We start from the raw sequence: 57,671 nt of genomic DNA, 5'->3' as shown, positions 1-57,671 counted from the left end.
GAAGCGGTCAGTGATCCGCAACTGCGTCGCAGTTTCCGTGGCGCGATGGATTTTTTGCAGGGCAAGCGCTCGGCGCAATTTCCGGATGCGAATGAGCTGGAAGCCTTACGCACACTGGGCGAAGCCGTGCGTCAGCATGCGCTGCAAAACCTGCCGCAATTGCTGGAACAACTGGAACAGAATCTGACACGTAACGGTGTGCAAGTGCACTGGGCGCGTGATGCCGCAGAAGCGAATCAACTGGTGCTGCAAATTGCACAGCGTGCCGCTGCGAAAAAAGTGATCAAGGGAAAATCCATGGTCAGCGAAGAAGTGGAACTGAACCACTTTCTGGCGCAGCACGGAATCTCTTGCCTGGAATCCGATATGGGCGAATACATCGTGCAAATGGCCGATGAAAAGCCGTCGCATATCGTGATGCCTGCAATTCATAAAACCAAAGAAGAAATCGGTCAGCTGTTCAGTGAACATATTCCTGATACTGCTTACACCACCGATGTCGATACCCTGATTCAGACCGGTCGCCGCGCCTTGCGCCAGGCATTCATCGATGCGGATATAGGTTTGTCCGGTGTGAACTTTGCCGCCGCCGATACCGGTACTTTGTGGCTGGTGGAAAACGAGGGCAATGGTCGTTTATCGACCACCATTCCGCGTGTGCATATCGCCATGATGGGCATGGAAAAAGTAGTGGCGCAGCTGGCGCACATCGTACCGCTGGCCAGTCTGCTGACCCGTTCTGCCACCGGTCAGGCCATCACCACGTATTTCAATCTGATTTCCGGACCGCGTCGCGCCGGTGAAAAAGACGGACCGCAGGAAGTGCATCTGGTGCTGCTGGATAACGGCCGCTCACAAGCCTATGCCGATGCGCAACTGCGCAGCACGCTGCAATGTATTCGTTGCGGTGCCTGCATGAACCATTGTCCGGTCTATGCCCGTATCGGTGGTCATGCTTACGGCACGACGTATCCGGGACCAATCGGCAAAATTATTTCTCCGCATTTGCTGGGGCTGGATGCGACGGCAGATCTGGCAACCGCCTCGACCTTGTGCGGCGCCTGCGCTGAAGTTTGCCCGGTCAAAATTCCGATTCCCGATCTCCTGATTCGCCTGCGCAATGAAGCCAGCCGGCATCCGGACGAGCAAGTCAGCCATGCGCTGAAAGGGCAGGGCGCACTGTATTCGCGCAGCGAAAAATGGGCGTGGAAATTCTGGAGCGGCGCTTACTCGAAACCAGGGCGCTATCAAAGCATGCGCTGGCTGGTAACACGTCTGCGCTGGCTGACACCGGCACAGCAGGCAGGCTGGACCCGCCACCGTACCGCGTTGCGACCAGCGGCGCGCAGTCTGGCGGAGTTACTGAAAGCGCAGGGCATACCGGAATAAGTTTTGTATTACCCGCAGCCTGAACAACACTCGTCACGAAGTGTCAGGCTAAAGCATCTTATTTGATTAATTAACAGGAGGAGACGCAATGCAAGCCTGGAGTCAGATTTACACACCGCTCGGCAGCTTATGGCTGTCAGCACTGGTGGCAGCGATACCGATTATTTTCTTTTTTATCGCGCTCGCTATTTTCCGTATCAAAGGTCACGTAGCAGCAGCGATTACGCTGGCGCTGGCGATGGTGATTGCGATTGCTGCTTACGGCATGCCGGTGCAGCAAGTGCTGGCCGCTGGTTTATACGGTTTTGCTTACGGTATGTGGCCGATTGCGTGGATTATTATTACCGCCGTTTTCCTGTACAAAATCGTCGTGAAAACCGGTCAGTTCGAAGTGATTCGCGCTTCGGTCTTGTCGATTACGGATGACCAGCGTTTGCAAATGCTGCTGATCGGCTTTGCTTTCGGCGCTTTCCTTGAAGGTGCGGCAGGCTTTGGTGCGCCGGTGGCGATTACCTCTGCATTGCTGGTTGGTCTCGGCTTTAATCCGCTGTACGCAGCCGGGTTGTGTCTGATTGCGAATACCGCGCCGGTGGCGTTTGGTGCGATGGGTATCCCGATTATCGTTGCAGGTCAGGTCACGGGTATCGACGCTTTCCACATCGGTGCGATGGCTGGCCGTCAATTACCTTTGTTATCCCTGTTTGTACCGTTCTGGCTGGTCTGGATGATGGATGGCATGAAAGGTGTCAGAGAAACCTGGCCGGCAGCGCTGGTGGTGGGTGGCAGCTTCGCCGTGACCCAGTATTTCACGTCGAATTACATCGGCCCTGAATTGCCGGATATTACTTCCGCGCTGGTCAGTCTGGTATGTCTGACTGGTTTCCTGAAAGTCTGGCAGCCTGCGTCCTCCCGTCAGGTGCAATCTGTAGGCGGCGGTGCTGCAGCGCTGAGCATGGGCGGTGGCGGTGCACCGGTTCGCCGTCAACCTTCTCCGTATTCCACTGCACAAACGATTCGTGCATGGGCACCGTTCGGTTTGCTGACACTGATCGTCACCATCTGGAGCCTGAAACCGTTCAAAGATTTGTTTGCGGCGAAAGGTGCGCTGGCATGGACGGTACTGAAATTCCCGGTTGCCGGTCTGGATAAACTGGTGCTGAAAACCGCGCCGATTGTGACCAGCCCGAAACCGTATGAAGCGGTATTGAAACTGGACCTGTTGTCTGCTGTTGGTACGGCGATTCTGATTACCGCGATTCTGTCAGCCATTCTGCTGAAGCTGAAACCGGCAGAAGCGGTCAAAGCCTTCTTTGAAACCGTCGTTGAACTGAAACGTCCGGTATTGTCGATTGGTCTGGTGCTGGCGTTTGCGTTTGTTGCCAATTACTCTGGTATGTCCTCTACGCTGGCCTTGTTGCTGGCAGGTACTGGCGCAGCATTCCCATTCTTCTCGCCTTTCCTCGGCTGGCTGGGTGTGTTCCTGACCGGTTCAGATACATCGTCGAATGCCTTGTTCTGCTCACTGCAAAACACCACAGCACATCAGATCGGCGTGTCCGATACGCTGCTGGTAGCTGCGAATACCACAGGTGGCGTGACCGGTAAGATGATTTCTCCGCAGTCGATCGCTGTGGCTTGTGCCGCGACAGGTCTGGTGAACCGTGAATCTGAACTGTTCCGCTTCACGCTGCGTCACAGCCTGTTCTTTGCGGTGGTGGTCGGTATCATCACGCTGATTCAGGCTTACTGGCTGACCGGTATGATTCCGGGCTGATCAATAATATCAAGGTGGTTTGCGCCCGGTGTCTCCTCACCGGGCGTTTTTTTATCCGCTGCAATGTAAAACGTAAAAACGTAAAGAAGTAAAAACGGCAGCCGCAGCTGCCGTTTTGCTTTTTGCTTGTGCAATCGGTATCGGATTACATACCGAGCGAACGCAGCAATTCATCGGAATCCGCATCCAGTGCATCCGATACCGGCTCGGACACTGCTGCAGGTTGCTGCTGTTGCTGTTCCAGCAGCGCATCCGGGTCCAGTACCTCATTTGCATCAAATTCGCGCAGTTTGATGAATTCGGTATGGTCGATCGCCAGTTCCAGATAAAAGATATTGTTCTTTTCTGTGAAGAAGGAAACGCGGCGGAATTCAGGTTTGTCCAGCGCTGTATCCACGCTCAGTGTCACCTGCTTGTTCAGTACCAGCATTTTAGGCTGGTTTTGCGTGATATTGGTTTGCAGCTCACGGCGTACTTTGCCGGTGAAGTCACCGACGATCTGATTCATCAGTTCGCCGAGGATGTTCGATACTTCATCCGAGGTGAATGAGGTTGCCAGCTCAGAGCGCGGCATACCCATGTTCAGCATGTATTTTTCGTAAATTTCCAGTGCGGTATCACCGTCAAAATTCAGCACCACGAGGCCGGAAAAGCCGCCGTCAAACAAGACGAAACAACCGATATCCGGTTTCAGGCCGATTTTGGTAATACGCTGCACCATGGCAGAGAAATGCAGTTTGCTCTGTGTTGCGACATTCAGCACACGGACTACCGAGTTGCACAGACTGGTCAGCACATCTTCCGTGCCATAAACGACACCGCGTTCTTCAGGGGTCATGAAATACTCCGTTGATAACAAAACAAGACCGGGGTGGCGGCCTGATCAGAGCGCCGGAAGGCGGGCCGGATCGCAACCCCGATAAAAGCAGGTTAATTGCCCTGCGGAATATTGCAAGGATATGTAAGCCACGCGCTGCTGTCTATCAGTTTGCGCTGAATAAACAGTAAAGCTTGCGATTGACGAGAAAAATACCGCAAATTCGCCGCAATGCCCGCTGTCAGGCGACAGGAAAACTCATACGGGCAGTGATCCGGCGAGGGAATACATTACGCAGAAATCGTCATTTGCGATTTCCGGACGACCAGTAAATCCGCCGACGACCGCCAGGGTGCTGTGCTGAACACCGCATTTGAGGCATTTTCGAGCTGAAAACGGGGCAAGTCTGATGGCTGACAGGCGTAAAGGAAAATCATGCAGGCAAGGGGGGGGGCGTAGCCTGCACGGAATCAGTGGCGTTGACCTTGGCGTTCCGGTGCAATGCGCGGAGCGGGATTGTGCTGCGCAGGTTCTGCAGCTGGCTTTGGGCTGACAAAGGGGGGGGCTGACAGGGAATTCAGATCGCTAAAAGCCAAAAAACCGCTAAGGCTTGCGCGCTTAGCGGTTTGAATCTGGTGGTGATAGGTGGACTTGAACCACCGACCCCAGCATTATGAGTGCTGTGCTCTAACCAACTGAGCTATATCACCGAGAGACCAAGATTATGACGATTTGACCCGCGAGTGTCAAGCCTTAGCCTGCAAAAACCTTCAGCGTATCGAATAATCCGTTTTTTGTTTCAAGGATTGCAATCTTCGCATTGCGATGCGGGTACATGGTTGCGGATGCTTTGTTCTTCGCTGTGGCCGCACAACGGGCAAGCCATACGGCGCGCACGGGCAGCCTGTGTTGCGGCTCCGCATTCTTCACACAAAGCGCCCGGTACCAGCGCTACCGCGCCAAAACCCGCAGCCTGACAGGCTGGACAGACCGCAGCCAGTCTTTGCGCCATCGCTTCAGCCGCTTGCCGTATCATCGCGTGGCGTGAAGGATTGCGGTGTGCCCGCATATCGGTTTCCAGCCAGACGGCACCGGTTTCCGCGATGATGGCTTCGATGGTGGCTTTTAATATGGCGGGATCGCGGATTTCTTTATCAAACCACGGCTCTTCAGCCCGGCCAACGATGATGCCATGTTCAGGAAAGCCTGCACGCTGCACAAATTGCCATGCCTGTTCGCCAGTATCGGCTTCCAGTTGCGCGTAGTTGGTCAGCGGTCCCTGTGCTGCTGCATGAACTGCATAATTTTTTTCGGCATCCCAGATTGCCAGCACTTCGGTATTCCATGCGCTGACACCCATATACGGATCCGGCCCGAAACTGCCTTCGCTGCCCAGACCAAAGCGTGCGCCGTGATGCTGCGCTGCCAGCCGTGCTTTTTCAATGGCGGTATTCACCTGCGTATCAAAGCGTTTCACATCACCGGTAAAGGTGCCGAGGTGGTCGGTATCCAGAAAACGGGTTTCCCTGATTTCATAGCCCAGCGACGCCAGCACCGGCGCCACAATGGCAGCTTTGTCATGCTGGGTCAGAAAATAAACGGTTTCCATCAGTTCAGCCTGCCTGCTGAGTTCGCAGATATTGCATGGTCAGTTGCAGGATGGCTTCCTGCGCGCCGGCCTGCAAGCCATCAACCACTTGCCGGTCTGGCATAGAGCGCAGCCAGGTAATCTGGCGTTTGGCTAACTGACGGGTTGCGATAATGCCGCGCTCGCGCATGGTGTCGTAGTTGTATGTGCCATCCAGATATTCCCAGACCTGACGGTAACCGACACAGCGTATCGATGGTAAATCTGAATGCAGATCGCCGCGTGCGCGCAGCTTTTCCACTTCTTCAATAAAGCCCTGTTCCAGCATCTGATCAAAGCGCAGCGCAATCCGTGCATGCAGCGCGGCGCGGTCTTCCGGTTCCAGTGAAATCGTCAGCATAGGAAAATCCGGTTCGCGCGGACCTTGCTGCGCGAGCAGCGCCGACATTGGTTTGCCGGTTAAATGCCAGACTTCCAGTGCGCGTTGTATGCGCTGACTGTCATTCGGTGCCAGCCGCGCTGCCGTGACCGGATCTACACTTGCCAGCCGTGCATGTAACCCGGGCACGCCGATACGTTCCGCTTCTTCATCCAGTTGCTGACGTAAAGCCGGATCGGCGCCGGGCAAATCATCCAGACCATTACGCAGTGCATTGAAATACATCATGGTGCCGCCGACCAGCAAAGGCAGTCTGCCGCGTGCATGGATTTCCTGTACCAGCCGTGCCGCGTCCTTGCGGAATTGCGCTACCGAGTAAGCGTCACGCGGATCAATAATGTCGATCAGATGATGCGGAGCGCTGGCTAGCTCTTCGGCATTCGGTTTCGCGGTGCCGATATCCATTTCGCGATATACCAGTGCGGAATCAACCGAAATAATTTCGCAGGGCAGGGCGCGCGCAATCGCCAGCGCCGCCGCCGTTTTGCCGGAAGCCGTCGGGCCCATCAGTGCTACCGCGCGGGCAAACGAAGAATTGTTGACTACATCAGAAACAGCATTCATACAGATTAATGAGTTGGCTGACAGATCAGTAACTGATCAGTGTCAGCAAAGCAGCCTTACTGGCCGCGTAAAAACAGTTTATCCAGATCATTCATCGCCAGCTGCACCCAGGTCGGGCGGCCGTGATTACACTGGTCAGAGCGTTCGGTTTCTTCCATGCGCCGTAACAGGGCATTCATTTCGGGTATGGTCAGCTGCCGGTTGGCGCGTACCGCCGTATGACAGGCCAGCGTGCCGAGCAATTCATTGCGCCGTTCGATCAGCACACGTGAACCGCCGAATTCGCGGATATCGCGCAGCACATCACGTGCCAGTGATTGTACATCGGCATTTTTCAGCAAGGCTGGCACTGCACGCACTGCAATCGTGGTCGGTGACATGGCGGTCATGTCAAATCCCAGCTTGCTCAGGGTTTCCTGATGTTCTTCCACCGTACCGACTTCCACACCGTCGGCATAAAAGGTCACAGGAATCAGCAATGGTTGCACGGACATCGCTTCTTCTGTCAGCGCGTCTTTCAGCTGCTCGTACAAAATACGCTCATGCGCTGCATGCATATCAACCAGCACCAGTCCGTGCCGGTTTTGCGCAAGGATATACACACCATGTAACTGCGCCAGTGCAAAACCCAGCGGCGCACCGTCGTCTTCGCTGGTTTCAACCGGCTGACTGCCTTGTAACGGACGCGCTGCAACCGGCGTGTTCGGTGAAGGCGCAGACGACATCTGCTCCGGTGCGCGGAATAACGCACCATAGTTTTCCATGCTTTGCGCTACACCACCCGGACGCAATTGCTGTTGCATGCTGCCGTAAGCACCTGCTGCGGGGCGGGCCACCGGCATCAGCTCAGAACCAAAGCTGGCTTGTTTTGCGCCTATCCATGGCAGAGAGTTTCCCTGCAAACCATTTCCAGCGCCACCATTGCCGGACATGGCTGGCGCAGGCACATTACCCTGAGCGGTTGCCGAGGTTTGCGCCAGTGCGCGCTGCACGGCATGGAACACAAACTGATGTACCGCGCGGCTGTCGCGGAAACGGACTTCAATTTTGGACGGATGCACATTCACATCCACCAGCGCAGGATCGAGTTCCAGCGATAACACATACGACGGATAACGGTCTCCGTGCAGCACATCCTGATACGCAGCGCGGACCGCATGGGTCAGCAATTTGTCGCGCACAAAACGGCCATTTACATAGAAATACTGTGCATCGGCGCGGGCTTTGGAGGCGGTTGGTAAACCGACAAAACCCTGTATCCGTAAAGGCCCGGCGCTTTCATCCAGCGGCAGACGGGCACCCGCAAAACCGTCCCCCAGAATTTGCGCACTGCGCTTGTCATGCTGGCTGACATTCCAGTGATCGACGGTTTTACCGTTATGACTGAGGCTGAAACTGACATCTGGTCGCGCCAGTGCAATCCTTCGTACCACTTCTGCGCAATGGCCGAATTCAGTTTGTTCCGATTTAAGAAATTTACGGCGCGCCGGGGTGTTGTAATACAAATCCTGTACGTCCACCGTTGTGCCTTGTGCTCCTGAAGCAGGGCTGACAGTGCCATTCTGAATTTGCCATGCGTGCGGCGCATCGGTGGTGCGGGTGGTTAAGGTCAGCACGGCAACAGACGCAATTGAGGCCAGCGCCTCGCCACGAAAACCCAGTGTGCCGACGGTTTCCAGTTCTTCGAGCGAACGGATTTTGGAAGTGGCATGCCGGGCCAGCGCCAGCGGCAACTGATCCGGCGGGATGCCTTTACCGTTGTCGGTAATCGCAATGCGTTTGACGCCGCCTTCTTCTATCCGTAACTGAACTTGCGTGGCACCCGCATCCAGTGCGTTTTCCAGCAATTCTTTCACCACGGCAGATGGGCGTTCGATCACCTCGCCGGCGGCGATCTGGGAAATTAAATGATCCGGCAAAGCCAGAATCGGGCGGTCAGGTGCTAATCGTGAAGTCATAGCCTGATTATACCTTTGCGCGCAATCCCTGCATCGCTCTGCAGGAATGCTTGCGGCACTGCTTTCATCGTGTATGATGGCGGCGGATTTTTCACTACAGGCCGCCACATGGATTTAATGCAAATACTGGACATGGTTCTGCATGTCGACAAGATGCTGGGAACCGTTATTGAACAATACGGTACGCTGGTGTATTTCGTGTTGTTCGCAATTGTGTTCTGCGAAACCGCATTTGTGATTTTCCCGTTTTTACCGGGAGACTCTCTGCTGTTTATTGCCGGTGCGTTCTGTGCAACCGGTGCAATGAATCCGTGGTTGCTGATCGTTTTGCTGCTGATTGCTTCTATTTCCGGCAATACCATTAATTACTGGATCGGCAGTCTGATCGGTCATAAAGTGCTGGAAAAAGATTACCGCTGGATAGATCGTGATGCAATTCGTAAGACCCATGACTTCTATGAGAAGCATGGCGGTAAAACCGTGGTGATTGCTCGTTTTGTGCCGATAGTCCGCACCTTCGCGCCGTTCGTAGCCGGTATTTCTGATATGACACACCGCACATTCCAGTTCTTCAATGTTCTGGGTGCTTTGTTGTGGATTCTGAGTCTGGTGCTCAGCGGCTATTTCTTCGGCAACATTCCATTCATTCAGAAAAATCTGAATGCCATCGTGCTGATCGGTGTTGGTGCTGCGATTATTCCTATTCTGCTTGGCGCAGCGTGGAAAATGATGCGCCGTGTGATGCAGCGCAGCTGATATGAACCCGCAGCAGGAGCCGCCTGATCGTCAGATACTGTGGCTGCATTCTGCTGCACCTGCCAAACCAAAAACAGGCGCACCGTGTAACGGTTGTGGTCTGTGTTGCGCCGCCGAGCCTTGCCCGGTGGCGTTTTTGTTTTTATGGCAAAGAAAAGGCCGTTGCCGCGCGCTTGAATGGGATGCGGAAACAGGCTTGTACCGCTGCGGCATGTTGTTGCAGCCGGATGCTTATCTGTTCTGGCTGCCGCAGACTGCGTCGGGCTGGTTCAGTCGCCGCGTGCGCCGCTGGATTGCAGCGGGCACGGCGTGTGATTCTGAGGCGGAATTATTCTGATCAGTAGAATCAGGCGAAACGGTTTTTCGCCAGCGGCGGATTTTTGGCGAAATATTTCTTCACGCCGCGCACGACGGATTCTGCGATCTGATCCTGATAAGCGCCATCGTTTAAGCGGGCTTCTTCTTCCGGATTAGAGATAAACGCGGTTTCAATCAGAATGCTAGGAATGTCCGGCGCTTTCAGTACTGCAAAACCCGCTTGCTCAACCGCTTGCTTATGCAGCGTATTGATGCCGCCCAGTTCATTCAGCACGATTTTGCCGAGTTTCAGACTGTCATTGATTTGCGCTGTGGTTGATAAATCCAGCAGCACACTGGCCAGTTGCTTATCGTGATTTTTGATATTGATACCACCAATCAGATCGGCCGCATTTTCTTTATCGGCCAGCCAGCGTGCAGCAGTGGAGCTGGCACCTTTTTCCGACAAAGCAAATACTGATGAGCCGCGTGCCGCACTGTTGACGAAGGCATCTGCATGCACCGACATAAACAAATCGGCTTGCACGGCGCGGGCTTTTTCAACGCGGACATTCAGCGGTACAAAATAATCCGCATCGCGCGTCAGCATCACGCGCACGTTATCGATTTGTTCGAATTTCTTCTTGAGCCGCTTAGCAATTGCCAGCACCACGTCTTTTTCGCGGCTGCCGTTTTTACCCAGCGCACCAGGATCTTCACCGCCATGCCCCGGATCAATCGCAATGGTGATCGTCCGTCCGTGGGCGAATTTATCCTTAGACTTTTCTGCCGGTGTATCGGATTTTTCTGCAACCCTGAGTTTTTCTTCGGTCTTCACCGGTGCTTTGATTTCCGGCTTTTCCACAGGCTGAACGGAAGACGCAGAGCTTGTGCCTGAAGCCGGACTTGAGGCCGAATTTGAAGCCGGGGGCAATGAGGCAATCGCTGCGGGTTTGTCCTGCGAGGATTGCTCTATCAGTGCTGCCAGCGGATCCGGAGGATTCACCGGATACAAATCGAACACCAGCCTGTGTTTGTAGTTGCCCACTGGTTGCAGGGTAAATACCTGAGGATTGACTTCTTCCTTCAGATCAAACACCAGTCGCACCACAGTAGGTTTATTCTGGCCGACCCGGACTTGCCGGATATAAGGGTCATTCGACTGAATCTTAGCGACCAGTTCTTTCAGTGTCGCATTCAGTTCCAGACCTTCAATATCCACTACCAGCCGGTCCGGATTTTTGACCAGAAAATGGGTCGTCTTCAGTTCACTGTCATTTTCCAGCGTAACGCGGGTATAGTCTTCCGCAGGCCACACCCGAACCGCCAGAATCCGCGCCGCATGCGCAGTCTGAGGTAATAAAACAGATAACAGCAAAGTACCGCCGGCTTGTAAAAAAGTACGGCGGCGGGAAGGTAACTGCGAAGAGGCCAGAGCCTTGGTCACAGTACCGGGGCGAACTGGAGTGAAGCGAGACATGCAAACCCTTTATCAGACAACGCCCGCAATTCTACCTCACGGCCGTGTGCAGCGATGCGCAGAAACAGTTCGATATCCGGTTCCGGTAGGACACCATCGGCCTTTTCCGGCCATTCTACGATGCAAACCTGACCGGCATGAAATTCTTCGCGGAAACCTGCATCCAGAAATTCTTCCGGACTGCCCATACGGTACAGATCAAAGTGCATGATGCTCGCAGGTTTATTTTGCAGCGTTACCTGATAGGGTTCTGCCAGCGTGTACGTCGGACTTTTGACATGGCCGCTGTAACCGGCGGCATGAATCAGTGCACGGGTCAGGCAGGTTTTTCCTGCGCCGAGGTCGCCGTGCAGAAAAACAGTCATACCCGGCTGTAAAACACGAGCCATTTGTTTGCCCAGCGCCTGCGTCGCGGCTTCGTCCGGTAATGTGGTCTTATAATGTGACATTTGTTGCTGCATGAATCCTGAATGATGTTTTTAACCTTAGCATATCGCCACCAAAACGTGTGGAAAACCGGAGCGTTTGCATGTCGCTGAATGCTGAACAATTGCAGGCGCTGATGCTGCAAATCCGGCAGTGGAGCTGTGAGCTCGGGTTTTCCGGTGTGGCTGTCAGTGATACCGATCTCAGCATTCATGAGCCTGGTTTGCAGGCTTGGCTGGATGCCGGTTATCACGGCGATATGCATTATATGGAAAGTCACGGCATGAAGCGCGCCCGTCCGGCGGAACTGGTGCCGGGGACGATACGCGTACTCAGTCTGCGTATGGATTATCTGCCCGGCGATCAGGGCTGGCGTGAACGTGAGCGTGCGCGGCAGAATGATGCGTCACAGGCGGTGATTTCTGTTTATGCACGCGGCAGGGATTATCACAAAGTATTGCGTCAGCGTTTGCAGCAGCTGGCAGATAAGATCGCCAGCGTGACGGGGCCGTTCGGACATCGGGTATTTACGGATTCAGCGCCGGTGATGGAAGTTGCGCTGGCGGCGCGCTCCGGTCTGGGCTGGCGCGGCAAACATACGCTGCTGCTGAACCGTGATGCCGGTTCGATGTTTTTTCTGGGTGAAATATTTACGGACTTAGCCTTGCCTGTCGATGACAGCGGTGCTGCGCATTGTGGTCAGTGCCACGCTTGTATTGATGCTTGTCCGACCGGTGCGATTGTCGCACCGTATCAGGTCGATGCGCGGCGCTGCATTTCATATCTGACGATAGAGTCCGGTGTAGCGATTCCACTGGAATTGCGCCCTCTGATTGGCAACCGCATTTACGGATGTGATGATTGTCAGCTGGCTTGTCCGTGGAATAAATTTGCACAAAAGGCGGTAGTCAGCGATTTCGACGTGCGCCACAGCCTGGACAATGTGACGCTGACCGATTTGTTTGGCTGGAGCGAAGAACAATTCCTGCGTCATTTTGAGGGCAGTCCGGTGCGCCGTATCGGTTACGAAAGCTGGTTACGCAATCTGGCGGTGGGCCTTGGAAATGCAGCTGTTTCTATGCGTGGCGATCCGCGTATGGTGGCGGCGTTGCAGGCGCGTACTGATCACCCGTCAGAGCTGGTCAGAGAGCATGTGCAATGGGCTCTGGAGCAGCATTTGCAATCCGGTTAAATTTGCACCAGATGTAGCCACACGGGCAGTGTCAGTGCTGATAACAGTGTGCTGGCGGAAATCAGAAAAGCGACATAAGGTCCATTACCTCCCATCCGGGCTGCCAGTACATAAGCGCTGGATGCCGTTGGTAATGCACAAAACAGAACGGCGATTTGCAATTGCAGTAAGGGTAATTGCAGCCAGGTGCCAAGCAACAGGCCGATTGCAGGAGCAATCAGTAATTTAATCGCCAGAAAACCAGTGGCCAGGCCGCGCGCTTCGTGCAGGGCGGAGAGCCGAAGGCCTGCGCCGACAGCCAGCAAGCCCATCGCAATCGAGGCATTACCAAGTCGTGACAGTGTCGCACTCAGATCATCTGGCAAGGTGATACCAGCAAGACTACATGCGACGCCAGAGGCTGTGCCAACCACCAGCGGGTTGCTGGCGATTTCTTTCAGTAAGCGTCCGCTGTTACGAGCCAGCGCAAAAACGGCGGCGATATTGCAAACCGGCACCAGAAAACCAATCAGCAATGCCATCAGTGCCGTTCCCTGCTCACCAGCAATGCGTGATGCCACCGCAAGTGCGATGTAAGAATTAAACCGGAAGGCAGTCTGTACGCCGGATACAAAAGTTTTGCCGGGATTGAAAAAAATAAACCGGCATACAGAGCCAAGCACAATTGCCGCGAAGGTGGTCAGCACACCTGTTATCAGCAGTTTGCCAGTGGCATGAAAATCAAATTGTGTTTTTGCAGTGGTGTAAAACAGTAAAGCCGGAAATAAAATGAAGTACACCAGTTTTTCCACACCGCTCCAGAAATGGCCGCCGAAGTTACCGTAACGACTCAGTAAAAAACCGAGCATGATTAAGCTGAAATCAGGTACCAGTAAATGGAAGACGGACATGGAAAACAATCAAGAAAACGGCGGCGCCCGCAATGACTGCGGGTTGGCGCTAAACGGAGAAGTTTGTGGTATTTACTTGAGCATGCCTGCAAGCTCAACAGCAGTTTTTACCTGCATTTTGTCGAAAATATGAGCGCGGTGAACTTCAACGGTACGCATGCTGATACCCAGTTCATCTGCAATAACTTTGTTCATTTTTCCTAGCAAAATCAGGTCAAGTACTTCACGTTCCCGGCTCGATAAACTTGCCAGCCGGTCGTGAATCTGCGCCGTTGCGCCGGCTTCGCGAGAGGAAGCGAGTGCTTCGAGGACGCGGTCCATGAGCTTGTTATCATTAAACGGCTTTTCAAAAAAATCAAACGCGCCGCGTTTCAGACTATCAACTGCCATCGGTACATCACCGTGGCCGGTCAGAAAAATCACAGGCAGGCGTCGCGTCAGTTTTTTTGCAGACAAGGCGTCAAAAAGACTGATGCCTGAGAGTCCCGGCATACGTACATCCAGCAAAATACAGTCGCCGTCACGATCGAAACTGAACTGGTTTTCCAGCGTGCTGAGAAACTGTTCGCTGCTCGCATAGCCTGTAGCCGGAATTTTTCGCGACCGCGCCAGCCAGGACAGAGAATCGCGGATAACTTCTTCATCATCAATGATGTGTAACATGCATACTCCAGTTCTTTCGTTGTGCGGTAACGCCCGGTGTCAGATTTCCTGATGAGCTGGCAGACTGATGCGAAATATGGTGCCGCCTTCAGGGTTCGGGCCGTGTGTCAGCCGTCCGCCGTGAAATTCTATCGCAGTACGGCAGATATTGAGACCCATCCCCATGCCGGCACTTTTTGTTGTGAAAAATGGTGAGAACAGTCGGGCAGCAACTTCTTCGGAAATACCGTGACCGCGATCCGTCATTTGAATAACCACTTCCTTGCGTTCGGTATGGTAAGACGCATGGATTTGCAGCTGGCGCCGGGCAGGTGCAGTACTGTGCATGGCTTCAACCGCATTTCTGCTCAGATTCAGCAGTACCTGCTCCAGCAGTACCGGGTCAGCCATGATCGGCGGCAAATCCGTCGCAATATCATAATGGACGGGCACGCGAATCGCCTGCGCTTGTAGCTCAATCAGAGGCATCGCATTCTGAATCACTTGCTGAATCTGTATCAGCTGACGCGCAGGCTCGCGTTTTTTCACGACGTCATAGACGCTGCGTATGATTTGCCCTGCACGCTGTGCCTGCGCATTGATTTTTTCCAGTGCGCTGCGGAGTAAGCTGCGGTCCTGCTCACCGGATTCCAGCATATTCGAGGTTGCAGTGGTGTAGCTGGAAATCGCCGCCAGTGGCTGATTCAGTTCGTGAGCCAGCATTGACGCAAGTTCCCCCATTGTGGCCAGTTTTGCGCTGACGTGGAGTTTTTCTTCCTGCTGGCGTGTCAGTTCCTGTGCGTGACGTAACTCGGATATGTCCAGAATCGAACTCATCCAGCCCGCTTGCTGACCGGTTTCATCAATCAGCGGAGATTCGTAAATCAGCACGGGAATACGCGTGCCGTCTGTGTGCTGATAGACAGTTTCAAAACCTTCAGCCGGCACAGTGCCGCTCAGCAACTGACGATAGCGTTCTTCATATTCTTCATATGCTTCCGGCGCCCAGTAAGGCATAGGGGGAATGCGGCCTATTAACTCCTCAGCCGGAATGCCGATCATTTTGCAGAAGGCCGGATTAACATAGGTCAGCCGGCCCTGCATATCGCGGGCCCGTAACCCAGTGACCAGCGAGTTTTCCATGGCACTGCGAAAAATCAGCTGCTGGCGTAACGCACCTTCAGCGGCGAGACGGCGATTGATGTCACGCCACAGTGCCAGCAAGCTCCAGATCAGACCAACCGACAGCAGAATTACCGTAACCACCAGCATATTCGACAGAATTTTAGGTTCCGCCTTAATACTGTTGGTCCGCAGAACCAGACTCAGTCCAGGTAATTCAAGTGCCCGGTTGTGGCTGTAGACATTTTTACCGATACCACCTGCGGTGCGTGTTGCATAGATGGTCTCATCGTTATCGACAATCGAGACCTGATTTTCCTGAGCAAACCACCAGGGGATCAGCTCGTCCAGTAATCCGTTTGCAAAATAACTGATGACGATACTGCCGTAATGGCGGTTTTGCCGGTACAAGGGAATCTGGCAACTGATCAGGTAGCTGTTCATTTGCTGTTCGGTATCCAGTGCAGGCTGAAAACAGCGGGTTTTCCGGTCGATTTCGAACAGACTGGACGTAATGATGGCAGGCTTCGGTCGGCGCATCAGGCCATCCGCCCCTTTTTCTGTGGTGACCAGAATTTGTTCATTCGGGTCCTGCCAGCTCAGACGCGACACTTCGCGGTTATTGCTCAGTATCTGGCGGAATCGCTCGAGAACCTGTTCAGGGCTGATGCCAAGATTCACGATATCCGCGCCGATCTGGCGAACCACCTCATCGTTGCGGTTGAGCTGAAACATAATCGTTTGCTCGACCCATAAGGTATCTGCAATTAACTGTTCCTGCCGCTCATTGGCTTCCATGCGCTGTGCCTGCCAGGGCAGCCAGATCAGGGTAGCCAGAAACAAAGACAGCAGCAGGATAGGCATAATCCAGCGCCATTTTTGTGCAGGCCAGTTGGCGTATTTGGTCAGCATCAGGACGGAACAGAAGCGAAATGAATGAATGCCAGCATCTTACCCTGATTGATCAGGTCTTCGTATGTCCGGAATGCGGGTCATGGTATGAGGGCAACAGTGGGACATTCTCTTTACAATCAGAAAACTTCAGTTCTTCCGAGGAGGCAGGTGCTTTCCTGTGCAGTGAAAATGGTTGCCTAGTGGATTTCCACACTTGCATCTGATCGGTGGGGCGCCCAATAATGATCCGAACTTTTTCCCGCTGTCAAAGTCTTATCCACATGCGAAAATCGCAACCCATGGCTGGTCTGAAAGCGCGCCATAAATATCCGGTCAGAATTGCTTTTTCTCACCGCGTTCAGTGAAATCAAATAAAAAAGGGGAATGTCATGCAGGGCAAACTGATGCGCCGACTGATTCTGGCTGCAATGGTGCTGTCACCTGCCGTGTATGCACAATCACCGATTGTCATTAAGTTCAGCCATGTTGTTGCCGCAGACACGCCAAAGGGCATGGCAGCCGAACGTTTCAAGCAACTCGCGGAAAAAGCTACTCGTGGCAAGGTCAGGGTCGATATTTATCCTGACAGTAAGCTGTATAAAGACAGGGAAGAGCTTGAAGCCTTACAGCTGGGTGCAGTTCAGATGCTCGCGCCGTCGCTTGCAAAATTCGGCCCTCTCGGTATCAAGGAATTCGAAGCATTTGATATTCCTTTTCTGTTTCCGGATAAACAGGCTTTGCACGCGGTCACTGAGGGCAGGGCCGGACGTAGTCTTTTGCGTAAGCTGGAACCCAAAGGGATTATCGGTCTTGCTTACTGGGATAACGGATTTAAAGTCATTTCCGCAAATCGTCCGGTAAAAACGCCGGCAGATATGCGCGGTCTTAAATTCCGTATTCAGGCTTCCAAAGTACTTGACGCGCAGACAAGGGCGTTGGGGGCAAGTCCTCAGGTGACGAATTTTGCAGAGGTGTATCAGGCACTGAAAACTGGTGCTGCAGATGCGACTGAAAATCCGCCCAGCAATTTGCTGACGCAACGGATGTTTGAGGTGCAAAAGTACATCACTGTCACAAATCACGGTTATCTTGGTTACGCAGTCATCGTGAATAAAAAATTCTGGGAAAGTCTGCCTGCAGATATCCGTTTTGAGCTGGAAGCGGCGATGAAGGCCGCAACCCGTTATGCAAATGATATTGCGCAACAGGAAAATGACCAGGCACTGGATGCGCTGAAAGCGATGCCGGGGCTGCAGGTGTATTACCCGGGACGCTCTGAAAAAGCGGAGTGGCAGCGTGCTCTGATGCCGGTTCAACGTGAAATGGAGTTACGTGTAGGCGCAGATTTGTTGCGGGATATTAATCGTGAGACACAGAATGCACGCGATGAGTCCGGGCAAAAATGAAGCGGTAATCGCATAACATAAATTCCCGGATTCAGGGTTGTTTTTACAATTCCACAACAAGATGTGTCTGCGATCCGTAGTAACACGTAGTTTTTTTTGTCTACCGTTAGTCGCCGTGCTATATTTGCGCAAGTTCGGAATTTGCTGTACAGATTTACAAGGCGGTAGTGCGAGAAAACGGTATTCATACCGTACACAGAGGAGACACGTGCTTTCAGAAAGCCAGCAATAAAATGGCTCGGAAGTACGCATATAATTTAAAGGCGCATCCTGGGATGCGCCTTTTTTCTTTTGGAGATCCGACTTGAATGATGCGCTGTTTCAGGCTGTGGTTGCTGCACCTTTCGGTGGTGTCGGCGTACGAACAGCAGCGGGCGAAGTGCTGGAGCTGTGCTACCTGCCACCATCGTACCGGGAAAAATCGCCTGCAGATGCTCTTACTGAGCGAGTTGCTATACAGGTGCTAAGGTATCTTGCTGATCCGGATTTCCGGTTTGACTTACCGCTGGCAAGTGTTGGCACCGGTTTTCAGCAAAAGGTATGGCAGGCAATTGCGGCAATTCCGCGAGGAGAGGTACTGACTTACGGATTGGTCGCAAAGCAATTACGTTCAGCACCGCGGGCGGTTGGTCAGGCTTGTGGCGCAAACTGGTTTCCGCTGGTAATTCCTTGTCACAGGGTGATCAGCGCCAGCGGAATCGGTGGTTTTGCCGGCAGCGATCTGGATGCCGGATTTCATGTCGGCGTAAAACGCTGGCTATTGCAGCATGAAGGAGCAAGCTGGTGAGTCGCTATCCCGAAGTCAGTATCACGCTGGCGGATAACTGGCAGCAAACGCTGGACGCATTTTGCGATATGTTGTTACTGGAAGAGGGACTGGCAAAAAATACCATTGATGCATACCGCACGGATTTGTTTCAGTTTGCAGCCTGGTTGCAGCAAAACGATGCATCATCGCTGGTGCAGGCAACACCTGATCAGATCAGCGGATATCTGCAGGAAAGAAATGCAGAAGCAAAACCAAGCTCTGCCAACCGCAGGCTGAGTTCAGTCAAACGCTTTTATCAATGGTTGCTGCGCGAACAGCACATTCAGGATGATCCTTGTCTTCGTCTGAAATCGGCCCGTCAGGGTTTGCGTATTCCGAAAATCATGAGCGAAGACGTTGTGGAAGCACTGCTGAATGCTCCCGATGAATCTCCGCTGGGTGTGCGTGACCGCACGATGCTGGAGCTGATGTATGCGAGCGGTTTGCGTGTCAGTGAACTGGTGCAACTGAAGACAACGGAAATCAGTCTGAAAGAGAATGTGCTGCGCGTGACCGGCAAAGGCGGAAAAACACGCCTGATACCTTTTGGTGAGCATGCTGGCAGCTGGCTTGAACGTTACCTCAGTGAAAGCCGGCCTGCAATCCTGCAGGGTCAGGTTTCCGATGCTTTGTTTGTAACGCAGCGCGGCGGACCTATGACGCGTCAGATGTTCTGGGTGCTGATTAAGAAACATGCGTTGAAAGCCGGAATTGCACAACATCTTTCTCCGCATACCATGCGCCATGCATTTGCCACCCATTTGCTGAATCATGGTGCGGATCTGCGCGTAGTACAGCTCTTGCTGGGCCATGCAGATATCACCACCACACAGATCTATACCCATGTTGCCAGAGAGCGTCTGAAGCAGTTACATGCAGAGCATCATCCGCGTGGTTAGTGGCTGATCAAGCTCAAATCATGTAAAAAATTATGCCTTTTTGAAATTAGTTAAAAAAAAGATATGCTTATTTATGTGTAAATACAACATATTTCCGTACATTAATTTAATTGCATAAAAAGACATAAACATCGCAAAAATTCAGGGTTTATTTAATATATTAAGATTTTGAGCGGAATTTTATTCTTTTTGTCAGAATAAAACTCAGTTTCAACCAACTTTCTTGCGGGCAATGATTGATGTGCTCGAAAAAAAATTGGCGAGTAACAAAACGTAACGTTAGATAATCATTTTTCCGGCACGGCTGCGACTGAAAACCAGGCAGTCGCTGTGCCGGTTTTTACAGGCACGGGTGATGGAGATAGTGCGCCTGTCAGCCAAAAAAATGTGTATATAACGATAAGAAAGGTTATCCATGAAACTGAGTCGTCTGACGCTTGCGCTGGCAGGCATAGGATTCTGTACGATGACTACGGCTGCTTTTGCTCAGGAAGTAAAAGCACAGGAGGAGTCTAAAAAGAATGAAAACGCGCCGGTTCAGCGTGTTGAAATTACCGGTTCCAACATCAAACGTGTGAACATCGAAACGGCGTCGCCAGTACAGGTCATCTCTAAAGAAGAACTGGTACGTGGCGGTGCAACGTCGCTGAATGATGTTTTGCGCGGCGTATCTGCCAATATAGGTGGTATTGATGAAAACCGTACTAACGGTTTTACCGCTGGCGCAGCCGGTCTGAACCTGCGCGGTATCGGTAGCCAGGCAACCCTGGTGCTGATCAACGGCCGTCGTCTGGCAGCTTATGCCCAGCCAGAATATCAGACAACTTTCGTTGATCTGAACTCCGTACCGATCGGTGCTGTTGAGCGTATTGAAATTCTGAAAGACGGTGCATCCGCGATTTACGGTTCTGAAGCGATGGCAGGTGTGGTTAACATCATTCTGCGCAACAACTATCAGGGCGCGGCAGTGACTGGCTCTGTTGGCCGTTCGGAGCGTAATGACGGTGAGCAATACCGCGCCAGCGCGAGTTATGGTTTCGGTAGCCTGGTCGAAGATCACTACAATGTGTACGCAACACTGGATGTACGTCAGGTGAAACCGATGTACATCAACAAGCGTGATGGCTATCTGAGCACAGAAGACCTGCGTCCATGGGGCTATAAAGATAACCGTTCGATTTACACCTATCCTGGTAACCTGTACTGGACGGACAAAGCGACCGGTAAATTTGTAGCGCGTACACTGGATGCAAACTGCCCGGCAAATAATCTGGTTCCTGCATCAACCGTATTCGGCGCAAACTCCATGGGTAGCGTCTGCGTTTACGATGATCTGAAAGACAGTAAATATAATTCCGCAGGTAATACTGACCGCGTCGGTCTGACCAGCCGTGGTACATGGCAGATCAATGCTGACACGGAAGCATTTGCTGAAGTCATGATTAACCAGAACAAGGCGCAGATTTCCGGTGTGCCACACTGGTTCGCAGGTCAGAACGGACTCGATACCCCAGCGCTGCCGATCAACCATCCGCAGTATCCGAAAGACCTGATTGATCCGGTCACAGGTAAAACGCTGGCAGGCGGTAACGGCACAGTGCGTGTCCGTGCATCCCTGAGCGACTTCCCTGGTCAGGGTCTGACGAATACAACGCTGTTCTCACGCTATCTGGCTGGTGTTAAAGGCAGCTATAAGAGCTGGGACTGGGAAACCGCGTTCATGGTCAACACCAGTAAAGTGGATTCCAAAGCGACTTCCGGTATCCTGAAAACACCGTTTATTCAAGCATACAAAGACGGTACTTTCCTGTTTGGTCAGTCTGCAAACAATGCTGCACTGCTGAGCAAAATCGTGACTGACGCTGCCAGCAACTTCAAATCCGGCATGTATCTGTGGGATGGCAAACTGAGCGGCGACCTGCTTCAATTGCCAGCAGGTCCGTTGTCTGCTGCGTTTGGTGTGGAAGCCCGTCGCGAAACACTGGAAGTCACGCCTGCTGATCTGGCTGTAGCCGGTGAGCTGTATCACTGGGCACAGGCTGAGCCAGGCTATCGCCGTGGCCGTAACATTGGCTCTTTCTACACAGAAATGAATGCGCCACTGTTGAAAAATCTGGAAGCATCGGTTGCTGTGCGTTACGACAATTACTCAGACTACGGTAGCTCAACCACACCAAAACTGGGTTTGAAATGGAATGCTGATCCTACGTTGCTGGTACGTGGTACGTATGCGACAGGCTTCCGTGCACCGACACTGGTGGAAAACTCCACACAGATCAAAAAAGCCTTCCTGTCCTATCGCGATCCTGCACGTTGTAACGATAAGTTCACTGCTGGGTGCCAATGGAGCAGTGCTTACGAAAGTGGCTCTAACCCTGGTCTGAAACCGGAAACAGCTGACAGCTTCACACTGGGTCTGGTCTGGGAACCGACAAAATGGTTCGATGCAACACTGGATTTCTGGCAAATCAAGCGTAAAGACGAGATCACAACATTCGATCTGGCAACTGTTCTGTCTAATCCAGGCCGTTATGCAGGTAACTCTGCGGCAGTGATTACCCGTGATCCATTGTCGGCTGCTGATGCTGCAGCTGGTGCAACAGCCGGTGAAATCACCAATGTTCGTTTGTTGCTGACGAATCTGGCACAAACCCGTGTACGTGGCGTTGATCTGACTATGAATGGTCACTTCAACGGTGGTGAGTATGGTCGTTTCAACCCAAGTCTGAGCGTCACATATAACCATTCTTATAAAACTGCACCGGCACCGGAAAGTGAGCAGATTGAGTATGCTGGTAGCCGTGGTCAGCCACGAGTAATGGCAACCATGGGCCTGGCCTGGGAAAAAGCAGCATGGCGTTTGTCTGCTGACGTTAACTACGTCGGCAAAATGTCTGCGAAAGATGACTTCACACAGCCATGTACGTTTGAACAACAGGGTTACGCAAACCTGTGCGGTAATATTGCTTCGTTCACCACGGTCAATCTGGGCGGCAGCTACAGCGGCCTGATGAAAAACCTGAAGCTCAGCTTTGCGATCCGCAACCTGTTTGACACGATGCCACCATTTGCACCGAGCGCAACATCTGCTCAGGCAGTGGCAGCATCTTCTCTGCACAGCACTGTAGGTCGTTATTTCATGCTCACAGCGGATTACAAATTCAAGTAATCTCAGTCTGAAAATGCCGGAATCGTAAGATTCCGGCATTTTTTTTACCTGTATATGCTGAAGTGTTTGTCTGCGGCAGAGAGAGTGATCACAAGTGACCGTCGCCTTTCGCAGACAATGCCAGATTTACCCGATTTCCTTTTCAAAGGCTCAGGCATGAATTCTTTACGTCGACTGATATTGGCCGGTGTTTTACTCACCGCACCGTTCATGACTATGCCGGCAATGGCTGATGCATCCATTCCGGTCGCAGATTTTTTTAAAGCATCACAATATTCCGGTATTCCTTCACTGTCACCGGATGGTAAAACCCTCGCTGTCCTGACGCCGCGCAACGGCCGCAACGTGCTGGCAGTGATTCGTCTCGATTCCCGTACACCGAAAGTCATTGCTTCCGATCCTGACTGGGATATTGCGAATCCGATCTGGGTCAATAATGAGCGCCTGGTTTTCAGTCTCAGCAAGGGCAAAGATGCGGTCTATGAAGATCAGCGCGGCGGTGGCTTGTTTGCCGTGAATACTGACGGCAGCCGTTTCCGTAAGCTTACCCCGACGCTGAAAGAAGCGATGGGCAACAATATTCCGTATAAGCCATACCAGGTGTTGTCACGTGCAGGTGAAGATTCAACTGATCTGATCGTGGTGAATAACGAACGTGGCCGTGATGCAGTACTCGGTGCTTCGGATGTATTCCGTCTGGACACACTGACTGGCAAGGCGACCTTGCTCACGTTTAATAACCCGGGCAAAGTCAGCGAATGGGTGCTGGATCATGCGCGTGTTGTGCGCGCGGGCTCTGCGCTGGATGTGGAACCGGGCAGCAAGCGTATCCGCCAGACGGTGTACTACCGCGATGGAGAGAATGCACCGTGGAAAGCAATTTATCAGGCATTCATTGATGAAGGCCGCGAAATGGAAGTCGCCGGTTTTGACTTCGATAATAAAACCATGCTGGTTGCCGGCCGTTTCAACGGACGTGATAAAAAAGCCGTTTATCTGTGGGATTTTGCGAAAAACACCGTCGGTGAAATGCTGGCAGATCATCCGCAGGCAGATGTGGAAAACGTGCGTTTTGATAACAGCCGTAAAAAAATTGTCGGCGCACCGGTCGCTGCAATGAAACCGGAGTATGTGTATTTTGACGAGGATTATGCGCGTCTGGATGCAACTTTCCGCGCCAGCTTCCCCGGACAAGAGTATTTCTTCCAGTGGAGTGGTGACAGCGTCGTCGTGTATACCTACGGCGCAGCAAATCCGGGCTCTGTGTATTTTTACGATGTGGCAAAGCGCAAACTGGAACCGCTGTATGTGATGAAGCCGGAGCTGGATGGTAAAAAGCTGTCGGAAACCAAAGTCATTCAGTACACCGCGCGTGATGGCTTACCGATTCCTGCGTATCTGACACTGCCGGAAGGAAAGAAAGCAGAAAAGCTGCCGCTGATCGCATTTGTGCACGGTGGGCCGCATGCACGCGACAGCTATGGCTTCGATCCTATGGTGCAAATGCTGGCTTCGCGTGGTTACGCCGTGTTGCAACCGCAATTCCGTATGTCCACTGGTTTCGGCTGGAAGCATCATACTGCTGGCTGGAAACAATGGGGTCTGGCGATGCAGGATGACGTCACCGACGGCGTGAAAAATCTGATCAGTCAGGGCGTGGTTGATGCGTCGCGTGTCTGTATTATCGGTGCCAGCTATGGTGGCTATGCAACCATGTACGGCCTTGCCAAAGATCCGGATCTGTATCGCTGCGGTGTGAACTGGGTAGGTGTGACCGACGTGAAAATGCTGTTCACCGTGACCTGGTCGGATATGTCCGGTCCTTACATGGATAATCTGGGACGTCTGATGCATGGCGACCCGGATAAAGACGGCGCTTACTTTGAAAAAACTTCCGCCATCGGTAACGCAGCCCGTATCAAAGCACCGGTACTGATGGGTTACGGCAGTGAAGATATCCGCGTGCCGCTGATTCACGGTGAAAAAATGCGCGACAAGCTGCGTGCACAAGGCAATGAAGTGGAATGGGTTGTGATGACCGGTGAAGAACATAACTGGTATCGCGAAGCCAACCGTATTGCCTGGGGCGAGAAAGTGGAAAAATTCCTCGGTAAACATCTGGCACCGGCGAGTAAATAATCGCAATCGTTTCTGTTTTTTCGTTGTTAACGGACAAATAGCTGACAATTGAGAAAGGGCATGGCAACATGCCCTTTTTTTGTCAGCAGACCTTTCCGCACAGGTGGTCTGCAAGCGGAGTATGTTGTGGCTAAGAAAGAACACGTATCAGAAACACCGGCCACCCAGTGGTTAAAGCAGCGCAAAGTGGCGTTCAGTGAACATCCGTATCCGTATGAAGAGCACGGCGGCACGGCGGTATCGTCGCGTGAGCTGGGTGTGGATGAGCATGTGGTGATTAAAACGCTGGTCATGCAGGATGAAAAAGCGCAGCCGCTGATTGTGCTGATGCACGGCGATAAAAAAGTATCAACCAAAAATCTGGCACGTCAGGCCGGTTGTAAGTCGGTTGAGCCGTGTAAGCCGGAAGTCGCGCAACGTCATTCCGGTTATCTGGTGGGCGGTACATCGCCGTTCGGCACACGCAAAGCGATGCCGGTGTATGTGGAGCGCTCGGTGCTGGCGCTGGAACGCATCTATATCAACGGTGGGCGCCGTGGGTTTCTGGTGTCGCTGAATCCAGCCCTGCTGCCGGAATTGCTGCCGGTGAAAGAAGTGGATGTCGCGATTGACTGAAGTCAGCCCGCGTCCGGCTGTCAGTGTACAGCGCTGAAAGTAGGGAATTTGCACTCCCTTCCGTTAGAATAACGTTTTTATCTCATTTTAAGCGGAGAATCTGTGTGATTCCCCGATTTTCAGGAAGTTTATGAATACTCTGATTGCAGTGGTACTGGCGTATCTGTTGGGTTCGGTTTCGTTTGCAGTAGTGGTCAGTAAGCTGATGGGCTTGTCCGATCCGCGTACCTATGGTTCGAAAAATCCCGGTGCAACCAATGTGTTGCGTAGTGGCAATAAAGCGGCGGCCATTCTGACCTTGCTGGGTGATGCAGTCAAAGGCTGGCTGGCAGTGTGGCTGGCGCAGCATTATGCAAATGCAGCCGATCTGTCCGAAGCCGGTATCGCACTGGTCGGGCTGGCGGCGTTTATCGGTCATTTGTGGCCAGTGTTTTTCCGCTTTATCGGCGGCAAAGGCGTGGCAACCGCAGCCGGTGTACTGATCGGCATTCAGTGGCAGATGGGTCTGGGCGTACTGGCAGTCTGGTTGCTGGTGGCGTTTGCCACCCGTTACTCTTCGCTGGCTGCACTGATCGCCGCAGCCTCCGCGCCAATGATTTACGGCATGGTGTTTGGTTCTGACGTGGTATTGCTGGCAATTTTCATCATGAGCGGCTTACTGATTTACCGCCACCGTCAGAATATTGCGAACCTGATGAGCGGCAAGGAAAGCAAAATCGGCAGCAAGAAAAAAGCCTGACGCTGCAAGCTGTTCTGATCGTTTCCGGAAAACGCGCTGTTACCTTCAACAGCGCGTTTTTTTATGGCCGGACGGATCATTAGAACTCATTTCATCAATATCCGCGAGATGCGTTTGTCTCATAGCGCGGGTTGGCAAGACGGACAAGGCAATGAATAGCGGTGCTATTCACAACGCGTCCAACGCTGTCCAGCGTGCGCTATGAGGCAAACCCTCCGGGAACGGAGGTGCCGGGCGCATTGCTTTGTTGCGTCGCTTGCACAGGCACCAGCCTGTGCTGCGCAACGGCGCCGCGCACTGCCTCCCGGCACCTCGCGTTCGCACTCGTGGCTATTGATGAAATGAGTTCTAGTCAGCGGATGATTGTGCAGAACTCCGCATCAGGCATTTCCGGAGAGCCGGACTTTCTGCCGACGACCGCCGGATCGCTATGCGAAAATCCGCATTTGGGCTGTTTTCCGGCATTTTTCGGGGCTTTTTATGGCTGCTGGCTGCCGGTAGCTAGCAGGCGGGAACATGGGCTGAACGATTGCGTAATGCGCGGATGTGGCGCGTAGGTGGCGGAGAAGCGCAGGGCTCAGCCTTGCGCCGTATTCAGACCCTGTAAAGCCCAGCGCGGATTGACGTTGAAGCCGTATTCGCTGCGTGCCAGTGCCGGATCGGATTGCAGGCGCATCGCACCGGCAAATGCGATCATTGCACCGTTATCGGTACAGAATTCCAGCTCAGGATAAAACACCTGATATTTGCGGCGCGCCGCCGCTGTGTTCAGCGCATTGCGTAACTGGCGGTTAGCGCCAACGCCACCGGCAATCACCAGTCGCTGCAAACCGGTTTCTTTCAGCGCTTTCATGCATTTATGCACCAGCACATCGACAATCGCATCGACAAAGCCGCGCGCGATATCGGCTTTGACGACATCGGATAACGGTTCAGGCTGGGCTTTGACTGCTGTCAGCACAGCGGTTTTCAGGCCGGAAAAGCTGAACTGGAAATCTTTGGAATGCATCATCGGACGCGGGAACTGGAAGCTGTCCGGATTGCCCTGTTCCGCCAGTTGGGAAATCGCCGGACCACCCGGATACGGTAGCCCCAGCAGTTTGGCGGATTTATCAAAGGCTTCACCGGCAGCATCGTCCAGCGTTTCACCCAGCAGCGTGTACTGACCGACACCATCCACCCGCATTAACTGGGTATGACCGCCGGATACCAGCAAAGCGACAAACGGGAAAGAGGGTGGATTGCTGGCCAGCAGCGGCGACAGTAAATGGCCTTCCAGATGGTGTACGCCAATCACAGGTTTGTTCAGCGCCATCGCCAGACCATTGGCAAACGATGCGCCAACCAGCAGCGCACCGGCAAGACCAGGCCCTTGAGTGAATGCAATCGCGTCGATGGCTTCACGCTGTACACCGGAGTCGGCAAACACTTGTTCCAGCAAAGGCAGGGTGCGACGAATGTGATCGCGCGATGCCAGTTCCGGTACCACGCCACCGTATTCCTGATGCATGGCGATTTGTGAATGCAGGGCATGCGCCAGCAAACCCTTCTGTGTGTCATAAAGAGCAAGACCTGTCTCATCACAAGAGGATTCAACGCCGAGTACGATCATGGTGGTCGGATTCCTGAAAAAGCCGTTGCGATTGCGTGTGCAATCTGTGCAGGGTGAACATCGAAAAATGGAAAGCGCAGCGTCAGCAATGCAGGCTGGCAGCATTTGCGCCGCGCATGCCGGAATGACAAGTGCTTGTCTGTGCCATCGTCAGCGCGAACCCGGCATTATACCTGCTCAGCGGGCAGCGGGTTACACGGCAGCTCTACGTAAAAGCAGGTACCTTGCCCGGGTTCAGAATCAAAACCGATCTGGCCGTTCATTCTTTGCACCAGTTCGCGCGTAATCGCCAGCCCCAGACCGGTACCGCCGCGCTCACGGGTGTCAGAAGAATCGGCCTGCGCGAATTTCTGGAAAATCCGTTCACGGAATTCCGGCGGTATACCGCTGCCATGGTCGCAGACTTCCACCCGCACGCGCTCGCTGGTCATATGTGCCCGTACGGAAACCGTTGCACCCGAAGGTGAATATTTCACGGCATTCGACAGCAGGTTGGACAGCACCTGCATAAAACGCAGGTTATCCACTTCCACGCTGACAGCAGGAATTTCCCCCTGCAGCGCCAGTTTCACTTCACGTTTCGCACCAAACGTCTGGTTACTGTCGATACCCTGTTGCAGCAGCGGCTCCAGCGCCAGTGTCTGTAAATGCAATGCCAGCTGACCGGCGGATAATTTCTCCATATCCAGCAAATCATTGATCAGGCTGGTCAGGCGCTGACTGTTTTGTGCGGCGATATTCAGCAGCGGAGCCAGCGCAGGTGGCAAGTCACCGGTTGCGCCACCGAGTATCAGACTGATGGCGCCTGAAATCGACGTCAGCGGCGTCCGCAATTCGTGGCTGACTGTGGAGATAAATTCCGACTTAATGTTTTCCAGTCGTTTGCGTTCCGTGATATCGCGCAGCAGGGCAATGTATAAAGGTTTGCTCTGGCGCCGTACGACCGAAACCGAAACGTCGACGGTAATCACACGGCCATCCTGACAGCGGGCTTCCAGTTCGCGCGGTGCAGCAGGTAAATTCCCCGGCAGCATGGCCCGGATTTCGGACAGCACATTCCATTGTTCATCCTGATTAGCAAACAGGCAGCGTACATGCTGGCCAAGCAAGGCCTCTTTTTCGTAACCGAATAAGCGTGCGGCCGCCGGATTGATTGCATCCAGCAAACCCTGATGGCTGATCGTAATGATGCCTTCCGATACATTATCCAGAATCGCCTGAATATGTGCGGCATGATCCTGCAGCGTTTGCGCCTGTTCCTTCTGCGCAGTGATGTCCTGCACGATGCCGTACACGCTGGATAACTGCTGATCTTTGCGCTGCGGCAGCGCAATCACACGCACCCAGCGCAGATTCAGCAGCGGCGTGATGATCTTAAATTCTTCGTCAAAACCGTGTCCCTCATGCACTGCCGCATTCAGCAAATTCGCTAAACGGTCACGATGTTTCCCGGCTTTGTAGAACGCCAGTACCTGCTCCGCCGAGCTGATTTCCTGTTCCGCTGCTTCATGGATTTCACGGGTTACCTTGCTCCAGAAAAAGCGTCCGCTTTCAATCGCATATTCCCAGGTGCCGATACGCGCAGCGGCATTCGATTGCTCCAGCAAAGCATATGCATGCGCCAGTTTTTCTTCAGCCAGCCTTTCCGGCGTTACATCCTGATGGCTGCCGGACATCAGCAGCGGATTGCCGTCACTGTCCCAGCTCACCACGCAACCACGGTCACGTATCCATACCCAGTGGCCATTTTTGTGGCGCAGGCGGGTGATCATATCGAAATACGGAATCTCGCCACGGAAATGGCTTTCAATCATCGCAGTGACCGCGGGCTTGTCGTCCGGATGCAGAATCTCCAGCCAGGTCTCAGCCGATGTCGGCTGCAATTCTTCCAGCGTGTAGCCGAGCATTTGGGCCCAGCGTTCGTTAAACACGGTATTGCCGGTCGGGATATGACATTCCCAGGTGCCGATCTGCGTGCCTTCAATGATGTTCGCCAGCCTGCGTTCGCTTTCCTGATGCTGTTTGCGGTAGCGCCATGCGGAAACCAGCTGACCAATCGCAATCAGAACCGGATGCAGAACGCTGGCGTTTTCCGCTTCGTAGCCACCTGCGCGGTTACCAAGACCAACCACCGCAAGCATTTGCCCCTGATGATGGACAGGCAAGCCCATAAACGCTTTCAGTGGCGGATGCCCGTCCGGTGTGCCACCGGCGCGCGGATCTTGCTGCGGATCATTGGAAATGACGATATCGCGGGAAGTCATCACCTGACCAAACAGGGAGTGCAGATTCCGGAATTCAATGCCTTTGGTTTTTGCCATCCGGTAATGATCCTGACTGTGCTGATCCCAGGCGATATTGGTCACTGCGAACAGCTTCAGATACGGCTGACCGTGCTCATACAGCACTTCACCGATAAAACCGAATTCACTGTCTGTCAGTTGTGTGACGCGGTCCAGCAATAACTCAAAACCGGGATTTAAATCGTCGCCGCTGATGAAATAACTCTGCGCTTTCGCAATTGCTTCATTAATTTGCTGTTGCTGATGCAGCGAACGGTCCAGTTCCAGTCTGCGCAGGGTTGCGCTGATCCAGTCGGAGAGAATCGTGATGAATTCAATTTCCGGATCGGTAAATGCTTGCTGTCGTGGCTGACGCGATGAAAATCCCAGCGTGCCGTAGCGGGTCTGATTCACAAAGACCGGCGCGCCTGCATAGCACTCTTGTCCGAAACGCTGATAGCTCGGATGGCTGGCATAGGGGCTGAGTGCCATATGCTCAATACACAGCACCTGATGCGTGTGATTCAGCAAATCTGAGTAAGACGCGCCGCGCGGCACGGGAAATGCATTCAGCAAATCATCGTGTTCCGGGTAATGGGCGAGCAGGTCAATCTGATCTCCCTGAATGCGCGAAATCACGGCGCGTTCCATTTGCAGGTATTCGCAACCGAGCGCCAGCATATCGCGCAGCAACATCAGATTGTCTTCGGATGACAGTGCCGTAATGCGTGTCAGGGTCAGTAAGGCGCCGTGCTGGCGCTGTGCCAGCATGCCGCGTACTTCCGCTTCCACGCAATCCGCCAGATCACGCAGTCCGGCCAGTTGTTCCGGCGATGGCTGCATCGCCTCGCGGCCGATCACACACAGCGTGCCTATCTTGGCACCGTTGCGCGCACGCAGAGGTGCTCCGGCATAAAAACGGATATGCGGTTCACCGGTGACCAGCGGGTTGTCAGCAAATCGTTCATCCTGCAAGGCATCCGGAATGCAGAGTATCTGATCGCCGAGAATGGCGTGGCCGCAAAAGGAGATATCGCGCGGTGTTTCTCTGACGCCTAAACCCTGACAGGATTTAAACCACTGACGATTACTGTCGACCAGCGAAACCAGTGCCACCGGTACCTGAAACAGTGTTTGTGCAAGCCGTGTCAGACGGTCAAAGCGTTCTTCCGGCGGCGTATCCAGCAAGCCACTCTCGTGCAGAGTTTTCAGTCGCAGAGCTTCATTGGCGGGGATAGCCGGAACGCGCATAGTGCTGGATCAGGAGTGTCTGGGAATGGCAGCAGGATAGCATATGCGCTCAGGTTTTCTGCATACTCTGCGGCGCAGCGGTAGTGCGCGAATTGTGGACTGCAACACGGCGACGAAGCTTAGCGTTGTGCGTTGTCTGCCTGCGACTTTATTGCAACAGCTTACGCAAAAACTGAAATAAGCGGGCATCGTTGGCATGCGCCACATTAAAGCGCCACCAGCAACGGTTGCTGATACCGGTTTCAAAAAATGTAGCTGGTGCCAGCAAGATGCCCTCGGCACGGGCACGGTCTGCCACTTCACGCGCATCCAGTCCGCTATCCGGCAAACCGGCGCTCAGAAACATGCCGCCTTCCGGTTTCGCCAGCAATTGCAATCCGAGCGAAGCAAATTGTTCCTGTACTTCCTGTTGGGCCAGATCCAGATGGCGGCGCAGGCGTTCAAGCATGCGCCGGTACTGGCCGGACTGAATCGCATGTAACACTGCCCGTTCATTGATTTCAGAGGTCGTCAGACCACTCAGCATTTTCATCTGTAATAAGACCGGCATCATGTCGCCCGGTACGCAAACGGAGCCGACACGCAGACTGGGCGACAGGGTTTTTGAGTAACTACCGATACGGAAAACACGCTGTAAACCATCCAGTGCTGCCAGCGACGGTGCATTGCGCACACTGAGTTCTCGGTAGATATCATCTTCCACCAGATAAAACTGATGTTGCTCTGCCAGCGCCAGCAAACGGTGCGCCTGCGGCTGGCTGAGGCTGGTGCCGATAGGATTCTGAAGTACTGTGTTAACAAACATCAGACGCGGCTTGTGTTCTGCTGCCAGTCTTTGCAGGGCTTGCAGATCCAGACCATCGGCAGTGCGCGGAATACCGATCAGCTGACAACCGTGGGCACGAACCAGCGCCATCAGATTACTGTAGCCCGGTGTTTCTATCATGACGCTGTCACCGGGTTTGCACAGGCAGCGCAGAATCAGGTCAAAGGCATGGGTTGCGCCGTGGGTCAGCAGGATCTGGTCAGCAGACACTGTGAACAAATCCTGTGACAGCGTTTGTGCCAGATGCTGACGCAGCGCGGGAAACCCGGCCGGATGCCCGTAGCCGCGCAGGCGCTGCGCCGGAATCCGCATGGCTTGCCGCACTGCATCCGGCAGCGTATCTGCGCCATACCATTCCGGCGGCAGCCAGCCGGAACCCGCCAGCAGCGAAGCACTGACGCCGCTGTACCAGTCCGGACTCAGGGCATCAAACACCGGTTCCCGCACCGGGGTGTTCAGATCGCTGACAGCCCGTTTTTTGACAAAGTAACCGGCACCGCGTCTGGCTTCCGTCAAGCCCAGATTAATCAGCCTTTCATAAGCTTCCACCACGGTGAATGTGCTGACCTGATACTGCGTCGCAAACTGGCGTACCGATAATAAACGCGCTCCCGGTTTTAAGGTCTGACGTTCAATCTGCTGGCGCAGCGCCTGCACAATCTGATCAACCAGACTGATTTCACTCTGACGCTGCAGTGTCAGTTCAGGGTAGCCGGGGACGGGAGTATGGGCATTCATGGCGGCAAACATAAGCGGTGACCATCACAATATAAACTGTACTGGTCAGCTTGTCTGCACAGTTGTTGGCTGTGCGCTGCAGTGTATATGTGGATCGCCATCCGGGGCGGGTAGGATAGTGCAGATCATCCGTTGCGCTGGCAACGGAGCCACCAGTCCAAGGAGAAATGATGCCGACTTCAGCGCAAATGCAGGCTTACTGGATGCCGTTTACGGCGAATCGTGATTACAAGGCATCGCCGCGTATCGTGGCATCTGCCAAAGGCATGTATTACTACGATCAGCAGGGACGTGGGATTCTGGACGGTACAGCAGGTTTGTGGTGTGTTCCCGCCGGCCACTCGCATCCGAAAATTGTGGAAGCTGTGCAACAGGCAATCGCCACGCTGGATTATGCACCGGCGTTTCAGATGGGACATCCGGCCGCGTTTGAGTTTGCAGAACAACTGATCGAATACACCGGACACAAATTCGGACAAGTGTTTTATACCAACTCCGGTTCCGAAGCCGTGGACACCGCGATGAAAATGGTACTGGCCTATCACCGTGCCCGTGGTGAAGCACAGCGTACCCGTTTCATCGGACGTGAACGTGCTTACCACGGTGTCGGCTTTGGTGGTATGTCAGTCGGCGGCTTACCGGCGAACCGCAAACAGTTCGGCCCTTTGCTGCAGGGTGTCGATTATCTGCGCCATACCGCCTTGCCGGAAAACCGCTTCAGCAAAGGCTTGCCGGAACACGGCGCAGAACTGGCAGATGATCTGGAACGCCTGATCCAGCTGCACGATGTCTCGACGATTGCCGCTGTGATTGTGGAACCGGTTTCCGGTTCTGCCGGTGTGATTCTGCCGCCTGCCGGTTATCTGCAGCGTTTACGGCAATTGTGCGACCAGCACGGCATCTTATTAATTTTTGATGAAGTGATTACCGGTTTCGGACGACTGACGACGCCGTTCGCCAGTGATTATTTCGGCGTGACACCGGATCTGATGACAACCGCCAAAGGTTTAACCAATGGCGTCGTGCCGATGGGGGCGGTATTCAGTCATCCGAAAATCTATCAGACGCTGACAGATAGTCCGGCAGGCATAGAATTTTTCCACGGCTATACTTACTCCGGCCATCCGCTGGCTTGCGCAGCCGGTCTGGCGACGCTGCAGGTGTTTAAAGAAGAGGGCATTCTGCACCATGCCGCCGGTATGGCATCGTACTGGGAAAGTGCATTACATTCTCTGAAGGGCTTGCCGCATGTAACGGATATCCGCAATCTGGGGCTGATCGGTGCAATTGAACTGGAAACTGTACCCGGCAAGCCGGGCGCCCGTGCAATGGCGGTGTATAAAAAAGCGTTTGCTGAAGGCGTACTGATCCGTACGACCGGTGACATCATTGCCTTGTCGCCGCCGCTGATTCTGGATAAATCGCATATCGATGTATTGTTTGCCAAACTGCACGATATTTTGTCGCATCCTGAATCATTCTGAGCTGCGATAAAAAAACTGCCGGTCGCTGACAGCGCCGGCAGTTTTTCTTTTTTACGACTCCTGCTGATCCCGCCTGCGTACATCAGCACGCAAACGAGATCGTAGTAAAGGCTTACCAGATTTTGATACGTTTTTCCGGTGCCACAAACATCTTGTCGCTTTCCTTGACGCCGAATGCATCGTAGAAGCCCTGAATGTTGGTCAGTGGCGCATTGCCGCGTACTGCAGCAGGAGAATGCGGATCAGTGGCCAGCAGACGGATCGTTTCTTTATCACGTGCCTTACCGCGCCATACCTGAGCCCAGCCGATAAACACGCGCTGTTCACCGCTGAAACCATCAATAGTGGTGGATGGTTTGCCGCCCAGCGACAATTTATACGCTTTATACGCAATCGACAAACCGCTGTTGTCAGCGATGTTTTCGCCCAGTGTCAGTTTGCCGTTAACATTGTAACCAGGCAGCGGGCTGTAGCCTTCGTACTGTGCAACCAGCGCAGAAGTCAGGCGGCCAAAGTTTTCTTTATCTTTGGCTGTCCACCAGTCACGCAGATTACCGTCGCCGTCGGACTGGCTGCCGGAATCATCGAAGCCGTGGCTGATTTCATGGCCAATGACTGCACCGATACCGCCGTAATTCACTGCGTCATCTGCTTCCGGATTGAAGAAAGGCGCTTGCAGAATAGCTGCCGGGAACACGATTTCATTCATGCGTGAGTTGTAATACGCATTCACGGTTTGCGGGCTCATGCCCCATTCTTTGCGGTCAATCGGTTTGCCGAGTTTCGCCAGCTGGCGCTGATAACCGGCTTCACGGCCACGCTGAATATTGCCGATCAGATCGCCTTTTTTGATATCCAGTTTGCTGTAGTCACGCCAGACTTCCGGATAACCGATTTTCGGTGTGAATTTCGACAGCTTGGTCAGTGCTTCTTTTTTGGTTTCCGGGCTCATCCAGTCCAGCGTCTCAATACTTTCTTTATACGCTGTGATCAGGTTGCCGACCAGTTTTTCCATACGGGCTTTGTATTCCGGCGGGAAATATTTTTCCACGTACAGTTTGCCCAGTGCTTCAGACAGACTTTCTTCCACACGGCCGACACCGCGTTTCCAGCGTGGCTGATTTTCCGGTACGCCGCGCAGTTTCGCGCCGTAGAACTGGAAATCTTCATCGACAAAACGTTTGGACAGCAGTGGTGCATAGGCACTCAGAACACGCCATTCCAGATAGGATTTCAGGGTTTCTTCCGGTGTGGCTGCAATCACTGCAGACAGTTTGGTCAGGAAATCCGGTTGGCGGATAATCACGTAATCAACTTTATTGCCGACACCGTTTTCCGTGAAAAATGCTTTCCAGTCAAAGCCCGGCATCACTTCTGCCAGTTTGCTCATCTCGGTTTTGTTATACGTTTTGACCGGATTACGGTTCGCAACTTTATCCCACTGCACACGGGCGATCTCGGTTTCCAGCGCGAAAATGGCTTGTGCGTGCTCAGCTGCTTTTTTGTCGCCGCGCATGGTCAGCATATTAGTGATATGGCTGATGTAAGCGTCGCGCGAGTCTTTGTATTTATCGTCCAGATAGTAGTCACGATCAGGCAGACCCAGACCACCCTGGCTCAGGTACACCGCGTATTTGGTGGAATCTTTGCCATCCTGACCAATACCCATTTGCACCGGCAGACCTACGCCCAGTTTCGCCAGATTTGCCATCAGGCCAGCCAGATGCTGTTTATCTTTCAGGGCTTCGATTTTTTTGAAGACCGGCAGCAAAGGCTGAATGTCTTTTTTCTCAATCGTCGCTTCATCCATGAAGCTGTTGTACAGATCAGCGATCTTCTGTTCGTTGCTGCCTGCTTTCAAATGTTTTTCTGCCGCCAGACGTTCGATAATTTCAAACGAGCGTTTTTCGGACAAATCACGCAATTCATCAAACGAGCCGAAGCGCGAACGGTCAGCCGGAATTTCAGCGCTGTTCAGCCATTTGCCGGAAACAAAGCGGTAAAAATCATCCTGCGGACGCACGCTCTGATCGATCCATTGCAGATCGACGCCGGATTTCTGAGAAGCGGCAGCAGCAGTGGAAGAAGCAGCGGGAGTTTTAGTCGCAGGTGCGGCGATACTTGCTTGTGTCATGCTGCCAAACGCAGCCAGCAGCGCAAGTGCAATCATAGAATGACGCATAAGATTTCCTCGTTCAGGTCAGTTGTCGGATGGAGTGCGGTTGTTTTTCTCAAAGACGTTGCATATCCGCATCACAGCCACTTTGACGAACAAAGCCTATGAAAGTTCAGGCAAGCCGGTAAAAAACGAATATTCGTTTGCAGACTGAAAATACCGTGGCGTAAGCGATGTGAAAATATTGCCAAAAAAGACAGTTTACAAAATTACTGTGTTCTCGCAGGCAAAACGAAGGATGCAGAGAGCTGCATACTGTCCTTCATCACCCGATTACAATGCACAGACCGGATTGCACCGCATAACAGAAACCAACACAGGAGTCATGATGAATACAACGATACGCCGGCTGACCGGCGCAATGCTGGCCACACTGGGCATGTGCAGCAGTGTGGCGATGGCTGCCAGCGCCACTGTCAGGCTGGATTACCAGCACAGCGGTAATGCCAAATCTGAGCACTATGCAATGGAGCGTGTGCTGATCGAGCCTTTGCCATGGGCGGGTAATCCGAAAAAAGCGATTGATGATACCGATCGCGGCAATAACAAATTTGAAGTGCGTGATGCTGCCACCGGCGCTTTGCTGTACTCACGCGGGTTCTCGACAGTGTTTGCCGAATGGCAGAGTACCGATGAAGCAGCGCAGACAGACCGCAGCTTTCAGGAAAGCCTGCGTTTTCCGAAACCGGAAAAGCCGGTTAAAGTCAGCGTACTGAAGCGCGACGCTGACAATCGTTTCGTACCGGTCTGGAGCGTGCAGGTGGATACCGATGCGCAGGGCGTGATCCGCAAGCAACCGGACAGCGGTTTGAAACCGATTAAAGTGCATTATTCCGGCCCTTCAGAAGACAAAGTGGATTTGCTGATTCTGGGCGACGGTTACACTGCAGCGGAAATGCAAAAGTTTGAAGCCGACGCGAAGCGTCTGACCGCACACTTATTTTCAGTAGCGCCGTTTAAACAACGTGCGAATGATTTCAATGTGTGGGCACTGGCCGTGCCGACGCCGGAATCCGGTGTTTCGCGTCCCTCCACCGGCGTGTATCACGCTTCCGCGCTGGGCAGCAGCTACGATATTTTCGGTAGTGAACGCTACATCCTGACACTGGATAACACAGCGCTGCGCAATATCGCACAAAATGCGCCTTACGAATTTATCGAAATTCTGGTCAATAATCAGACTTACGGCGGTGGCGGTATTTTTGGTCAGTTCAGTACCGCAGCAGCGGGCAGCGACTGGTCGAACTATCTGTTTGTGCATGAGTTCGGACACCATTTTGCCGGTCTGGCCGATGAGTATTACACCTCGCCGGTGGCGTACCAGAGCACGGGTGAATTCAAAGAGCCGTGGGAGCCGAATGCAACTGCGCTGAAAGATCCGACCAAACTGAAATGGAAGCAGTATGTGAATGCGTCCACGCCGTTGCCGACACCGTGGCCAAAACAAGTGTATGACGATGCATCCCGCGCTTATCAGAAAAAACGTGCTGAACTGCGTGCGCAGAATCGTCCGGAAACGGAAATGAATGAATTGTTCCGTAAGGATCTGGCGCGTTCGACTGCTTTACTGGACAGCTCAAAACATCGTCACGATGTGGGGGCATTTGAGGGTGCGAACTATGAATCCACTGGTTACTTCCGTCCGGAAATGCAGTGCATTATGTTCGACCGCAGCGAGAAGTTCTGCCACGTCTGCCACGACGCGATCATCAACATCATCGATTTGTATTCACGCTGATTGTTATTATCCGCAATGGCAAAGAACCGTCTTCGTTACCGGAGGCGGTTTTTTTTTATGTCCGGCGCAGTGACATCGCTGGCTCATGCCTGAAACCGGCTGGCGGGCAGGTTTGGGGGCTGAAAATGCCTCAAATGCGGTGTTCAGCACAGCACCCTGGCGGTCGTCGGCAGAAAGTCCGGGCCTTCAGAATCGGGTGATGACGATCTTTGCACAATGGAGGCGTACGCAGGCCAGCAAAAAGCCCGTTTCCGGTGACGGAGAACGGGCTTGCAGCAGTTATTGCTGATTAGCGGATCAGGCAGTTTTTGCGGAGCGGTAAGACCAGAGCAGGCAGACCACACCAACGATCACCATCGGTACGGATAACATCTGTCCAGCGGAGATGCTGATGCCTGCGAAATCGACCATATAGTCCGGTGTACGGAAATATTCTGTCAGGAAGCGGGCGCAGCCGTACAGCAGCGCATACAGCGATGCCACTGCCAGTCGCGGACGCGGTTTGCGCGCAAACCACCACAGAATGATAAATACCAGCACGCCATCCACCAGTGCCTGATAAATCGGTGAAGGATGGACTGGCATTGCCTGTCCCGGCCACATCATCGCCCACGGCAAATCTGCAGAAGCCACACGGCCCGGTAATTCATGGTTGATAAAGTTGCCGATACGTCCGGCGGCATAACCCAGCGGCACCAGTGGCGCAATGAAGTCATACACATCGGTCAGCTGCATGCCGGCTTTACGCGCCCATAATGCCATCGCAATCACCACGCCGATAAAGCCGCCGTGGAAAGACATGCCGCCTTTCCACAACATGAAAATTTCCAAAGGATGGCTCATGTAATACGAAAAGCCATAGAAGAACACTTCACCGAGACGCCCGCCGAGCACCACACCGAGTACGCCGTAAAACAGCATGTCGTCGATGTGTTCGGCATTCCAGCCTTTGGCGGCAATATGCGGCAAGCGCAGCCGCAGACGACCCAGCAGCACAAACTGCGTAAAGGCGACGAGGTACATCAGACCGTACCAGTGCACTGGCCAGTCAAAGATCCGGAAAGCGACCGGATCAGGATTCGGGTGTATCAGCATGAGGAAGACAGTAAAAACGGTAAAAAATGTTGCAAGGCCGGTGCCGGCATATCTTTGCGCCACGCAATGCCGGTTTCCACCAGCGGCGCGGCGTTAAGCAACCGGTGATAGACAACGCCAGGGCGCTGTAAGTTCGCCACCGCCTGCGGAACCAGTGCCACGCCCATACCGGCTGCAACCAGCCCGATAATGGTTTGCATTTGTATCGCTTCTTGCGCAACTACCGGTGTCAGCCCGTGTTCGCGGTAAAACGAGAGTATGGTGTCGTGCAGCGCGGCGGCAATTTTACGCGGAAACAGAATCAGCGGTGCGCCGGCAATATCCTGCAGACTGACGCCACCGGCTGGCAAACTCATACTGTCCGGTGCTGCGACAATCAGCGGTTCCGTTCGGATGGTCTGATACGAGATCATCGATTGCAGATGTGCAGGAACCGGCGGAATCAGTAAGCCGGCATCAATTTCACCTTCCTGCAGCATACTGAGCTGGCGGTCGGTGGTGGCTTCGTGCAACTCGATACGAATGCCGGGAAAGGCTTCGCGGTAGGCTTTCAGGGTGCGCGGCAGGATGCTGTAATCCGCAATCGATATGAATGCGAGCCGCAGCGTACCGGCTGTTCCGGCAACGACTTCCTGCAGCACAGGCGCTAAATTCTCAGCTTGTGCCAGAATGCGGCGTGCTTCCGGCAGCAGGGCCAGTCCGGCTTCGGTCAGCGCAATCTGGCGCGTGGTACGGACAAACAGCGCAACACCCAGCGTGGCTTCCAGATTCTGTACCGATTGCGACAGCGGCGGCTGCGTCATATTCAGGCGCTGTGCCGCACGACCGAAATGCAATTCTTCAGCAACTGCGATGAATTGCTTTAACTGGCGCAACTCGGGTAGGTGGGGTTCACGCATAAGGCCAATCAGCGTTTGCGTTCATTTTTCTGATTGAACGCACGCTTGACCCGTTCTTTGCGGATAGCGTCGTAGTGCAGATCTTGTTTCTTTGCATCCAGACCGAACAGGCGTTCCAGAAATTCAAACCAGACAAATGCAAATACCGCACCGCCGACCAGCCACCACCATGAGGCTTCCGCAAAGACCCAGATGCCTGCCAGTTTGAGTATCAGAAACAACACCAAAGGAATAATCAGAATCATATCCGTCCCGGAATGAAGCAGTGAGTTCTCGTATTTTCACCGCAGTAATTAGCAAAAAATTGCAAAACAAGACAGCAGAGATTAAAGCGGAATTTGCAGCAGGTCAATCAGCAAACCCCGTATCTGCCGCACACTCACAATCGCGCTAAAATGAATGCGCTTTATCTTAACCAGGAGAATGTAATGAAATACAAACTGATGCTGGCAGCGATGATGGCTGCGCTGGCTTCCGGTTCTGCTTTTGCAAATGCAGACCTCGCTAAAGCGAAAAACTGCATGGCATGCCACAATGTAGATGCCAAAGTCGTTGGCCCTGCATACAAAGAAGTAGCGAAGAAATATGCTGGTGATAAAACCGCTGAAGCAAAGCTGGTTCAGAAGGTTTTAAAAGGCGGCAGTGGTACATGGGGTGCGATTCCGATGCCAGCCAATACGCAAGTGACTGAAGCAGAAGCCAAAACACTGGTGAAATGGATACTGGCGCTGAAATAATCCATTCAGCACCTGAGACCAAAAAAAGCCCTGCAATTGCAGGGCTTTTTGTTTTACCGGATGCTGACGATTATTTTGTCACGCTCAGGATTTCACGCTGACCACCTTTGTAGGTGTACAGAGTCAGTGTACCGTCTTTGATGTCGCCTTTGTCATCAAATGCGATGTCACCGGTTACGCCGCGGTATTTGATTTTCTTCAGTACTGGCAGGTATTTCGCTGGTTCTGCGGAACCGGCTTGTTTCATGGCTTCAACCATGACCATGACGGAATCGTAAACATACGGTGCATAGATCTGAACCTGAACACCATATTTTTTCTTGAATGCTGCTTTCCAGTCATCGCTGATTTTCTTCTGAGCTTCCAGAACACCACCTGCTTCAGCACAAACTACCTGGCCTTCGCCGATGCCGTCACCAGCCAGTTTAGGCAAGTCAGCGGTACAGATACCGTCACCACCCATGAACTTAGCATTGATACCCAGTGCTTTCATTTGCTTCAGCATAGGACCGGCAACTGCGTCCATACCGCCAAAGAAAATCAGGTCTGGTTGTTTTGCTTTGATGGTGGTCAGAATCGCTGCGAAGTCATTGGACTTGTCAGTTGTATGCTCAGTCGCAACAACTTCTGCGCCCTTACCTTTTGCGCCCTTGATAAATTCTTTTGCAACGCCTTCACCGTATGCTGTTTTGTCGTCGATGACAGCAATTTTCTTCGCTTTGGAGATTTGCACAGCAAAGCGACCCAGTGTACCACCCAGCTGACCGTCATTCGCTACAACGCGGAATGCGCCTTTGAAGCCCTGATTGGTGTAAGGAACAGCAGTTGCGGAAGGGGAAATCTGTGGAATACCTGCATCGTTGTAAATTTTGGAAGCAGGGATCGTTGTACCGGAGTTCAAATGGCCGATAACGCCGTTAACTTTCGCGTCAACCAGTTTTTGAGCAACGGTTGTACCTTGTTTAGGATCGCCGCCGTCATCTTCTGCCAGCAGTTCGAACTTCACTTTTTTACCGCCGATGGTCACGCCTTTGGCATTCAGATCTTCGATCGCCATTTTCGCGCCGAGTTCGTTGTCTTTACCCAGGTGAGCAATCGCGCCGGAAACAGGACCAACGTGACCAATTTTAACCACCATCTCCTGAGCCGCTGCAGTACCGGCGAAAGCGAAGGCAATTGCGCCAGCCAGTGGAATCATTTTAGTTTTGAACGACATGTATGTACTCCTAAGGTTTATCAAGTAGGACAAGGTAATTGCTTAACCAACTTATTCAGACAACTGAATAAAATAAAAGGTACATCAGAAAAATTGTTTAGCAAAGCGATTTTGTGCGGTTTTTTACTGAAAAGGACAATTTTTGTACGTCACAAAAAAGCGCAATGCTGCAGTGTGCCGCGCACTTTTTTTGTGCGGCGGCATAGTAATGAAGGAAAGGAAAATTGCCGTTTTTATTTCTGTGCAGATTTATCTCTTTCCGGTGTAGTGGCCTCTCTGACAATCTTATACAGAGAAGGGCAAACGGCGACTTTTTCGGCCTGATGTCGCGGAAGCAGGTGGTTTTTCGCATAGTTTGCGATCTTGCAACCTCGTGAGGCGGATATTTTTGAGGTCGTTTTATTGCGGTGCACAATCAACCGATTGCTGAATCAGGTATAGGTGAAATTTTGATTTCCGGTTGCACAGAATTGCGGTTGAAGAGATGCTGATAGTCTGATTTTGTGGGGAGGATGCAACATTTATCTGGCGGTACGGAGTGGGTTGGTTACCCGATGCGTTTTTGCCGCTGTGGAAAAAGCCTGGGTCAGCGGCACACACCAGTTCGCCGGTGTGTGCCTTCCGGTTATCGGTTCAGACGGAAAATACTGGTCAGTTTTGCAAGATGTGCGGACTGATCTTCCAGCGCTTTGGATGCTGCGGCCGCTTCTTCAACCAGTGCCGCATTTTGCTGAGTCGCTTCATCCATCTGGATAATGGCCTGATTTACTTCTTCAATTCCGCTGCTTTGCTCCTGACTGGCTAATGAAATTTCACTGATCATTTCACTGACTTTATTGACGTCGGATACTAACTGCCGGATGGTGCTGTCCGTACGCTGAACTTGCTGTTTGCCCGACTCAACTTTATTAACAGAGTCGTCAATTAAGCCTTTGATTTCACGTGCTGCAGCAGCACTGCGCTGTGCCAGCGTACGTACTTCCGACGCTACCACGGCAAATCCTCGGCCCTGCTCGCCGGCTCTTGCCGCCTCTACAGCGGCATTCAGCGCCAGAATATTGGTTTGAAAAGCGATGCCATCGATCACACCGATAATATCTGTGACCTTACCGGACGATTCGCTGATTTCCTGCATGGTTGCGGTCAGTTGAGAGATCGAATTTCCACTTTCATTGGCAGTGGCAGCTGCATTCTGAGAAAGCTTCTGTGCAGCGATGGCACTGGCTGCGTTCTGCCTGACGGTAGAGGTCAGCTCTTCCATTGCGGAGGCAGTCTCCTCCAGTGAGCCAGCCTGCTGCTCGGTACGGTTAGATAAATCCTGATTGCCCTGTGCAATTTCCGACGACGCGATGGAAATTGTATCTGCACCGTGCCGGACTTCACCCACCAGTCTTTGCAGGCTATTGCTCATGACAGAAATTGCGTTCATTAACCGGCCGATTTCATCCGTGGAGCGCACTTCAATGTGACGAGTCAGATCCCCCTTTGAGACGGACTCTGCGACGGACACTGCATGCTCAAGATGACTTGCGATCCAGCGTGCAAAGAATACAGCCAGTGCAATTGCTGCAACCACGATCAGCAGAATGACAGCAATCACGCCATTTCTGGAATTTTCATATACTGAATTTGCCTGCTCACTCGCTTCGTCAGCTGCTTTTTCGTTCTGATTGGAAATGGATTCGATCTTTTCATTCATTGCACGAAACAGCTTATTGGACTCGCCTTTAAACATATTGCGGGCATCTTCTTTACTGCCGTCGCGCGACAGTTGCAACATCGCCTGATTAACTTTCAGGTACTGATTCAGTAAATCTTTCCACTCTGCATAAGATTTTTTCTCCTCATCTGCTGCAGGAACTTTTTCATATTCTGTTTGTTGCTTTTTCAGGGTTTCAAGGCGGCTCGTCATCGCTTTTTCATTGCTTTGCATATCAGTCTCACTTGCCGCAGCGATATGGCTGGCTTCTGAAATACGAAAACGCGCTGTTGATAATTGCAGCTTGGCAACAGACTCAACGCTTGGCAAGGAATCCGTTGCAATAAATGAGGATGCATGATTCAGTTTGACCAGCGATGAGAGTGAAAACAGCCCAAGGCATACATTCAAAACAATAAGTACACTGAATGCCGCGATGAGTTTTCCGCCGATACTGAGGTTACGAAACCAGTTCATATTCTGACCTTGTTATTTTAGGAATAAAGAAACTGCACGAGTAATAAACAACAACTTCCAAAGCTGATTATTTCGGAAAATTTTTACGCGTTGATGTCGCACAATGAAGTTGTAGCTTACCATGTCAAATATGGCACTGGTATATTGGAAAAGTGAATATTGCCATGCGGCCAAAAAAATACTGGCGTAACTCACTTTCGGGAGGAATGAGGGTAAATGTAGTAAATGGTACAGCCCTGATTGCTGCAGCTGCAAACGAGGACTGGATTTGACTCAGCTGCCGTTTTTGCCGGAACGTATTTTTAACAATTCCTGTTGCACAGAGCGGGTTACCAGCTCATTTAAAGAGTTGGCAAGACCAATCCGGATTTCATCTGCAAGCTTATCGACAGCAGTTTGCAGAACATCAGCCAGTCCGTCGCGGACCCGGTGTTCAAGCACAAAATCAACCCGGGTCAGTACCTGCTTCAGTACGGCCTCCCTGACGGTGAGTTCCATTGCGTCCCAATCCAGTTCCGGGGCGCCAGATAAAGTAACAGGACTATCGGTAATTGTAGACGTACTGTCTGTCATCAGTGGCGTGTCCAGAACTGGAATGTCGTCAGAGATGACAGGAGATACAGGCACCACTGCAGCACTGACTGATGCACTGTTTTCTTCAATAGCTTCAATTATTTCTGTTAAAACAGGGATGTTTGCGTCGTTTACAGTGGTCATGCGGTCGCCTGGAAATGATGTAACTCGTGGCCGGATTGCTGATATTGACGGTAACGCTGACGACCAGCCTGGATATCATCCTCATTGCGACTGACTATTTCAATCATGCGCTCGAATTGTGCGAACTGCTGCGGTGTGTACTGGGACAAATTCAGCAGGATGCTGGTTTTGTCTGTCTGCACGGGAGTCGGTTCAGCGGCTGTCAGAAGTACGGCAGAATACTTCGACTGTGCGCTGTCAGCACTGGCGTGCGGGATGAATTCCTGTTCGGAAATAGTCCACAGTGCTTCATCAAGAATGCGCAACTGGCGGCTGTCCGGATGAAATACCGTTATGTGGTTATCCGCCTGATACGCTTTCCGGATCAGGCGGCAACAATAACTTAATCTGTCAGCAACGTTGCTGTGAAAGTCTATGCGCATACCGCGTTCAAAACTGAAAAGCGGTATTTTGCTCCTGTTTTTGCGGTTTAGGAATATTCTGCGCTTTTTTGCGGGAATTTTTTGATTCTGTCACTGCAGTAGGTGGCGTTGCTGTAACCGGAGCCAGGGCTTCCGGTGGTGCGTTTTTATAATCAGAGGGCAGGCGGCTCGACGCCGGATAACCTGAATTTTGCAATGCCTGGCGGATTTCTTCCGGTGTGAATCCACGCAAACGCTGTCCGCCGATTTGTAAGAACGGTAGTTGCGTATCGCCGGATATCTGCTGGAATTTTTCAATATCCTGATCGGTAGTCACCGTTTTCTCGGTGTAAGGAACGCCTTGTGATCGCAACAGATTCTTCGCATCCTGGCATGGTCCGCAATTATTGCCGGTATAAATGGTGACGGGCGCATTTTGTACCGCCAGCGCCAGTTCGTACGGCAAGCTGGCGGTATTGGCAGGTTTGCTCAGACTGCGGGTTTCAACCAGTTTTTGTCCCGGAGGTGGCGGTGTGTCAGAATAAATCCAGCGACCATCAGGGCCGACCGACTTATACAACTGTGCTTGCGCCGCCGTTGCTCCGGCGAGGCAGGCGACCGCCAGACTGAGACTGAAAAACTGCTTTAAATGCCGCATAAGAAACTCCGGTGTATCAGGCGGTCATTCCGCTATGCCGCAGTAGTGCGCTGATATCCGGAGCACGGCCGCGAAATGCGGTAAAGGACTCCAGTGCCGGACGAGAGCCACCTGCCTCGAGCACTTCTTTCAGAAACCGTTGTCCGGTTTCTGCGGATAAAGTGCTGCCGTCAGCAGAACGTGATTCTTCGAATGCGGCATACGCATCTGCGGAAAGCACTTCCGCCCATTTATAACTGTAGTAACCGGCTGCATAACCACCCGCAAAAATATGGCTGAACGAATGTTGCATGCGGTTAAAGGCCGGCGGGATCAGAACAGCAAACTGCTTGCGGACTTCGTCGATGACGGATTGCACGGAAGCAGCATCGCTGATTTCCGCCTGATGATGCAGTTTCATATCCAGCAAGGCAAATTCGACCTGACGAAGGGTTTGTAAGCCAGCCTGGAAATTTTTAGCAGCGATCATCTTGTCATACAGGCTGCGCGGTAACGGTTGTCCGTTATCGACATGAGCTGTCATTGATTGCAACACGTCCCATTCCCAGCAGAAGTTTTCCATAAATTGCGATGGCAGCTCGACCGCATCCCATTCAACGCCGGAAATGCCGGAAACAGCCAGTTCATCGACCAGCGTCAGCAAATGGTGTAATCCGTGCCCGAATTCATGGAACAGGGTGATCACGTCGTCGTGTGTAAACAGTGCCGGACGTTGTACGCCGTTCAGAGTGACTGGTGCTGAGAAATTGCAAACGAGATAAGCGACCGGCGTCTGAATACCGTCTTTTAATGCACGTCTGCCGCGAGCATCATCCATCCAGGCGCCACCGCGTTTGCCTGCACGTGCGTACAAATCCAGATAGAACTGACCCAGCAACTGACCATTCCGTTCAATGCGGAAAAATTTCACATCCGGATGCCAGGTTGCGGTTGGCTCAGCCTGAATGCTGACGCCGAACAGACGCTGAATAACATTAAACAGACCTGCCAGAACCTTGTTTTCAGGAAAGTATTCTTTCACTTCCTGTTCTGAAAAAGCGTAACGCTGCTGGCGCAGTTTTTCGGACGCATAGGTGACATCCCACGCCTGAAGATCCGGCAAATTCAGTTCACTGGCGGCAAACGTACGCAATTCTTCCAGATCTTTTTCAGCAAACGGTCGTGCACGCTGCGCCAGATCTTCCAGAAATGCAGTGACCTGTGCCGGAGACTCAGCCATTTTGGCGGCCAGAGATACATCTGCGTAAGCCGGGTAACCCAGCAACTGTGCCTCTTCTTTGCGCAATTGCAGTAACTCGGTCATGACCTGACTGTTGTCCCATTCCGGCTTAGCACCTAATTCGGATGCTTTGGTTGCGTTTGCGCGGTAAATTGCTTCGCGCAGTGAGCGCTGATCTGCGTATTGCAGTACCGGAAAATAGGAAGGGAAATGCAGGGTGAATTTGTAACCCGTTTTACCATCTTGTTCTGCTGCTGCGCGGGCGGCCGCAATCACATCTTCAGGCAAGCCACTCAGCTCGCTGATGTTTTCAACGAACAATCCAAAGTCATTGGTAGCATCAAGCACGTTTTCAGAAAAACGGATCGCTGAACTTGCCTGCTTTTCCTGAATTTCTGCAAAACGTACTTTGTCTGCCTCATTTAGCTCCGCACCGCCGAGCCGGAAATCGCGCAGTGCATGTCCGATGATCGTTTTACGGGCTTGAGGTAACTGATCAAAATCCTTTGCTGCGGCCAGCGCTTTGTACTTTCCGAAAAGTGCAAGGCTCTGACCAACCCGGGTGCCAAACTCGGTGACAGCCGGTTGCATTTCATTGTACGCAGCACGCAACTCGGCTGTGTCAGCCACTGCGTTTAAGTGGGAAATGACGCCCCATACACGACCAAGTCGTTCTGATGCATCATCCAGCGGAACTACAACCTGATCCCATTCGGCAGGTGTTTCTGCCGCGGATACCTGTTCCAGTGCTGTATTCGCCTGTGCCAGTAATTCAGTAATGGCCGGTGCAACATGTTCAGGGCGGATATCCGCAAAACGTGGTAACCCGGAAAAGTCCAGCAAAGGATTGTTGTTCATTCTCAGTTTCTTTCAGCAGCTTCAATCGTATTGACCAGCAGCATCGTGATGGTCATTGGCCCGACGCCGCCCGGTACCGGTGTGATGTAACCAGCGACTTCTTTTATCGCGGCATAATCAACGTCACCACATAACTTGCCTTCATCATCACGGTTCATACCTACGTCGATGACAACTGCGCCTGGCTTCACCATATCAGCGGTGACCAGATTGCGTTTGCCTGTAGCAACAACCAGGATATCGGCGTTACGTGTGTGTGCACCGAGGTCGCGTGTCTTGGAGTTGCAGATGGTGACGGTTGCACCCGCTTGCAAGAGCAACATTGCCTGCGGCTTGCCGACGATGTTGGAAGCACCAACTACCACCGCATTGGCGCCGCGTACCGGATATTGAATCGATTCCAGCATTTTCATCACGCCGTACGGTGTGCAAGGGCGGAATAAAGGCTGGCCTGTCATCAGTGCACCTGCGTTGCTGATATGGAAGCCATCCACATCTTTTTCTGCTGCGATTGCTTCAATGACTTTATTGGCATTGATATGTGCTGGCAGCGGCAATTGCACCAGAATACCGTGAATTTTCGGGTCCTGATTCAGGCGGTCGATATGGCTCAGCAGCGCCTCTTCGCTGAGGTCAGCGTCGTACTTTTCCAGAATGGAATAAAAGCCGCAATCTTCACAGGCTTTTACTTTATTGCGGACATATACCTGAGAAGCCGGATTGTCGCCCACCAGAATTACTGCCAGACCGGGTTGGCTACCTTTTTCAGTCAGGGCAGCGGCGCGGCTTTTAACTTCTGCGCGGATTTGCTGGGAGAGTTCGTTTCCGTTAATGATTTGAGCAGTCATGATGTGCTGAGAGAGGATGGTAAAAAATTTCGTCAGGCAGAATTATAAGTGATCAGCATGTGCTCGCCGGACTGCAGGGGGTAAAAACCGGTTGGACGTCATGCGCAATCGTTTGCGTCAAAAATAAGTAAGAATTCTCAGGATTCTTATGCTGATTTATTGCTAATAAAAGTGGAAATATGTTGCATTTGTGTGACGAAGCAAAGCGTATTAATTGACACTTAAATCACTGCCGTGGCTTCATGTTGATTCTGAAAATCATTTTTCACTGTTTTGGTGATTCGCCGAAATTTGATGGGAAAATTTTCTGCTCGCAGATCAGCATCAAAAATCTAAAACTATGGAGTGTGACGATGTATAGCGAAAAAACGATTGCCAAATCCTTACGGATTTTATTCTCTGGCAGCCTGGTTCTGGGTGCAGGTCTGGCAGCAATGCCGGCGATGGCACAAGAAAAAGTGCAGCGTGTTGAAGTGACAGGTACGAACATTAAACGTGCTGAAGCTGAAACAGCTTCTCCGATTCAACTGATCAGCCGTGCGGATATTGATAAATCAGGTAAAGCGACTGTTGCTGAATACCTGCAAAGTCTGTCTGCGGATGGTGCCGGTTCTTTGCCAACCGGTTTCGGCAATGGTTTTGCCGCGGGCTCTACTGCAATTTCTTTGCGCGGTCTGGGTGCGACATCGACACTGGTGCTGTTGAACGGTCGCCGTATGGCATCGTTCGGTCGTGCAGATGACGGTCAGAAAACCTTCACTGACCTGAGCACTATTCCTATGGAGCTGGTAGAGCGCATCGAGATCCTGAAGGATGGCTCTTCTGCGGTGTATGGTGCGGATGCGATTGCCGGTGTAGTCAACATCATTCTGAAGCAAAACTATCAGGGCATCGTCGCGACTGCGAGCGCAGGTACATCGAAATATCATGACAATAACCAGACAAAAGCTGCACTGACAGTTGGCTTCGGTGACTACGACACTGATCGCTACAATGTCATGGCAAACTTTGAAGTCTATAAATCGAATGAGATTTATAACAAAGACCGTGCAGGTCGTGACTGGATTGGCGCGGGTGATCTGCGTCCTTGGGGTTACCCGATGGCTACGCAGTTTGCTTCCGGCTATATTTCCGGTAACAACTCGGCTGCTGCCAGCCCTGCAGGTTCTATCCGTGATCCGAAAACACTGAACTATGTTTCTCTGCCAGGTTGCGGCACATTGTCGACAACAACAAATCAGGATCCGGGTGGTGGTTGCTTGTGGTATCAGGATCAGTTCCGTTCCATGCAGCCGCAAATCGAAGGCGTGAATATTGCCAGCCGCGGCACGTTCAAAATCAATGAAGATCTGCAGGCATATGCGGAGTTTGGTTACTCTTCCCGCAAAACCGGTTTCAGCCTGACCCCACCAAGTATCACCCCAACCGTAGCGTTCCCGCCAAATGCAGGTAATTCATCCGGTGTGATTAACTATGGCACAAGCATTCTGCTGGCAGCCACACATCCGCAAAACCCATACGGCGTACCTGTACGTGTGCGTTACGCAGCGTTTGATATCGGTGCACAACGCCGTAACGCAGACAATGATTTCAGTCGCCTGGTAGTGGGCCTGAAAGGCGCATACGCTGGCTGGGATTTTGATACAGCTATTCTGCACTCTGAATCCAAGCTGAAGCTGACTTACGAGAACATGCTGAACATGTCCGTGCTGAAGTCTGCGCTGGGTGATCCGACAAGCCAGTATTTCCCTTACTACATCGGTGCACAGGCAAATAAAAACTCTGCAGCTCTGTACAACGCACTGCGTACTACGGCAACCGCTGATGGCAGTACAAGCATGGATATTATCGACTTCAAGGCATCGCGTGAGCTGATGAAACTGCCAGGCGGTTCGATGGGTCTTGCAGTCGGTGCCGAATACCGTAAAGAGAGCTACGATAGCCCTTCCCTGACTGGTACACAGGACGGTTCTATCAACTCCAGCTATGTTGCCGCGAAAGGCGACGAAAAAGTTTACGCTCTGTATGCAGAGATGCTGGCGCCGATCGTTAAATCGCTGGAAGCATCTGCTGCTGTGCGTTACGACAAATACACCAACTTCAATTCCACAACACCAAAACTGGGATTGAAATGGACACCGATGAAAGAACTGGCACTGCGCGGTACTTACTCTGAGGGTTTCCGTGCGCCGGGCGCTGCTGAATCCGGTGCGACCAGCCAGAGCACCGGTTCTGCTACCGTGCGTGATCCTGTTCGCTGCCCGAACGGCACACCACTGCCGGGTGCAACGGCAACAGATTGCTCTCTGACAGTTGCTGCGGTAAAAGTCGGTGATCCGTCATTGCAACCGGAAAAATCCAAAGGCTACACGCTGGGTATGGTTCTGGATCCGCTGCCAAACACATCGATTGCGCTGGATGCATGGAAAATCAAACGTTCTAACGAAATCAATCCGCTGGCTTATGCAGAAGCAGCCGCACTGCCAACAGCGATTCGTCAGGACAACAACCTGACCATCAATGGCGTGGTTGTTCCTAACACCGGTACGCTGCTGATTTCCAAAGCGCCTTACCGTAACTCCAGCTACACCGAAGTACGTGGCCTGGATCTGGATGCGAAACAACGTTTTGCACTGGGTGAATACGGCAAGCTGACTGCAGACCTGCGCTGGACGCACGTTATTTCCTGGAAACGAGTGGAAAAATCCGGTGTTTCTTACGAATATGCAGGCACTCACGGTAACTGCGACACTTCTAACTGCGCTGGTACACCTGCAGACAAAGTGAACTTCGTACTCGGCTGGGACAGAGGTGACTGGAACGTAACCGGTAACGTCAACTACCGCAGCAAAATGAAGAATGTGTATTTTGAAGGCGATCTGTGTGCATCTCAGCTGGCTAACGGTAGTCCTGCACCGACAGCAGACTGCTCGCTTGCTTCCTTCACAACACTGGACCTGTCTTTCCGCTGGAAAGCAATGAAAAACCTGGAAATCTTCGGTTCCGTGCAAAACGTGTTTGACAAAGTTGCACCACTGGATCCGCTGACTTACGGTGGTATGAGCTACAACCCGATGGATGCAAGCGGTGCAATTGGCCGTTATTTCAAAGTCGGTGCGAAGTACACATTCAAATAATGCATGATGTGACTGTGTAACAACAGCAAACATGGAATCCGGATGTTCTTCAGATCCGGTTGAGCAGGGCGATGAGCAATCATCGCCCTGTTTTTTTGTGTTTTTGCACCAGAAAACAGCAAAAAGAACCCTGGAATTTCTTATCGTGAAAAATCAACAGATTTTGTTGCGGCGCAAACAAAATCCCGCATTATGAAATCGCATATCGCTATTTGGAAAATGAAAAAAGGCCTGTTAGAATTCTTCCGTTCTGTAAAAAGTCTAGAAATCTGAATCCCAAAACGCGCTGCTTTCACGAAGCGCATCAACCGGAGACCTGAAACATGTCACCCCAAATTGATAAAGTGCTGGCGCAAGCCGAAAATGATCCCGATGTGATGGAAACCCAGGAGTGGCTGGATGCGCTCGAATCCGTGATTGACGTTGAGGGTCCGGAACGCGCCCACTATCTGATGGAGCGTATGTCTGATCTGGCGCGTCGTCGTGGCGTGGATATTCCGTTTTCGATGAACACAGCGTACATCAACACGATTCCTGCCGACAAAGGTGAACACTGCCCCGGCAATCTGGAAATCGAAGAACGTCTGCGTTCATACATGCGCTGGAATGCGATGGCAATGGTGGTGAAAGCCAACCGTTTTGACGGCGACCTCGGCGGTCACTTGTCTTCCTTTGCATCGCTGGCGAATATGCTGGGCATAGGCTTTAACCATTTCTGGCATGCGCCGACTGAAGAACACGGCGGTGACCTGCTGTATATTCAGGGGCACTCTGCACCGGGTATTTATGCGCGTGCTTTCCTCGAAGGCCGTATCTCTGAAGAGCAATTGTTGCACTTCCGTCGCGAAGTAGACGGCAAAGGTTTGTCTTCTTATCCGCATCCGAAACTGATGCCTGACTTCTGGCAATTCCCGACGGTATCGATGGGCCTGGGCCCGCTGATGGCGATTTATCAGGCACGCTTCCTGAAATACCTGCATGCACGCGGTATTGCTGACACAGCAAAACGTAAAGTATGGGCATTCTGCGGTGACGGTGAGATGGATGAACCGGAATCCATGGGTGCGATTGGTATGGCTGGCCGTGAACAGCTGGACAATCTGGTGATCGTGGTCAACTGTAACCTGCAACGTCTGGATGGCCCGGTACGCGGCAATGGCAAAATCATTCAGGAACTGGAATCCGATTTCCGTGGTGCAGGCTGGAACGTCGTGAAAGTGATCTGGGGCAGCGGCTGGGATGAGCTGCTGGCAAAAGATAAAGACGGCATTCTGCAAAAAGTGATGATGGAAACCGTGGACGGTGAATATCAGAACTACAAAGCGAAAGACGGCGCATACGTTCGTCAGCATTTCTTCGGCAAACATCCGAAACTGCTGGAAATGGTCAGCAAAATGTCGGATGACGATATCTGGCGTCTGACCCGTGGTGGCCACGATCCGCACAAAATCTATGCTGCGTTCAAAGCGGCACAGGAAAACAAAGGTTCGCCAACCGTTATTCTGGCGAAAAGTATTAAAGGTTACGGCTTCGGCAAAGCTGGTGAAGCACGTAACACAGCGCATAACACCAAAAAACTGGATGATGAAGCAATCCGCGCAATGCGCGACCGTTTCCAGTTGCCGATCTCTGATGAGCAACTGCCAGCGATTCCGTTCTTCAAACCAGCCGATGATTCGCCGGAAATGCAATATCTGCAGGAGCGTCGCCGCGCGCTGGGTGGTTATTTGCCGCAACGTCGCCAGAAAGCCGATGAGCAACTGGTTGTGCCTGAACTGAATGCACTTCAGGCGATGCTGGAACCAACTGCGGAAGGCCGTGAAATTTCCACGACCGCAGCCTATGTACGTGTACTGAATGTATTGCTGCGTGACAGCAGTATCGGTCAGCGTATCGTACCGATTATGGTGGATGAATCCCGTACTTTCGGTATGGAAGGTTTGTTCCGTCAGATCGGTATTTTCAGCCAGCTGGGTCAGTTGTACGAACCGGTCGATAAAGATCAGGTGATGTACTACCGCGAAGACAAAGCCGGTCAGATTCTGCAGGAAGGTATTAATGAAGCCGGTGGTATGAGCTCCTGGATCGCTGCGGCGACGTCGTACTCGACCAATAACCGTGTGATGATCCCGTTCTACACCTACTACTCGATGTTCGGTCTGCAGCGTATCGGCGATCTGGCATGGGCTGCCGGTGATATGCGTGCACGTGGTTTCCTGATCGGCGGTACTGCCGGTCGTACCACGCTGAACGGTGAAGGTCTGCAGCATGAAGACGGTCACAGCCATCTGCTGGCTTCCACGATTCCGAACTGCGTACCTTACGATCCGACCTTCGCACACGAAGTTGCCGTGATTATTCAGGATGGTCTGCGCCGCATGGTTGCGAATCAGGAAGACGTGTTCTACTACATCACCGTGATGAATGAGAACTACGCGCATCCTGGTATGAAAGCCGGTCAGGAAGAAGGCATCATCAAAGGTCTGTACCTGTTCCAGAAAGCGGAAGATAACACCAAGCACCGTGTACAACTGATGGGTTCCGGCACGATCCTGCGCGAAGTAATCGCTGCAGCGGATCTGCTGAAAAACGACTGGGGTATCGCTGCTGACGTCTGGTCTGCGCCATCGTTCACTCTGCTGGCCCGTGATGGTCAGGATGCAGAACGTTACAACATGCTGCACCCGACTGAAACTGCACGTCTGCCATACATCACTGAATGTCTGAAAGATACACAAGGCCCGATCGTGGTATCGACCGACTACATGCGTACATACGCAGAACAGGTACGTGCATTTGTACCGCGTGACCGCAGCTATAAAGTGCTGGGAACCGACGGTTACGGCCGTTCCGATACCCGTGCAAAACTGCGTGAATTCTTTGAAGTTAACCGCTACTTCGTGGTGGTGGCTGCACTGAAATCGCTGGCAGATGAAGGTACGTTGTCTGCATCTGTTGTGGCACAGGCGATTGCGAAATACGGCATCGATCCGAATAAACCAAATCCGGTCACTGTCTGATCAGTGGTTCGTCCGCGTCAGTGCTGCATCAGCGGCACTGACAGAACTCTCAGCACTATGGAGCGAAAAGAATGAGCACAATGGAAGTCAAAGTACCGGATATCGGTGATTTCAAAGAAGTGGAAATCATTGAGGTAATGGTCAAAGTAGGCGATACCATCAAAGTCGATCAGTCGCTGATCACTGTCGAATCCGACAAAGCCAGTATGGAAATCCCATCCAGTCACGCTGGTGTGGTCAAAGAATTGAAAGTGAAGCTGGGCGATAAAGTGGCTGAAGGCACGGTATTGCTGGTGGTGGAAGCTGCGGAAGGCGCTGCTGTTGCCGCACCGGTAGCTGCACCTGCACCTGCTGCGGCACCGGTTGCCGCGCCAGCACCAGTGGCCGCTGCTCCGGCACCTGCGCCAGTAGCAGCGCCGGCAGCGGTTGCTGCTGCACCGGTCGCTACTGCACCGGCTGGCAAATCCCACGCATCGCCGTCTGTGCGCAAATTTGCGCGTGAACTGGGTGTTGACCTGAGCCGCGTTGCCGGTTCCGGCGCCAAAGGCCGTATCACGCAGGAAGACGTACAAAACTTCGTTAAAGGCATTATGGCTGGCAGCACTGCGGTTGCAGCGATTGCACCGGCAGCACCGGTCAATGGCAGCGGCGCAGGCCTGAACCTGTTGCCATGGCCATCGCTGGATTTCTCCAAGTTCGGCGAAACCACACTGCAGCCGCTGTCCCGCATTAAGAAACTCAGTGGCCCGAATCTGCACCGTAACTGGGTCATGATTCCGCACGTAACGCAGTTTGAAGAAGCGGACATCACTGAACTGGAAGAATTCCGTAAGTCGTCGAATGACGCGCTGGCTAAATCCGGTGTGAAACTGACGATGCTGGCATTCGTGATCAAAGCATCCGTTGCCGCGCTGAAAAAATTCCCGGCATTCAATGCGTCGCTGGATGCAAACGGCGAAAATCTGATTCTGAAGCAGTTCTACAACATCGGCTTCGCAGCAGATACGCCGAATGGTCTGGTGGTGCCGGTTGTTAAAAACGCAGATAAGAAGAGCGTTTCTGAAATCGCGAAAGAAATGGGTGAGTTGTCAGCGCAGGCTCGTGACGGCAAACTGAAACCGGCAGATATGCAGGGCGCAACCTTTACGATTTCTTCGCTCGGTGGTATCGGCGGTACAGCATTCACCCCGATCATCAATGCGCCGGAAGTCGCGATTCTGGGTCTGTCCAAATCGGCGATCAAACCAGTCTGGGATGGCAAACAATTCCAGCCACGTCTGATGCTGCCGCTGTCGCTGTCTTATGATCACCGCGTGATCGACGGTGCGATGGCTGCCAAATTTGCTGCTTATCTGGCCGATATTCTGGCCGATATGCGTAAGACTTTGCTCTGATAGGAGAGACGCATGAGCCTGATCGAAGTAAAAGTACCGGATATCGGTGACTTCAAAGAAGTCGAAATTATCGAAGTACTGGTCAAAGCTGGTGACACGATCAAGAAAGATCAGTCCCTGATCACCGTGGAATCCGACAAAGCCAGTATGGAAATCCCTGCCAGCCATGCTGGTGTGGTGAGAGAAATGAAGGTCAAGCTGGGTGACAAAGTTGCTGAAGGCAGCATCGTGCTGATCGTGGAAGCAGAAGGCGCCGCAAGTACTGCAGCACCGGCTGCAGCTCCTGCACCGGCGACCACAGCGGCACCAGTTGCTGCGCCTGCAGCGGCTCCGGCAGCAGTAACCGCGGCTGTCAGCGCCATCGTTGAAGTCAAAGTACCGGACATCGGCGACTTCAAAGAAGTGGAAGTGATCGAAGTGCTGGTCAAAGCCGGTGACAGCGTCAAAAAAGATCAGTCGCTGATTACGGTTGAGTCTGACAAAGCCAGTATGGAAATTCCTTCCAGCCACAGCGGTGTGGTGAAGGAAATGAAAATCAAGCTGGGCGATAAAGTAGCTGAAGGCAGTATCGTTCTGGTGCTGGAAACCAGCGAAGGCGGCGTTGCTGCTGCTCCGGTGGCGGCTGCTGCAACTGCAGCGCCTGCGCAATCTGCACCGGCAGCACCGGCAGTCGCAGCACCGGCAGGTTCCAGCTATCAGGGACCGGTCGATATTGACTGCGAAATGATGGTACTCGGCGGTGGCCCGGGTGGTTATTCCGCTGCATTCCGCGCAGCCGATCTGGGCATGCAAACTGTGCTGATCGAAAAATACGCAACGCTGGGCGGTGTTTGTCTGAACGTTGGCTGTATTCCGTCCAAAGCATTGCTGCACGTGGCTGCGGTGATCGATGAAACCTCGCACATGGCAGCGAACGGTGTGAGCTTCGCCAAGCCGGAAGTGGATCTGGACAAACTGCGTGCTTACAAAGACGGCGTCATCAAGAAAATGACCGGCGGTCTGGCTGGTATGGCGAAAGCGCGTAAAGTGAATGTGGTGCAGGGTGTTGGCCAGTTCCTCAGCGCCAACCATATTGAAGTGACCGCAGCAGATGGCAGCAAAAAAGTGGTGCAGTTCAAGCAAGCCATTATTGCCGCTGGTTCATCTGTGGTGAAACTGCCTTTCGTACCGGAAGATCCGCGTATCG

General features: G+C 52.6%; 43 protein-coding genes and 1 tRNA gene (2 of these 44 cut by a window edge). 20 read left to right on the top strand and 24 right to left on the bottom strand.

The window, feature by feature from the left end:
• On the top strand, positions 1–1,389 hold the 3' portion of the coding sequence (locus KDM89_RS16605; RefSeq protein WP_212689042.1) for a LutB/LldF family L-lactate oxidation iron-sulfur protein. The gene continues 57 nt to the left of window position 1, outside the view; 1,389 of the gene's 1,446 nt are visible here — the last part of the coding sequence; its start codon lies beyond the left edge, outside the window; the stop codon is at positions 1,387–1,389.
• A gap of 88 nt (positions 1,390–1,477) precedes the next feature.
• On the top strand, positions 1,478–3,163 hold the full coding sequence (locus tag KDM89_RS16600; RefSeq protein ID WP_212689041.1) for a lactate permease LctP family transporter: 1,686 nt from the start codon (positions 1,478–1,480) through the stop codon (positions 3,161–3,163).
• Between the two features lie 145 nt (positions 3,164–3,308).
• Here the strand turns inward: KDM89_RS16600 and KDM89_RS16595 are convergent, their stop codons facing one another.
• The 5 genes from KDM89_RS16595 to mutL all read right to left on the bottom strand — a co-directional run bounded on the left by KDM89_RS16595 (position 3,309) and on the right by mutL (position 8,529).
• On the bottom strand, positions 3,309–4,001 hold the full coding sequence (locus KDM89_RS16595; protein WP_212689040.1) for a DUF3334 family protein: 693 nt from the start codon (positions 3,999–4,001) through the stop codon (positions 3,309–3,311).
• A 612-nt stretch (positions 4,002–4,613) separates the two neighbouring features.
• A tRNA-Met gene (locus KDM89_RS16590) sits at positions 4,614–4,690 on the bottom strand.
• An 89-nt stretch (positions 4,691–4,779) separates the two neighbouring features.
• Positions 4,780–5,589, bottom strand: a complete 810-nt coding sequence (locus KDM89_RS16585) for a DUF6671 family protein (RefSeq protein ID WP_212689039.1) — start codon at positions 5,587–5,589, stop codon at positions 4,780–4,782.
• A 4-nt stretch (positions 5,590–5,593) separates the two neighbouring features.
• Entirely contained in the window at positions 5,594–6,571 is a 978-nt protein-coding gene (gene miaA, locus KDM89_RS16580; protein WP_212689038.1) for a tRNA (adenosine(37)-N6)-dimethylallyltransferase MiaA, read from the bottom strand.
• Positions 6,572–6,627: 56 nt separating this feature from the next.
• The gene (mutL, locus tag KDM89_RS16575) at positions 6,628–8,529 is read right to left on the bottom strand and encodes a DNA mismatch repair endonuclease MutL (protein ID WP_212689037.1); all 1,902 of its coding nucleotides are present in this window, start codon (positions 8,527–8,529) and stop codon (positions 6,628–6,630) included.
• Between the two features lie 108 nt (positions 8,530–8,637).
• Between mutL and KDM89_RS16570 the strand changes: the two genes are divergently transcribed.
• Positions 8,638–9,285, top strand: coding sequence for a VTT domain-containing protein (locus KDM89_RS16570; RefSeq protein WP_212689036.1), 648 nt, complete (start codon positions 8,638–8,640; stop codon positions 9,283–9,285).
• Between the two features lies 1 nt (position 9,286).
• On the top strand, positions 9,287–9,622 hold the full coding sequence (locus KDM89_RS16565) for a hypothetical protein (RefSeq protein WP_212689035.1): 336 nt from the start codon (positions 9,287–9,289) through the stop codon (positions 9,620–9,622).
• 9 nt (positions 9,623–9,631) lie between these two features.
• Here KDM89_RS16565 and KDM89_RS16560 read toward each other — a convergent pair whose 3' ends face one another.
• Both KDM89_RS16560 and tsaE read right to left on the bottom strand, forming a co-directional pair.
• Positions 9,632–11,062, bottom strand: coding sequence for an N-acetylmuramoyl-L-alanine amidase (locus KDM89_RS16560; RefSeq protein WP_212689034.1), 1,431 nt, complete (start codon positions 11,060–11,062; stop codon positions 9,632–9,634).
• Positions 11,026–11,511 carry a tRNA (adenosine(37)-N6)-threonylcarbamoyltransferase complex ATPase subunit type 1 TsaE gene (gene tsaE / locus KDM89_RS16555; protein ID WP_212689033.1) on the bottom strand — a complete coding sequence of 162 codons (486 nt, stop codon included), beginning with the start codon at positions 11,509–11,511 and terminating at the stop codon, positions 11,026–11,028. Before tsaE ends, KDM89_RS16560 begins: the two co-directional genes overlap by 37 nt.
• 80 nt (positions 11,512–11,591) lie before the next feature.
• Here tsaE and queG point away from each other — a divergent pair, with 80 nt between their 5' ends.
• Positions 11,592–12,680 (top strand): tRNA epoxyqueuosine(34) reductase QueG, encoded by a 1,089-nt coding sequence (gene queG / locus KDM89_RS16550; protein WP_212689032.1) that lies wholly within the window; start codon positions 11,592–11,594, stop codon positions 12,678–12,680.
• Here the strand turns inward: queG and KDM89_RS16545 are convergent.
• From KDM89_RS16545 to KDM89_RS16535, 3 genes are all read right to left on the bottom strand, one after another.
• Positions 12,677–13,570, bottom strand: coding sequence for an AEC family transporter (locus KDM89_RS16545; protein ID WP_212689031.1), 894 nt, complete (start codon positions 13,568–13,570; stop codon positions 12,677–12,679). The genes queG and KDM89_RS16545 overlap by 4 nt on opposite strands.
• A gap of 72 nt (positions 13,571–13,642) precedes the next feature.
• A complete protein-coding gene (locus tag KDM89_RS16540; RefSeq protein ID WP_212689030.1) occupies positions 13,643–14,233 on the bottom strand; it encodes a response regulator transcription factor in 591 nt (196 codons plus the stop codon).
• Between the two features lie 39 nt (positions 14,234–14,272).
• Positions 14,273–16,246 (bottom strand): sensor histidine kinase, encoded by a 1,974-nt coding sequence (locus KDM89_RS16535; RefSeq protein WP_212689029.1) that lies wholly within the window; start codon positions 16,244–16,246, stop codon positions 14,273–14,275.
• 371 nt (positions 16,247–16,617) lie between these two features.
• Here KDM89_RS16535 and KDM89_RS16530 point away from each other — a divergent pair, with 371 nt between their 5' ends.
• The 7 genes from KDM89_RS16530 to plsY all read left to right on the top strand — a co-directional run bounded on the left by KDM89_RS16530 (position 16,618) and on the right by plsY (position 26,003).
• Positions 16,618–17,634 (top strand): DctP family TRAP transporter solute-binding subunit, encoded by a 1,017-nt coding sequence (locus tag KDM89_RS16530; RefSeq protein WP_212689028.1) that lies wholly within the window; start codon positions 16,618–16,620, stop codon positions 17,632–17,634.
• Between the two features lie 304 nt (positions 17,635–17,938).
• Entirely contained in the window at positions 17,939–18,421 is a 483-nt protein-coding gene (locus KDM89_RS16525) for a methylated-DNA--[protein]-cysteine S-methyltransferase (protein WP_212689027.1), read from the top strand.
• A 68-nt stretch (positions 18,422–18,489) separates the two neighbouring features.
• Positions 18,490–19,341, top strand: a complete 852-nt coding sequence (gene xerD / locus KDM89_RS16520) for a site-specific tyrosine recombinase XerD (RefSeq protein ID WP_212689056.1) — start codon at positions 18,490–18,492, stop codon at positions 19,339–19,341.
• Positions 19,342–19,756: 415 nt separating this feature from the next.
• Positions 19,757–22,510, top strand: a complete 2,754-nt coding sequence (locus KDM89_RS16515) for a TonB-dependent receptor (RefSeq protein WP_212689026.1) — start codon at positions 19,757–19,759, stop codon at positions 22,508–22,510.
• Positions 22,511–22,666: 156 nt separating this feature from the next.
• On the top strand, positions 22,667–24,649 hold the full coding sequence (locus tag KDM89_RS16510) for a S9 family peptidase (protein ID WP_212689025.1): 1,983 nt from the start codon (positions 22,667–22,669) through the stop codon (positions 24,647–24,649).
• Between the two features lie 126 nt (positions 24,650–24,775).
• Entirely contained in the window at positions 24,776–25,264 is a 489-nt protein-coding gene (gene ybaK / locus KDM89_RS16505; protein ID WP_329604686.1) for a Cys-tRNA(Pro) deacylase, read from the top strand.
• A 130-nt stretch (positions 25,265–25,394) separates the two neighbouring features.
• Positions 25,395–26,003 (top strand): glycerol-3-phosphate 1-O-acyltransferase PlsY, encoded by a 609-nt coding sequence (gene plsY, locus KDM89_RS16500; RefSeq protein ID WP_212689023.1) that lies wholly within the window; start codon positions 25,395–25,397, stop codon positions 26,001–26,003.
• A 577-nt stretch (positions 26,004–26,580) separates the two neighbouring features.
• Here plsY and tsaD read toward each other — a convergent pair.
• The 3 genes from tsaD to KDM89_RS16485 all read right to left on the bottom strand — a co-directional run bounded on the left by tsaD (position 26,581) and on the right by KDM89_RS16485 (position 32,712).
• The gene (gene tsaD, locus KDM89_RS16495; RefSeq protein WP_212689022.1) at positions 26,581–27,615 is read right to left on the bottom strand and encodes a tRNA (adenosine(37)-N6)-threonylcarbamoyltransferase complex transferase subunit TsaD; all 1,035 of its coding nucleotides are present in this window, start codon (positions 27,613–27,615) and stop codon (positions 26,581–26,583) included.
• 167 nt (positions 27,616–27,782) lie between these two features.
• A complete protein-coding gene (locus tag KDM89_RS16490) occupies positions 27,783–31,148 on the bottom strand; it encodes a PAS domain S-box protein (protein ID WP_212689021.1) in 3,366 nt (1,121 codons plus the stop codon).
• A gap of 148 nt (positions 31,149–31,296) precedes the next feature.
• Entirely contained in the window at positions 31,297–32,712 is a 1,416-nt protein-coding gene (locus KDM89_RS16485) for an aminotransferase-like domain-containing protein (RefSeq protein WP_230427923.1), read from the bottom strand.
• Between the two features lie 167 nt (positions 32,713–32,879).
• Between KDM89_RS16485 and aptA the strand changes: the two genes are divergently transcribed.
• Positions 32,880–34,196: an omega-aminotransferase AptA gene (gene aptA / locus KDM89_RS16480; RefSeq protein ID WP_230427922.1), complete on the top strand. Its 1,317-nt coding sequence runs from the start codon at positions 32,880–32,882 to the stop codon at positions 34,194–34,196.
• A 112-nt stretch (positions 34,197–34,308) separates the two neighbouring features.
• On the opposite strand, the gene KDM89_RS16475 is transcribed toward aptA, so the two are convergent.
• Positions 34,309–36,378, bottom strand: coding sequence for a M13 family metallopeptidase (locus KDM89_RS16475; protein ID WP_212689019.1), 2,070 nt, complete (start codon positions 36,376–36,378; stop codon positions 34,309–34,311).
• Positions 36,379–36,697: 319 nt separating this feature from the next.
• Between KDM89_RS16475 and KDM89_RS16470 the strand changes: the two genes are divergently transcribed.
• The gene (locus KDM89_RS16470; RefSeq protein WP_438947527.1) at positions 36,698–38,110 is read left to right on the top strand and encodes an IgA Peptidase M64; all 1,413 of its coding nucleotides are present in this window, start codon (positions 36,698–36,700) and stop codon (positions 38,108–38,110) included.
• Between the two features lie 297 nt (positions 38,111–38,407).
• Here the strand turns inward: KDM89_RS16470 and lgt are convergent, their stop codons facing one another.
• Genes lgt through KDM89_RS16455 form a run of 3 tightly spaced genes read right to left on the bottom strand, consistent with a single transcriptional unit; the run spans position 38,408 to position 40,349 of the window.
• Positions 38,408–39,205 carry a prolipoprotein diacylglyceryl transferase gene (lgt, locus tag KDM89_RS16465; RefSeq protein ID WP_212689018.1) on the bottom strand — a complete coding sequence of 266 codons (798 nt, stop codon included), beginning with the start codon at positions 39,203–39,205 and terminating at the stop codon, positions 38,408–38,410.
• The gene (locus KDM89_RS16460) at positions 39,199–40,104 is read right to left on the bottom strand and encodes a LysR family transcriptional regulator (protein ID WP_212689017.1); all 906 of its coding nucleotides are present in this window, start codon (positions 40,102–40,104) and stop codon (positions 39,199–39,201) included. The genes lgt and KDM89_RS16460 overlap by 7 nt, the downstream gene beginning before the upstream one ends.
• Before the next feature lie 8 nt (positions 40,105–40,112).
• Positions 40,113–40,349, bottom strand: coding sequence for a hypothetical protein (locus tag KDM89_RS16455; RefSeq protein WP_212689016.1), 237 nt, complete (start codon positions 40,347–40,349; stop codon positions 40,113–40,115).
• 20 nt (positions 40,350–40,369) lie between these two features.
• Between KDM89_RS16455 and KDM89_RS22740 the strand changes: the two genes are divergently transcribed.
• A complete protein-coding gene (locus KDM89_RS22740; RefSeq protein WP_268977880.1) occupies positions 40,370–40,498 on the top strand; it encodes a hypothetical protein in 129 nt (42 codons plus the stop codon).
• A 34-nt stretch (positions 40,499–40,532) separates the two neighbouring features.
• Positions 40,533–40,841, top strand: coding sequence for a c-type cytochrome (locus tag KDM89_RS16450; RefSeq protein ID WP_212689015.1), 309 nt, complete (start codon positions 40,533–40,535; stop codon positions 40,839–40,841).
• 70 nt (positions 40,842–40,911) lie between these two features.
• Here the strand turns inward: KDM89_RS16450 and KDM89_RS16445 are convergent, their stop codons facing one another.
• The 7 genes from KDM89_RS16445 to folD all read right to left on the bottom strand — a co-directional run bounded on the left by KDM89_RS16445 (position 40,912) and on the right by folD (position 48,934).
• Positions 40,912–42,057, bottom strand: coding sequence for a branched-chain amino acid ABC transporter substrate-binding protein (locus KDM89_RS16445; RefSeq protein ID WP_189358415.1), 1,146 nt, complete (start codon positions 42,055–42,057; stop codon positions 40,912–40,914).
• 625 nt (positions 42,058–42,682) lie between these two features.
• Positions 42,683–44,233 (bottom strand): methyl-accepting chemotaxis protein, encoded by a 1,551-nt coding sequence (locus tag KDM89_RS16440; protein WP_212689014.1) that lies wholly within the window; start codon positions 44,231–44,233, stop codon positions 42,683–42,685.
• A 273-nt stretch (positions 44,234–44,506) separates the two neighbouring features.
• Positions 44,507–44,950 (bottom strand): hypothetical protein, encoded by a 444-nt coding sequence (locus KDM89_RS16435; protein ID WP_212689013.1) that lies wholly within the window; start codon positions 44,948–44,950, stop codon positions 44,507–44,509.
• Complete coding sequence (locus KDM89_RS16430; protein WP_212689012.1) at positions 44,947–45,372, bottom strand: DNA polymerase III subunit chi; 426 nt, start codon at positions 45,370–45,372, stop codon at positions 44,947–44,949. The genes KDM89_RS16435 and KDM89_RS16430 overlap by 4 nt, the downstream gene beginning before the upstream one ends.
• A gap of 7 nt (positions 45,373–45,379) precedes the next feature.
• Entirely contained in the window at positions 45,380–46,009 is a 630-nt protein-coding gene (locus KDM89_RS16425) for a glutaredoxin family protein (RefSeq protein WP_212689011.1), read from the bottom strand.
• Positions 46,010–46,025: 16 nt separating this feature from the next.
• The gene (locus KDM89_RS16420; protein ID WP_212689010.1) at positions 46,026–48,086 is read right to left on the bottom strand and encodes a M3 family metallopeptidase; all 2,061 of its coding nucleotides are present in this window, start codon (positions 48,084–48,086) and stop codon (positions 46,026–46,028) included.
• Positions 48,087–48,088: 2 nt separating this feature from the next.
• Positions 48,089–48,934, bottom strand: a complete 846-nt coding sequence (gene folD, locus KDM89_RS16415; RefSeq protein WP_212689009.1) for a bifunctional methylenetetrahydrofolate dehydrogenase/methenyltetrahydrofolate cyclohydrolase FolD — start codon at positions 48,932–48,934, stop codon at positions 48,089–48,091.
• A gap of 353 nt (positions 48,935–49,287) precedes the next feature.
• Here folD and KDM89_RS16410 point away from each other — a divergent pair, with 353 nt between their 5' ends.
• From KDM89_RS16410 to lpdA, 4 genes are all read left to right on the top strand, one after another.
• Positions 49,288–52,071, top strand: a complete 2,784-nt coding sequence (locus tag KDM89_RS16410) for a TonB-dependent receptor (protein WP_212689008.1) — start codon at positions 49,288–49,290, stop codon at positions 52,069–52,071.
• A 323-nt stretch (positions 52,072–52,394) separates the two neighbouring features.
• Positions 52,395–55,091 carry a pyruvate dehydrogenase (acetyl-transferring), homodimeric type gene (aceE, locus tag KDM89_RS16405; protein WP_212689007.1) on the top strand — a complete coding sequence of 899 codons (2,697 nt, stop codon included), beginning with the start codon at positions 52,395–52,397 and terminating at the stop codon, positions 55,089–55,091.
• A gap of 71 nt (positions 55,092–55,162) precedes the next feature.
• The gene (gene aceF / locus KDM89_RS16400; RefSeq protein WP_212689006.1) at positions 55,163–56,485 is read left to right on the top strand and encodes a dihydrolipoyllysine-residue acetyltransferase; all 1,323 of its coding nucleotides are present in this window, start codon (positions 55,163–55,165) and stop codon (positions 56,483–56,485) included.
• Between the two features lie 12 nt (positions 56,486–56,497).
• Positions 56,498–57,671 carry the 5' portion of a dihydrolipoyl dehydrogenase gene (gene lpdA, locus KDM89_RS16395; RefSeq protein WP_212689005.1) on the top strand. It continues 944 nt past the right edge of the window, so 1,174 of the gene's 2,118 nt are visible here — the first part of the coding sequence; it begins with the start codon at positions 56,498–56,500; the stop codon falls past the right edge of the window.

The sequence above is a fragment of the Cognatundibacterium luofuense genome (assembly GCF_018139685.1).
Classification (GTDB): Bacteria; Pseudomonadota; Gammaproteobacteria; order Burkholderiales; family Burkholderiaceae_D; genus Undibacterium; species Undibacterium luofuense.
The sequence above is the reverse complement of the archived record's forward strand: the minus strand, read 5'-3'. Positions and strand labels throughout refer to the sequence as shown.

What these genes read in the sequence shown, in the direction of transcription:
- KDM89_RS16600 (WP_212689041.1), top strand. Translation starts at nt 1,478, where the DNA reads ATGCAAGCCTGGAGTCAGATTTACACACCGCTCGGCAGCTTATGGCTG.
- KDM89_RS16595 (WP_212689040.1), bottom strand. Translation starts at nt 4,001, where the DNA reads ATGACCCCTGAAGAACGCGGTGTCGTTTATGGCACGGAAGATGTGCTG.
- KDM89_RS16585 (WP_212689039.1), bottom strand. Translation starts at nt 5,589, where the DNA reads ATGGAAACCGTTTATTTTCTGACCCAGCATGACAAAGCTGCCATTGTG.
- miaA (WP_212689038.1), bottom strand. Translation starts at nt 6,571, where the DNA reads ATGAATGCTGTTTCTGATGTAGTCAACAATTCTTCGTTTGCCCGCGCG.
- mutL (WP_212689037.1), bottom strand. Translation starts at nt 8,529, where the DNA reads ATGACTTCACGATTAGCACCTGACCGCCCGATTCTGGCTTTGCCGGAT.
- KDM89_RS16570 (WP_212689036.1), top strand. Translation starts at nt 8,638, where the DNA reads ATGGATTTAATGCAAATACTGGACATGGTTCTGCATGTCGACAAGATG.
- KDM89_RS16565 (WP_212689035.1), top strand. Translation starts at nt 9,287, where the DNA reads ATGAACCCGCAGCAGGAGCCGCCTGATCGTCAGATACTGTGGCTGCAT.
- KDM89_RS16560 (WP_212689034.1), bottom strand. Translation starts at nt 11,062, where the DNA reads ATGTCTCGCTTCACTCCAGTTCGCCCCGGTACTGTGACCAAGGCTCTG.
- tsaE (WP_212689033.1), bottom strand. Translation starts at nt 11,511, where the DNA reads ATGTCACATTATAAGACCACATTACCGGACGAAGCCGCGACGCAGGCG.
- queG (WP_212689032.1), top strand. Translation starts at nt 11,592, where the DNA reads ATGTCGCTGAATGCTGAACAATTGCAGGCGCTGATGCTGCAAATCCGG.
- KDM89_RS16545 (WP_212689031.1), bottom strand. Translation starts at nt 13,570, where the DNA reads ATGTCCGTCTTCCATTTACTGGTACCTGATTTCAGCTTAATCATGCTC.
- KDM89_RS16540 (WP_212689030.1), bottom strand. Translation starts at nt 14,233, where the DNA reads ATGTTACACATCATTGATGATGAAGAAGTTATCCGCGATTCTCTGTCC.
- KDM89_RS16535 (WP_212689029.1), bottom strand. Translation starts at nt 16,246, where the DNA reads ATGCTGACCAAATACGCCAACTGGCCTGCACAAAAATGGCGCTGGATT.
- KDM89_RS16530 (WP_212689028.1), top strand. Translation starts at nt 16,618, where the DNA reads ATGCAGGGCAAACTGATGCGCCGACTGATTCTGGCTGCAATGGTGCTG.
- xerD (WP_212689056.1), top strand. Translation starts at nt 18,490, where the DNA reads ATGTTGTTACTGGAAGAGGGACTGGCAAAAAATACCATTGATGCATAC.
- KDM89_RS16515 (WP_212689026.1), top strand. Translation starts at nt 19,757, where the DNA reads ATGAAACTGAGTCGTCTGACGCTTGCGCTGGCAGGCATAGGATTCTGT.
- KDM89_RS16510 (WP_212689025.1), top strand. Translation starts at nt 22,667, where the DNA reads ATGAATTCTTTACGTCGACTGATATTGGCCGGTGTTTTACTCACCGCA.
- plsY (WP_212689023.1), top strand. Translation starts at nt 25,395, where the DNA reads ATGAATACTCTGATTGCAGTGGTACTGGCGTATCTGTTGGGTTCGGTT.
- tsaD (WP_212689022.1), bottom strand. Translation starts at nt 27,615, where the DNA reads ATGATCGTACTCGGCGTTGAATCCTCTTGTGATGAGACAGGTCTTGCT.
- KDM89_RS16490 (WP_212689021.1), bottom strand. Translation starts at nt 31,148, where the DNA reads ATGCGCGTTCCGGCTATCCCCGCCAATGAAGCTCTGCGACTGAAAACT.
- KDM89_RS16485 (WP_230427923.1), bottom strand. Translation starts at nt 32,712, where the DNA reads ATGAATGCCCATACTCCCGTCCCCGGCTACCCTGAACTGACACTGCAG.
- aptA (WP_230427922.1), top strand. Translation starts at nt 32,880, where the DNA reads ATGATGCCGACTTCAGCGCAAATGCAGGCTTACTGGATGCCGTTTACG.
- KDM89_RS16475 (WP_212689019.1), bottom strand. Translation starts at nt 36,378, where the DNA reads ATGCGTCATTCTATGATTGCACTTGCGCTGCTGGCTGCGTTTGGCAGC.
- KDM89_RS16470 (WP_438947527.1), top strand. Translation starts at nt 36,698, where the DNA reads ATGATGAATACAACGATACGCCGGCTGACCGGCGCAATGCTGGCCACA.
- lgt (WP_212689018.1), bottom strand. Translation starts at nt 39,205, where the DNA reads ATGCTGATACACCCGAATCCTGATCCGGTCGCTTTCCGGATCTTTGAC.
- KDM89_RS16460 (WP_212689017.1), bottom strand. Translation starts at nt 40,104, where the DNA reads ATGCGTGAACCCCACCTACCCGAGTTGCGCCAGTTAAAGCAATTCATC.
- KDM89_RS16455 (WP_212689016.1), bottom strand. Translation starts at nt 40,349, where the DNA reads ATGATTCTGATTATTCCTTTGGTGTTGTTTCTGATACTCAAACTGGCA.
- KDM89_RS16450 (WP_212689015.1), top strand. Translation starts at nt 40,533, where the DNA reads ATGAAATACAAACTGATGCTGGCAGCGATGATGGCTGCGCTGGCTTCC.
- KDM89_RS16445 (WP_189358415.1), bottom strand. Translation starts at nt 42,057, where the DNA reads ATGTCGTTCAAAACTAAAATGATTCCACTGGCTGGCGCAATTGCCTTC.
- KDM89_RS16440 (WP_212689014.1), bottom strand. Translation starts at nt 44,233, where the DNA reads ATGAACTGGTTTCGTAACCTCAGTATCGGCGGAAAACTCATCGCGGCA.
- KDM89_RS16435 (WP_212689013.1), bottom strand. Translation starts at nt 44,950, where the DNA reads ATGACCACTGTAAACGACGCAAACATCCCTGTTTTAACAGAAATAATT.
- KDM89_RS16430 (WP_212689012.1), bottom strand. Translation starts at nt 45,372, where the DNA reads ATGCGCATAGACTTTCACAGCAACGTTGCTGACAGATTAAGTTATTGT.
- KDM89_RS16425 (WP_212689011.1), bottom strand. Translation starts at nt 46,009, where the DNA reads ATGCGGCATTTAAAGCAGTTTTTCAGTCTCAGTCTGGCGGTCGCCTGC.
- KDM89_RS16420 (WP_212689010.1), bottom strand. Translation starts at nt 48,086, where the DNA reads ATGAACAACAATCCTTTGCTGGACTTTTCCGGGTTACCACGTTTTGCG.
- folD (WP_212689009.1), bottom strand. Translation starts at nt 48,934, where the DNA reads ATGACTGCTCAAATCATTAACGGAAACGAACTCTCCCAGCAAATCCGC.
- KDM89_RS16410 (WP_212689008.1), top strand. Translation starts at nt 49,288, where the DNA reads ATGTATAGCGAAAAAACGATTGCCAAATCCTTACGGATTTTATTCTCT.
- aceE (WP_212689007.1), top strand. Translation starts at nt 52,395, where the DNA reads ATGTCACCCCAAATTGATAAAGTGCTGGCGCAAGCCGAAAATGATCCC.
- aceF (WP_212689006.1), top strand. Translation starts at nt 55,163, where the DNA reads ATGAGCACAATGGAAGTCAAAGTACCGGATATCGGTGATTTCAAAGAA.